The sequence below is a fragment of the Staphylococcus sp. GW823-FHT05F06 genome (assembly GCF_058795495.1).
The window spans coordinates 57,672-110,262 of record NZ_JBXAHW010000008.1 but is presented as its reverse complement, the minus strand read 5'-3'; the positions used below and the strand labels follow the sequence as shown (position 1 = coordinate 110,262).

At 31.4% G+C, this 52,591-nt stretch carries 52 protein-coding genes, 1 rRNA gene and 1 pseudogene (1 of these 54 running past the window's edge); 30 read left to right on the top strand and 24 right to left on the bottom strand.

What is annotated here, in order from left to right; translation table 11 throughout:
• Positions 1-82 (top strand): 5S ribosomal RNA (rrf, locus tag AC1Q7N_RS07090); the annotation flags it as partial.
• Positions 83-422: 340 nt separating this feature from the next.
• Here the strand turns inward: rrf and ilvA are convergent.
• From ilvA to ilvD, 9 genes are all read right to left on the bottom strand, one after another.
• Positions 423-1,691, bottom strand: coding sequence for a threonine ammonia-lyase IlvA (gene ilvA / locus AC1Q7N_RS07085; RefSeq protein WP_001830018.1), 1,269 nt, complete (start codon positions 1,689-1,691; stop codon positions 423-425).
• A gap of 14 nt (positions 1,692-1,705) precedes the next feature.
• Positions 1,706-2,275 carry a 3-isopropylmalate dehydratase small subunit gene (gene leuD / locus AC1Q7N_RS07080; protein ID WP_002457053.1) on the bottom strand — a complete coding sequence of 190 codons (570 nt, stop codon included), beginning with the start codon at positions 2,273-2,275 and terminating at the stop codon, positions 1,706-1,708.
• Positions 2,276-3,646, bottom strand: coding sequence for a 3-isopropylmalate dehydratase large subunit (gene leuC / locus AC1Q7N_RS07075; RefSeq protein WP_002457054.1), 1,371 nt, complete (start codon positions 3,644-3,646; stop codon positions 2,276-2,278).
• Positions 3,647-3,661: 15 nt separating this feature from the next.
• Entirely contained in the window at positions 3,662-4,705 is a 1,044-nt protein-coding gene (gene leuB, locus AC1Q7N_RS07070; protein WP_002457055.1) for a 3-isopropylmalate dehydrogenase, read from the bottom strand.
• The gene (locus AC1Q7N_RS07065; protein WP_001830007.1) at positions 4,702-6,237 is read right to left on the bottom strand and encodes a 2-isopropylmalate synthase; all 1,536 of its coding nucleotides are present in this window, start codon (positions 6,235-6,237) and stop codon (positions 4,702-4,704) included. Before AC1Q7N_RS07065 ends, leuB begins: the two co-directional genes overlap by 4 nt.
• A 22-nt stretch (positions 6,238-6,259) precedes the next feature.
• Positions 6,260-7,264: a ketol-acid reductoisomerase gene (ilvC, locus tag AC1Q7N_RS07060; RefSeq protein WP_001830020.1), complete on the bottom strand. Its 1,005-nt coding sequence runs from the start codon at positions 7,262-7,264 to the stop codon at positions 6,260-6,262.
• 116 nt (positions 7,265-7,380) lie between these two features.
• The gene (locus AC1Q7N_RS07055; protein ID WP_001830009.1) at positions 7,381-7,614 is read right to left on the bottom strand and encodes an ACT domain-containing protein; all 234 of its coding nucleotides are present in this window, start codon (positions 7,612-7,614) and stop codon (positions 7,381-7,383) included.
• Positions 7,614-9,338 (bottom strand): biosynthetic-type acetolactate synthase large subunit, encoded by a 1,725-nt coding sequence (ilvB, locus tag AC1Q7N_RS07050; RefSeq protein ID WP_233655105.1) that lies wholly within the window; start codon positions 9,336-9,338, stop codon positions 7,614-7,616. The genes AC1Q7N_RS07055 and ilvB overlap by 1 nt, the downstream gene beginning before the upstream one ends.
• Positions 9,339-9,372: 34 nt before the next feature.
• On the bottom strand, positions 9,373-11,061 hold the full coding sequence (gene ilvD / locus AC1Q7N_RS07045; protein WP_001830016.1) for a dihydroxy-acid dehydratase: 1,689 nt from the start codon (positions 11,059-11,061) through the stop codon (positions 9,373-9,375).
• A 478-nt stretch (positions 11,062-11,539) separates the two neighbouring features.
• On the opposite strand from ilvD, the gene tsaE reads away from it, so the two are divergent.
• The 4 genes from tsaE to tsaD are packed head-to-tail and all read left to right on the top strand — an operon-like array spanning position 11,540 to position 14,097.
• A complete protein-coding gene (gene tsaE, locus AC1Q7N_RS07040; protein WP_002455871.1) occupies positions 11,540-12,001 on the top strand; it encodes a tRNA (adenosine(37)-N6)-threonylcarbamoyltransferase complex ATPase subunit type 1 TsaE in 462 nt (153 codons plus the stop codon).
• Complete coding sequence (gene tsaB, locus AC1Q7N_RS07035; protein WP_001832485.1) at positions 11,982-12,644, top strand: tRNA (adenosine(37)-N6)-threonylcarbamoyltransferase complex dimerization subunit type 1 TsaB; 663 nt, start codon at positions 11,982-11,984, stop codon at positions 12,642-12,644. The genes tsaE and tsaB overlap by 20 nt, the downstream gene beginning before the upstream one ends.
• On the top strand, positions 12,617-13,078 hold the full coding sequence (rimI, locus tag AC1Q7N_RS07030) for a ribosomal protein S18-alanine N-acetyltransferase (protein ID WP_002494649.1): 462 nt from the start codon (positions 12,617-12,619) through the stop codon (positions 13,076-13,078). The genes tsaB and rimI overlap by 28 nt, the downstream gene beginning before the upstream one ends.
• Positions 13,075-14,097 (top strand): tRNA (adenosine(37)-N6)-threonylcarbamoyltransferase complex transferase subunit TsaD, encoded by a 1,023-nt coding sequence (gene tsaD / locus AC1Q7N_RS07025; protein WP_001830015.1) that lies wholly within the window; start codon positions 13,075-13,077, stop codon positions 14,095-14,097. The genes rimI and tsaD overlap by 4 nt, the downstream gene beginning before the upstream one ends.
• Before the next feature lie 82 nt (positions 14,098-14,179).
• On the opposite strand, the gene AC1Q7N_RS07020 is transcribed toward tsaD, so the two are convergent.
• Entirely contained in the window at positions 14,180-15,796 is a 1,617-nt protein-coding gene (locus AC1Q7N_RS07020) for a MutS-related protein (RefSeq protein WP_002494648.1), read from the bottom strand.
• Between the two features lie 341 nt (positions 15,797-16,137).
• Positions 16,138-18,072: an ABC-F family ATP-binding cassette domain-containing protein gene (locus AC1Q7N_RS07015; protein ID WP_038399518.1), complete on the bottom strand. Its 1,935-nt coding sequence runs from the start codon at positions 18,070-18,072 to the stop codon at positions 16,138-16,140.
• A 346-nt stretch (positions 18,073-18,418) separates the two neighbouring features.
• On the opposite strand from AC1Q7N_RS07015, the gene AC1Q7N_RS07010 reads away from it, so the two are divergent.
• From AC1Q7N_RS07010 to AC1Q7N_RS06975, 8 genes are all read left to right on the top strand, one after another.
• The gene (locus tag AC1Q7N_RS07010; protein ID WP_002494647.1) at positions 18,419-19,054 is read left to right on the top strand and encodes a redox-sensing transcriptional repressor Rex; all 636 of its coding nucleotides are present in this window, start codon (positions 18,419-18,421) and stop codon (positions 19,052-19,054) included.
• Between the two features lie 138 nt (positions 19,055-19,192).
• On the top strand, positions 19,193-19,474 hold the full coding sequence (locus tag AC1Q7N_RS07005; protein WP_002494646.1) for a PH domain-containing protein: 282 nt from the start codon (positions 19,193-19,195) through the stop codon (positions 19,472-19,474).
• Between the two features lie 85 nt (positions 19,475-19,559).
• Complete coding sequence (locus tag AC1Q7N_RS07000; RefSeq protein ID WP_032605586.1) at positions 19,560-20,612, top strand: YeeE/YedE family protein; 1,053 nt, start codon at positions 19,560-19,562, stop codon at positions 20,610-20,612.
• A gap of 51 nt (positions 20,613-20,663) precedes the next feature.
• Positions 20,664-20,888, top strand: a complete 225-nt coding sequence (locus tag AC1Q7N_RS06995) for a sulfurtransferase TusA family protein (protein WP_001830019.1) — start codon at positions 20,664-20,666, stop codon at positions 20,886-20,888.
• Positions 20,889-21,307: 419 nt separating this feature from the next.
• Positions 21,308-22,558, top strand: a complete 1,251-nt coding sequence (locus AC1Q7N_RS06990) for an ammonium transporter (RefSeq protein WP_002494644.1) — start codon at positions 21,308-21,310, stop codon at positions 22,556-22,558.
• A 135-nt stretch (positions 22,559-22,693) separates the two neighbouring features.
• Positions 22,694-23,647 (top strand): LacI family DNA-binding transcriptional regulator, encoded by a 954-nt coding sequence (locus tag AC1Q7N_RS06985; protein ID WP_002494643.1) that lies wholly within the window; start codon positions 22,694-22,696, stop codon positions 23,645-23,647.
• 259 nt (positions 23,648-23,906) lie between these two features.
• Positions 23,907-25,379: a sucrose-6-phosphate hydrolase gene (locus tag AC1Q7N_RS06980; RefSeq protein ID WP_002494642.1), complete on the top strand. Its 1,473-nt coding sequence runs from the start codon at positions 23,907-23,909 to the stop codon at positions 25,377-25,379.
• Positions 25,380-25,385: 6 nt separating this feature from the next.
• Positions 25,386-26,345 carry a carbohydrate kinase family protein gene (locus tag AC1Q7N_RS06975; RefSeq protein ID WP_002468351.1) on the top strand — a complete coding sequence of 320 codons (960 nt, stop codon included), beginning with the start codon at positions 25,386-25,388 and terminating at the stop codon, positions 26,343-26,345.
• Between the two features lie 67 nt (positions 26,346-26,412).
• Here AC1Q7N_RS06975 and agrA read toward each other — a convergent pair whose 3' ends face one another.
• Genes agrA through AC1Q7N_RS06955 form a run of 4 tightly spaced genes read right to left on the bottom strand, consistent with a single transcriptional unit; the run spans position 26,413 to position 29,169 of the window.
• On the bottom strand, positions 26,413-27,129 hold the full coding sequence (gene agrA / locus AC1Q7N_RS06970; protein ID WP_001829999.1) for a quorum-sensing response regulator AgrA: 717 nt from the start codon (positions 27,127-27,129) through the stop codon (positions 26,413-26,415).
• Positions 27,130-27,145: 16 nt separating this feature from the next.
• Positions 27,146-28,435, bottom strand: a complete 1,290-nt coding sequence (gene agrC, locus AC1Q7N_RS06965; protein ID WP_002494641.1) for a quorum-sensing sensor histidine kinase AgrC — start codon at positions 28,433-28,435, stop codon at positions 27,146-27,148.
• Positions 28,436-28,459: 24 nt separating this feature from the next.
• A complete protein-coding gene (gene agrD / locus AC1Q7N_RS06960; RefSeq protein WP_002468352.1) occupies positions 28,460-28,600 on the bottom strand; it encodes a cyclic lactone autoinducer peptide AgrD in 141 nt (46 codons plus the stop codon).
• Between the two features lie 5 nt (positions 28,601-28,605).
• Positions 28,606-29,169, bottom strand: a complete 564-nt coding sequence (locus AC1Q7N_RS06955) for an accessory gene regulator AgrB (protein WP_002468344.1) — start codon at positions 29,167-29,169, stop codon at positions 28,606-28,608.
• A 316-nt stretch (positions 29,170-29,485) separates the two neighbouring features.
• On the opposite strand from AC1Q7N_RS06955, the gene hld reads away from it, so the two are divergent.
• Positions 29,486-29,563, top strand: a complete 78-nt coding sequence (gene hld / locus AC1Q7N_RS06950) for a delta-hemolysin (RefSeq protein ID WP_002494082.1) — start codon at positions 29,486-29,488, stop codon at positions 29,561-29,563.
• Positions 29,564-29,943: 380 nt separating this feature from the next.
• Here hld and AC1Q7N_RS06945 read toward each other — a convergent pair whose 3' ends face one another.
• Complete coding sequence (locus tag AC1Q7N_RS06945; protein ID WP_186311568.1) at positions 29,944-30,732, bottom strand: carbon-nitrogen family hydrolase; 789 nt, start codon at positions 30,730-30,732, stop codon at positions 29,944-29,946.
• 351 nt (positions 30,733-31,083) lie between these two features.
• On the opposite strand from AC1Q7N_RS06945, the gene sdrH reads away from it, so the two are divergent.
• Positions 31,084-32,460: an MSCRAMM-like protein SdrH gene (gene sdrH / locus AC1Q7N_RS06940; RefSeq protein ID WP_162158392.1), complete on the top strand. Its 1,377-nt coding sequence runs from the start codon at positions 31,084-31,086 to the stop codon at positions 32,458-32,460.
• A 59-nt stretch (positions 32,461-32,519) separates the two neighbouring features.
• Here the strand turns inward: sdrH and mroQ are convergent, their stop codons facing one another.
• Positions 32,520-33,260: an intramembrane glutamic endopeptidase MroQ gene (gene mroQ / locus AC1Q7N_RS06935; protein ID WP_001830367.1), complete on the bottom strand. Its 741-nt coding sequence runs from the start codon at positions 33,258-33,260 to the stop codon at positions 32,520-32,522.
• Between the two features lie 174 nt (positions 33,261-33,434).
• Between mroQ and groES the strand changes: the two genes are divergently transcribed.
• From groES to AC1Q7N_RS06920, 3 genes are all read left to right on the top strand, one after another.
• Positions 33,435-33,719 (top strand): co-chaperone GroES, encoded by a 285-nt coding sequence (groES, locus tag AC1Q7N_RS06930; RefSeq protein WP_001830378.1) that lies wholly within the window; start codon positions 33,435-33,437, stop codon positions 33,717-33,719.
• A gap of 55 nt (positions 33,720-33,774) precedes the next feature.
• Positions 33,775-35,394, top strand: coding sequence for a chaperonin GroEL (groL, locus tag AC1Q7N_RS06925; RefSeq protein WP_145376445.1), 1,620 nt, complete (start codon positions 33,775-33,777; stop codon positions 35,392-35,394).
• Positions 35,395-35,811: 417 nt separating this feature from the next.
• Positions 35,812-36,849 (top strand): cell surface protein, encoded by a 1,038-nt coding sequence (locus tag AC1Q7N_RS06920; RefSeq protein WP_492713007.1) that lies wholly within the window; start codon positions 35,812-35,814, stop codon positions 36,847-36,849.
• A 429-nt stretch (positions 36,850-37,278) separates the two neighbouring features.
• On the opposite strand, the gene AC1Q7N_RS06915 is transcribed toward AC1Q7N_RS06920, so the two are convergent.
• On the bottom strand, positions 37,279-38,565 hold the full coding sequence (locus tag AC1Q7N_RS06915) for an aminotransferase class I/II-fold pyridoxal phosphate-dependent enzyme (protein ID WP_002494631.1): 1,287 nt from the start codon (positions 38,563-38,565) through the stop codon (positions 37,279-37,281).
• Positions 38,566-38,758: 193 nt separating this feature from the next.
• Here AC1Q7N_RS06915 and AC1Q7N_RS06910 point away from each other — a divergent pair, with 193 nt between their 5' ends.
• The 7 genes from AC1Q7N_RS06910 to pmtD all read left to right on the top strand — a co-directional run bounded on the left by AC1Q7N_RS06910 (position 38,759) and on the right by pmtD (position 43,083).
• Positions 38,759-38,854, top strand: a complete 96-nt coding sequence (locus AC1Q7N_RS06910) for a Trp-rich small protein (protein WP_002440392.1) — start codon at positions 38,759-38,761, stop codon at positions 38,852-38,854.
• A gap of 186 nt (positions 38,855-39,040) precedes the next feature.
• Entirely contained in the window at positions 39,041-39,211 is a 171-nt protein-coding gene (locus tag AC1Q7N_RS06905; RefSeq protein WP_001832481.1) for an SE1626 family protein, read from the top strand.
• A gap of 316 nt (positions 39,212-39,527) precedes the next feature.
• Entirely contained in the window at positions 39,528-39,905 is a 378-nt protein-coding gene (pmtR, locus tag AC1Q7N_RS06900) for a PSM export ABC transporter transcriptional regulator PmtR (protein ID WP_001830364.1), read from the top strand.
• On the top strand, positions 39,905-40,819 hold the full coding sequence (gene pmtA, locus AC1Q7N_RS06895; protein WP_001830432.1) for a phenol-soluble modulin export ABC transporter ATP-binding protein PmtA: 915 nt from the start codon (positions 39,905-39,907) through the stop codon (positions 40,817-40,819). Before pmtR ends, pmtA begins: the two co-directional genes overlap by 1 nt.
• Entirely contained in the window at positions 40,800-41,459 is a 660-nt protein-coding gene (gene pmtB, locus AC1Q7N_RS06890) for a phenol-soluble modulin export ABC transporter permease subunit PmtB (RefSeq protein ID WP_002494112.1), read from the top strand. The genes pmtA and pmtB overlap by 20 nt, the downstream gene beginning before the upstream one ends.
• A 20-nt stretch (positions 41,460-41,479) precedes the next feature.
• Positions 41,480-42,352, top strand: a complete 873-nt coding sequence (gene pmtC, locus AC1Q7N_RS06885; RefSeq protein ID WP_001830444.1) for a phenol-soluble modulin export ABC transporter ATP-binding protein PmtC — start codon at positions 41,480-41,482, stop codon at positions 42,350-42,352.
• Positions 42,352-43,083: a phenol-soluble modulin export ABC transporter permease subunit PmtD gene (gene pmtD / locus AC1Q7N_RS06880; protein WP_001830379.1), complete on the top strand. Its 732-nt coding sequence runs from the start codon at positions 42,352-42,354 to the stop codon at positions 43,081-43,083. Before pmtC ends, pmtD begins: the two co-directional genes overlap by 1 nt.
• Positions 43,084-43,213: 130 nt before the next feature.
• Here pmtD and AC1Q7N_RS06875 read toward each other — a convergent pair.
• Positions 43,214-43,704, bottom strand: a pseudogene (locus AC1Q7N_RS06875) (thioredoxin family protein).
• A 168-nt stretch (positions 43,705-43,872) separates the two neighbouring features.
• Between AC1Q7N_RS06875 and AC1Q7N_RS06870 the strand changes: the two are divergent.
• From AC1Q7N_RS06870 to AC1Q7N_RS06860, 3 genes are read left to right on the top strand one after another with little or no spacing between them, the layout of a single operon-like run.
• Positions 43,873-44,358: a hypothetical protein gene (locus AC1Q7N_RS06870; protein ID WP_001830370.1), complete on the top strand. Its 486-nt coding sequence runs from the start codon at positions 43,873-43,875 to the stop codon at positions 44,356-44,358.
• Between the two features lie 52 nt (positions 44,359-44,410).
• Entirely contained in the window at positions 44,411-44,968 is a 558-nt protein-coding gene (locus AC1Q7N_RS06865; protein ID WP_001830393.1) for a DUF1700 domain-containing protein, read from the top strand.
• Positions 44,965-45,801 (top strand): DUF4097 family beta strand repeat-containing protein, encoded by an 837-nt coding sequence (locus AC1Q7N_RS06860; RefSeq protein ID WP_002485135.1) that lies wholly within the window; start codon positions 44,965-44,967, stop codon positions 45,799-45,801. The genes AC1Q7N_RS06865 and AC1Q7N_RS06860 overlap by 4 nt, the downstream gene beginning before the upstream one ends.
• Before the next feature lie 53 nt (positions 45,802-45,854).
• Here AC1Q7N_RS06860 and AC1Q7N_RS06855 read toward each other — a convergent pair whose 3' ends face one another.
• On the bottom strand, positions 45,855-46,895 hold the full coding sequence (locus AC1Q7N_RS06855) for a C45 family autoproteolytic acyltransferase/hydrolase (RefSeq protein WP_001830433.1): 1,041 nt from the start codon (positions 46,893-46,895) through the stop codon (positions 45,855-45,857).
• A gap of 379 nt (positions 46,896-47,274) precedes the next feature.
• On the opposite strand from AC1Q7N_RS06855, the gene AC1Q7N_RS06850 reads away from it, so the two are divergent.
• Positions 47,275-47,445 carry a hypothetical protein gene (locus tag AC1Q7N_RS06850; protein WP_001830431.1) on the top strand — a complete coding sequence of 57 codons (171 nt, stop codon included), beginning with the start codon at positions 47,275-47,277 and terminating at the stop codon, positions 47,443-47,445.
• Between the two features lie 213 nt (positions 47,446-47,658).
• Here AC1Q7N_RS06850 and AC1Q7N_RS06845 read toward each other — a convergent pair whose 3' ends face one another.
• The gene (locus AC1Q7N_RS06845) at positions 47,659-48,057 is read right to left on the bottom strand and encodes a YolD-like family protein (RefSeq protein ID WP_001830427.1); all 399 of its coding nucleotides are present in this window, start codon (positions 48,055-48,057) and stop codon (positions 47,659-47,661) included.
• Between the two features lie 235 nt (positions 48,058-48,292).
• On the opposite strand from AC1Q7N_RS06845, the gene pglS reads away from it, so the two are divergent.
• Positions 48,293-49,321: a 6-phosphogluconolactonase gene (gene pglS, locus AC1Q7N_RS06840; RefSeq protein WP_002468109.1), complete on the top strand. Its 1,029-nt coding sequence runs from the start codon at positions 48,293-48,295 to the stop codon at positions 49,319-49,321.
• A 111-nt stretch (positions 49,322-49,432) separates the two neighbouring features.
• Here the strand turns inward: pglS and AC1Q7N_RS06835 are convergent, their stop codons facing one another.
• From AC1Q7N_RS06835 to AC1Q7N_RS06825, 3 genes are all read right to left on the bottom strand, one after another.
• Positions 49,433-50,812, bottom strand: coding sequence for an aldehyde dehydrogenase (locus AC1Q7N_RS06835; RefSeq protein WP_002494628.1), 1,380 nt, complete (start codon positions 50,810-50,812; stop codon positions 49,433-49,435).
• A 299-nt stretch (positions 50,813-51,111) separates the two neighbouring features.
• Positions 51,112-52,041 (bottom strand): manganese-dependent inorganic pyrophosphatase, encoded by a 930-nt coding sequence (locus tag AC1Q7N_RS06830; protein WP_002494627.1) that lies wholly within the window; start codon positions 52,039-52,041, stop codon positions 51,112-51,114.
• Between the two features lie 54 nt (positions 52,042-52,095).
• Positions 52,096-52,591, bottom strand: the 3' portion of a protein-coding gene (locus tag AC1Q7N_RS06825; protein WP_002489459.1) for a cysteine hydrolase family protein. It continues 59 nt past the right edge of the window; the window shows 496 of its 555 coding nt (coding positions 60-555); its start codon lies beyond the right edge, outside the window; the stop codon is at positions 52,096-52,098.

Sequence of the window (52,591 nt, the reverse complement as noted above, 5' to 3'; positions counted from 1 at the left end):
CCCATGCCGAACACAGAAGTTAAGCTCCTTAGCGCCGATGGTAGTCGGACTGACGTTCCGCTAGAGTAGGACGTTGCTAGGCAAATATCGTATGGATGCGATGAGCCTAATCGAGACCGAAAGGTCTCTTTTTTTATACAAAATTAGTTTTAAAAAAGAAAGTGTTTGATATGAAAAAGTAAACATATCGAGGAATAGAAAGCGCTTGTAACTTATGAATTTGGGAGCGAGAGTAATGAAATTAGTCGAGCTACAAGGTTCAACAAGAGACGAAAATGAAACACAAGAGGGCGAGCGCTTATCTCAAGTGAAGAAAGTTTCTTAGCCGAGGGAACAAACTGGCATTCTAAAATAAGATACTAAAATGAAGACGACGAATTAATAATATATTCGTCGTCTTCGGATTTGGTTATAAAATTAACTTAAATAAGTAATGAATATAACATTTTATTTTCATTGATATAAATATTAGAAGGATCAAATTGACATACGCGATCTTTTAACTGAATGAGATCATCATGATGTTTCAGCTGTATACCTATAATAACAGTTCCAGTGTTTTGTGATGTTTTCTTTAAATATTCAAATTTTGTAATATCGTCTTGAGGTCCGAGGACATCATTGACAAATTCTCTTAAAGCACCAGGTCTTTGTGGGAAATTTAAAATAAAGTAATGTTTCATTTCTTCAAATAGAAGGGAACGCTCCTCAATTTCTTTCATTCGATTAATATCATTGTTGCCTCCACTTACTATGCATACAATAGTTTTATTTTCAATCTGCTTTTTATATTGTTCTAAGGCACTTACACTTAAAGCACCAGCTGGTTCAGCAACAATCGCTTGTTTAGAGTACATATCCAGAATTGTGGAGCAAACAGCTCCTTCGTCAACTTGAACATAATCATCCACTTTATCTTTCGCAATATCAAAGGTAATATCACCAACTCTTGCTACTGAAGCTCCATCAACAAACTTATCAATATTTTCTAAAGTAACTATACTATGGTTGATAACGACTGATTGATACATACTACTGGCACCGGTTGGTTCAACACCAATAATTTTAGTATGGGGGGAATGTGCTTTAAAATATGTGCTCACTCCTGAAATAAGACCGCCACCACCTATAGCAGCAAATACATAATCAAATGTTTTATCCTCTTTTTCAGCTTGATTTAATATTTCCTTAGCTAAAGTGCCTTGTCCTGCAATAGTATATACATTATTAAATGGGTCAATAAAATTCATTTTATGTTGCTTCGTATAGTTTAAAGCTTGTGCTAAGCAGTGATCAAATGTATCGCCAATTAATACTATTTCTACGTTACTATCCCCGAAGAATTTGACTTGATTGATTTTTTGTCGTGGTGTAGTTACTGGCATGAAAATAACAGCTTTTAAATTGAGTTTTTTGGCAGTATAAGCAACACCTTGAGCATGATTTCCAGCACTTGCGCAAGTAATACCTTTATTTTTTTCTTCATTGGATAATACTGAAATAGCATTATAAGCTCCTCTTAATTTAAAGGATCGTACCCACTGTAAATCTTCTCTTTTTAAATAAACATTACAATTATATTTTTGAGATAAGTAATGGTCGAATTGTAAGGGAGTTTCTTTTACTATATTTTTTAGACGTAAATATGCTTCATCTATATCTTTTGTCGAAACTTTAGTTCTTACTGTCACTGTCATTCACACCTTTAAAAAGTTTTTTCGTATTTTTCTATTAAATTTTCAAATTGTAAAGTAATAGCAATATCGTCTAAGCCATGGATTAATTTATTTTTCCAGGTTTCATCTATATCAAAATGAAAAGACTGAGACACCGTAGACACTGTTTGATTAGGTAAATCAACAGTTATTTCATCAAATTGAGCTAAATGTTCTCTTTCTTTCTGATTTAAACATATAGGTAACATTGCGTTTTTAGTACAATTCATGTAAAAGATGTCACTAAAACTTCCTGCAATAATAATGTTAAAACCATAATCTTTTAAGGCCCACGCTGCATGCTCACGGCTAGAACCACAACCAAAGTTATCTCCAGTAATTAGAATTGACGCACCATGATATTTTGGTTTATTAGGATTAAAATCAGGATTATCACTACCATCAGGTAAGTAACGCCATTCATCAAAAGCAAAAGGTCCAAAGCCTGATTTAGAGACCCGCTTAAGATGCACTTTGGGAATGATTTGGTCAGTATCTATATTGTCATAAAAAAGGGGGACAGTTTTTCCGGTATATATAGTGATTGGTTTGATTTCCAATTATACTACCACCTTTCTAACATCAATGAATTTACCATTAATCGCAGCAGCAGCAGCCATAGCAGGGGATACCAAATGTGTACGAGCGCCTTTGCCTTGTCTTCCTTCAAAATTGCGATTACTCGTGGATGCACAATGTACTCCTTCAGGAACTTGATCTGGATTCATACCTAAGCACATAGAACATCCTGGTTCACGCCACTCAAATCCAGCATCTTTAAATAATTTATCTAGTCCCAGAGCTTCAGCTTCCTTCTTAACAGTTCTTGAACCCGGAACCACAATAGCAGTAATATTTGGATGAACTTGTTGTCCTTTAATAATATGACTTGCTTCAATAAGATCAGATAATCTTGCATTCGTGCATGAACCTAAAAAAACATAACCTAATTTTATATCTTCGGCTTTTTGACCTGGGTGAAGTCCCATATAGTCATAAGCACGTTGGTCATTTGCATTTTTAATTTCTGGGAATGGATTACTAAAACTAACTCCCATTTCTGGGTTAGTTCCCCAAGTTACTTGAGGTTCTAAATTTGTTACATCAAGTTCAATAACTTTATCAAAATAGGCATCATCATCAGAATAAAGTTCTTTCCACCACGCCATAGAACTATCAAAATCAGTAGCATAAGGACGACCTTTTACGTAACTAAAGGTTGTTTCATCAGGTTGCATTAAACCATACTTTGCTCCTGCTTCAATAGCCATATTACAAATCGTCATACGTGCTTCCATGGATAAATTTTTTATAGTTTCTCCTGTAAATTCAAGAGCATAACCAGTACCGAAATCTACACCATATTGATTGATTAAATATAAAATAATGTCTTTAGCATAAACTCCAGCTGGTAAAGAACCATTTATATTAATTTTCAAATTTTTAGGTTTTGTTTGCCATAATGTTTGTGTGGCAAATACATGTTCAACCTCGCTTGTTCCTATCCCAAATGCGATAGCACCAAATGCGCCATGTGTAGCAGTATGTGAATCTCCACATACAATAGTTTTTCCTGGTTGAGTTAATCCAGTTTCTGGTCCAACCATATGCACAATACCTTGTTCGTCAGAACCCATATCAAAAATATGTACACCAAAGTCCTTAGCATTTTGTTGTAAAGTTGTAATTTGTTTATTAGCAATTTCATCTTTTATATTAAAAATATCAATTGTGGGAACGTTATGATCTAAAGTTGCAAAGGTTAGATCAGGTCTTCTAAGTTTACGATTTTGTATTCTAAGTCCTTCAAACGCTTGAGGAGAAGTGACTTCATGAATGAGATGTAAATCAATGTATAATAATTGTGGTTCACCTTCTTTTCCATGAAGCACATGTTTTTTCCATACTTTATCAAACAGTGTTTGACCCATAATTTTCTCCTCCTCTTATAGATATTTTTCTTTAAGCAATTTAAAAATTTCTGAAGTTCGATATTGTCCACCTAAATCTGCAGTTGTCTTATTAGATTGAATAAACGAGTAAACAATTGACTCAAGTTCGTTAGCAGCATCATTTTGATTTAAACTTTCTCTTAAGCAAAGTGCTAAAGATAGAACCATACCAAATGGATTCGCTTTATCTTCATTAGCTATATCTGGTGCTGAACCATGAATTGGTTCATAAAGACGTGTACCTGTTTGACCAAAACTAGCTGATGGAGAAAGACCTAGAGAGCCTGGTATAACAGATGCTTCATCACTTAAAATATCTCCGAAAAGATTCTCTGTTACAATCACATCAAATTTCGTAGGTTGGGTGATCAGATGCATGCTACAAGCATCAACTAGCATATGATTAACTTCTACTTCTGGATAATCCTTTTTTACATCGTTTACTATTTGTCGCCATAACTTACTAGAGGATAGAACGTTTTCCTTATCAACAGAAGTTAATTTTTTACGTCTATGATTTGCAAGATTAAAAGCGATTCTCACAATACGTTCAATTTCTTGACTTGAATATTTTAATGAGTCTAAAGCTTCGGTTTTTTTAACATAGCTTGGTTCACCAAAATAAATCCCGCTCGTTAATTCTCTTACTATAACTAAATCTGTGCCTTCTACAATATCTTGTTTTAGTGGTGAAAGATGACTAGCCCCTTTAGTTACAAATGTAGGTCGAATATTAGCAAATAAATTTAAGGATTTTCTCAGTTTTAACAAACCGTGTTCTGGACGATTATTTGGGTCTGTCCATTTAGGCCCTCCAATCGCGCCTAATAAAATAGCATCTGCATTTTTACATGATTGTAATGTTTCGTTAGTTAAAGGTGTACCATAATAATCTATTGAAACACCTCCAAAATGATGACTTTCCAAATGGTATTCAAAATGATATTTTTCACTTATTAATTTTAAAAGTTCTAATGTACCAGATAGAATCTCTGGTCCTATACCATCTCCAGGTAAGGCAACTATTTTATAACTCATGTACGTATACCTTCTTTCAACTCATATTCTGAAATATATTTAGCATGAGCATCGATATATGCTTTACATGAAGCTTTTAATATATCGTGGTCTATACCTATGCCTGTCACTTCAATATGATTAATAATGATTCGTACATGTACTTCTGCTTGAGCATCAGTACCTTCTGTTACAGAATCAATACGATAATCAATTAATTCTGCGTCTTTCTTGAAAATTCGGTCAACAGCATTATAAATTGCAACAATTGAACCCGTTCCAATACTTGAATCTTGTTTAACTTGTCCGTTTCTTTCCTTTATAACTACTACTGCACTTTGTAGACCTTTAGATACGTATTGAAGTTGTAAGTTATCAAGTTGAAAAATAGCATTGTGTTCATGTTCGGAGCCATGTATAATCGCATGAATATCTCTATCGGATACATTTTTTTTCTTATCGGCAATTTCTTTAAATTGTTTAAATAATGTAACTTGATCTTCCAATTTAATTTCATATCCCAGAGCTTTAAGCTTTTCGGCAAATGCATGTTTACCAGACAATTTACCTAGTGGCAATTCTGTTGTATTCACACCTACAAGTTGAGGTGTCATGATTTCATAGGTTTCACGATGTTTAAGGACACCGTCTTGGTGAATTCCGGATTCATGACTAAATGCATTTTGACCGACTATAGCTTTATTTCTAGGTACACGGATACCAGCATATCTTGAAATTAAGTCAGATGTTTTCTTAGTTTCTTCAAGGTTAATTTGAGATTCAAGACCATAGTGGTCCTTCCTTACATATAAAGCCAAAGCGACTTCTTCAAGTGAGGCATTTCCTGCTCTTTCACCAATACCGTTCACGGTACCTTCAATACGTCTAGCTCCACCTTCAATAGCTGCTAAACTATTAGCAACTGCCATTCCGAGATCATCATGACAATGTGCACTAAAGATAATTTTAGAATTTGACTTAACGGCCTGTGTTAATTGTTTAAAAATTTCGCCATACTCTGTAGGATAACTAAATCCAACTGTATCAGGGATGTTGATAATTGTGGCTCCTGCGTTAATCGCAGTTTGAACACATTCAATTAAAAATGGAATTTCAGTTCTTGTTGCATCCTCTGGAGAGAATTGTACGACTTCAAAAAATTGTTTTGCATAAGAAACGTGTTCTTTTATTGATGTTAAAACTTCATCTTGAGTCATTTTTAATTTATGTTCTAAATGAATAGGGGAGGTTGCAATGAATACATGTACTTGAGGTTTTACAGCTTCTTTAGTGGCTTCATATACAGCATCAATATCAGATTTTTTACATCTAGCTAAACCACACACTGCTGTTGTAGTCAAAGTTTTAGCTATAGCTTCTACTGATTTAAAGCTACCAGTACTAGAAGCAGGAAAACCTGCTTCTAGTACATCTACTCCCCATTTTTCTAGTTGCTTGGCAATTTTTAATCTTTCATCAAAAGTAAAATTGACTCCTGGCGTTTGTTCACCATCTCTAAGTGTTGTATCAAAAATTTGAATATGTTCTTCCATTAAAAACACCCCTCTACTGTTGTTATTTTTCAATACTTTTAGATTTAATGAATGGCATCATTTCTCTTAATTCACGTCCAACTTGTTCAATTTGATGACCATGTTGATCTTCACGTAATTGATAGAATTCTTTAAAGCCATTTTTGTTATCTTCAACAAATCTACGGCTAAAGTTACCATTTTGAATATCTTCAAGTACTTTTTTCATATTTTCTTTAACATTAGGTGTAATTACTCTTGGTCCAGAAACATAGTCGCCAAATTCAGCAGTGTTAGAGATAGAATAACGGACATTTTCCATTCCGCCTTCATACATTAAATCAACAATTAATTTCATTTCGTGTAAGACTTCAAAATAAGCTAATTCAGGTTGGTAACCTGCTTCCACAAGTGTTTCGAATCCACTCTGAATTAATTTGGAAACTCCTCCACAAAGTACAGCTTGTTCACCGAATAAATCTGTTTCAGTTTCTTCTTTAAATGTCGTTTCAATGACCCCGGCACGAGTAGCACCAATGCCTTTTGCGTAGCTTAAAGCAATGTTTCTAGCTTGGCCTGTAGCATCTTGTTGAACACCAAATAATGCTGGTACGGCACTTCCTTCAACAAATGTACGTCTAACTAAATGACCAGGTCCTTTAGGTGCTACTAAAAAGACATCGACATCACTAGGTGGTTCGATAACACTGAAATGGATATTAAAACCGTGTGCGAATGCTAAAGCATTTCCTTTTTCTAAATATGGTTTAATTTCCTTGTTATATACTTCACCTTGAATTTCATCAGGCAATAGTACCATCACTACATCTGCTTGTTGTGTTGCTTCACTTACCGTATAAACATCAAATCCATCTTCTTTAGCTTTATTAAATGATCGTCCTGGACGCAGGCCAATGACTACATCATAACCATTGTCCTTTAAATTTTGTGCATGTGCATGTCCTTGTGAGCCATAACCAATGACAGCAATTTTTTTACCTTGTAATGCATCCTGAGTTACTGTTTCGTCGTAATATACTTTTGTCATAATAAAATCCTCCAGTCATTTTATAGAAAGTTCTGAATTTTCAAAATAATTTATGCGTAAAAGGTGCATGATGTTAGTTATGTTTAGTTGATTTTTTAACTAGCGCATCAAAACGTTTATTCACTTTTAACACTTAGTACATTTACTTGTTGTGATAGTTTTTTAAGAACAATTTTAAAAGTATCATCATCTTTAATATTGACTTTAAGTTTCATATTAGAAATTCCTTCTTTGTCTGAATGTTTAACATGAAGTTCATCAATATTACATTGTAAGCGAACGAAGGCGCTAGTAATTCTGTTCAAAGTACTCACTTGATCAACTAATGTAAAATGAATTGTTCGTTCCATTAGTAACCCTCCATTTCATGATTTGATTTGCCACTAGGTACCATTGGATTAACTGGTTCTATAGGTGAGATTCTAACTTCAATGAGTGCCGGTCCATGATATGCAAATGCTTCATCAATTGAAGATTCTAATTTATCTGGAGAATCTATCAAGAATCCCTTAATACCATATGCTTCCGCCATTTTCATAAAATCAGGTTTATCGTTAAATACAGAATGAGAAAATCGTTTATTAAAGAATTTATCTTGCCATTGTTTTACCATACCTAAAGTTCCGTTATTAATAAGTACTATTTTGACATTAAGTCCATATTCTGGAAGTAAAGCCATTTCTTGGTTCGTCATTTGAAAACCGCCATCTCCTACAAAACATACAACTGTTTTCTCAGGTTCAGCTAATTGTGCTCCTATTGCTGATGGAATTCCAAATCCCATAGTACCTAAACCACCACTTGTTACCCATTGTCCATAATTTTTAAATGGATAGAATTGTGCTGTCCACATTTGGTGTTGGCCTACGTCAGTTGTAACAATTGCATTTCCATTGGTAACTTTGCCAATATATTCAATCGCTTTTTGTGGTTTGCAAAAGTTTTTATCATTTTCATCATATTTAAATGGATAGTTACTTTTGTTATTAATACAATAATCGTTCCATTCTTCGTGGGAGGATGTTAAAACTTGCTCATGGCATAAGTTCTCAAGCACAAGCTTGCAATCAGCGACTATACCTAAATCTGTATTAATAACTTTATTTATTTCAGAAGGGTCGATATCTACATGTACAACCTTTGCATTTGGTGCGAATGCATCAGGCTTACTTGCAAGACGATCATCGAATCTACTACCTAAATTGATAAGTAAATCACAATTTGTTAAAGCCATATTACTTGCATAAGATCCATGCATACCTCCCATACCTAAGAATAAAGGGTGATGATAAGGTACTGCTCCAAGTCCTAGGAGAGTTGTAACTGTAGGGATTTGATGTCTTGTCACAAATTCTGTTAATAAATGATTAGATTTAGAGTGATTAATACCAGCACCTGCAAGAATAAGAGGTTTCTTAGCTTCTTTAATCATATATATTAACTTATTAATATCCTCTTTATTTGGGTTACTATTAACTTCATAACCAGGAATATTAATATCTTTTGTAAGTTCAACATCAGTTTTAAGCACACCCATATCTTTAGGGAAATCAATCACTACAGGACCTTTTCTTCCAGTGTTCGCTAAATGAAAGGCTTCATGAACAATTCTTGGAATGTCTTCAATCTTTTTAACTTGATAATTGTGTTTTGTAATAGGTGTAGTCATCGAGAGTAAATCAGCTTCTTGGAAAGCATCTTTACCAATACCAGGTGTAGCAACTTGACCAGTAAAAACGACTAGTGGTAAAGAGTCGCTATATGCATCAGTAATACCTGTAATGGCATTTGTTGCACCGGGTCCACTTGTCACAACAACGACTCCTGTTTTACCAGAGACACGCGCATATCCTTCAGCAGCATGTGTAGCACCTTGTTCATGACGAGCAAGAATATGTTTGATTTTCCCGTCATAAAATGTATCGTATAAAGGTAAGACAGCTCCACCGGGATAACCGAAGATAAAATCTACATCTTCCTGCTGAAGTGCTTCAACTAATAATTGAGAACCACTGCGTGTTATTAAGGGTTGTGATTCCTTTGTTTGATGCACAGAAGGGTGAGGCGAAGCCATTGATTTTTGATTTGACATTTTAATCATCTCCTAATTAAATAAGGTTTTCCGGAACTTGCATAATACCTCCAGTATTAGCGCTTGTGACTAAACTAGTATATCTAGCTAAGTAGCCTGTTTTAACCTTTGCTCTGAATGGTTCAAGCTGATTTTTACGGCGATACAGTTCTTCTTCAGATTGATTGACGTTTAGAGTTCTATTGATTAAATCAATCGTAATTTTATCACCATCTCTTATTAAGCCAATGGGTCCACCTGAAGCGGCTTCAGGTGAAATATGTCCAACTGCAATACCTCTAGTTGCTCCCGAAAATCTACCGTCCGTAATTAATGCAACATCTTTACCTAATCCTCTGCCCACTATGGAAGACGTAGGGGCTAGCATTTCTGGCATTCCAGGACCTCCCTTAGGTCCCTCATATCTAATAACAACAACATGTCCTTCTCTTACTGTATGATTATCAATGGCTTCAACAGCTTCATCATGAGAGTTAAAACAAATTGCCTTTCCTGTAAATACTTTAATTGAAGGATCAACTCCACCGACCTTGATTACCGCTCCTTTAGGTGCGAGGTTTCCGAATAAAACAGATAATCCACCTTGTTTATCATAAGGGTTTTCAAGAGGATGAATAACATCAAAATTTTTGATGTTTTTACCTTCATTATTTTCTCTCAAGGTTTTACCCGTAACTGTTAATCTATCCGGATGTAAAGTACCATCCTTTTTCATCAATTCATTTATAATAGCTGGGACGCCACCTGCTTCATGAACATCGTGCATAGAATAAGAAGAACTAGGTGCAATTTTAGAAAGGTAAGGTGTTTTTTTAGCAATTTCATTAATACGTTCTAAATCGTAGTCAATACCTGCTTCATTTGCAATTGCAAGAGTATGAAGAACAGTATTAGTAGAACCTCCCATGGCCATATCAAGAGCAAAAGCATCATCAATTGCATCTTGTGTGATAATATCGCGAGGTTTAATATCATTTTTAATATTTTCAACCAACCTGAATGCAGCTTGTCTAATCATTTCACGACGTTGGTCACTCACAGCTAGAGCTGTACCATTATATGGTAGGGCTAAACCTAAAACTTCCATTAAACAGTTCATTGAGTTTGCGGTAAACATACCGGCGCACGAACCACATGTAGGACAAGCGTTTTGCTCCATGTCTAAAAATGCTTCTTTTGAGATTGTTCCTTCTTTAAAAGCTCCAACCGCTTCAAACATTGAAGATAATGTCAATGCCTTACCTTGAGCGGAAAGACCAGCTTTCATTGGGCCTCCTGAGCAAAAGATAGCTGGTACATTTGTTCTAACAGCTGCGAGTAACATTCCTGGCGTAATTTTATCGCAATTAGGAATGTAAAAAACACCATCAAACCAATGAGCGTTAATAACTGTTTCAGCTGCATCTGCGATAATTTCTCTTGAAGGTAAGGAATATCTCATGCCAATATGTCCCATAGCGATTCCATCGTCAACACCAATAGTATTAAATTCGAATGGGATAGCACCTGCTTCTCTAATAGCTTCCTTTGCGATGTCTGCTAATTCTCTTAAATGAACGTGCCCAGGAACAATATCAATATAAGAGTTACAAATTGCTACGAAAGGTTTATTCATATCTGTAGGTTGTTTAAGAGCGCCAGTCGCATGTAAAAGACTTCTTGCAGGAGCTTGGTGATCTCCTTTTTTGATCATATCACTTCGCATATATCGTTCCCCCATATAATTATTTAGAAAATAAAAAAACGTCCCAATGAATATTGGGACGTTATTAAGTCCCATCCAACTAGAAATAGGACTTAAACATTTAGAAGTTAAAACTTTTCTAAAGTTCGAGTCCTTACGAGTATAATAAAATGATAATAGCATGTTGAGTTGTTGGTAGGTCTAGCGTAGATAGATAAGTCATTTTATTATACTCCTTTCGTTGAATGGTCATTTATTCTTAATAGTTTGAATTGTTTTAAAATTTGATAAATTCAATTTACTACATGTGGTGAATTGTGTCAATAATAAATTTAGAATTTTCTAAAAATTTATAGAGGACAAGCTTAAATATTTTACGAAGAAATTTGAATTAAAATTTGTTACAATGAATAAGTTAATAAACCATGTAGAAATGTTTATATATCTTTAAATATAGAGATAATTTGATTTTAAATAATCATATATAGGAGAGTAAAAATTGATAACTATTCACAATTTAAATGAAATGGATAAATTTGCTCAAATACTTGTAAAACATTTAAGTGCTAAGGACTTGATTTTATTAAATGGTGACCTAGGAGCAGGGAAAACTACATTAACGCAATTTATAGGAAAAGCGTTAGGTGTTAAAAGAACGATAAACTCACCAACATTTAATATAATCAAATCTTATACAGGTTCAAGCATACGATTACATCATATGGACTGTTATCGACTTGAAGGTGAGGAAGATGATTTAGGTTTCGATGAATATTTTGAAGACAATGCTATCATAGTTATAGAGTGGAGTAAATTTATCAAAGATTTCCTTCCTCCTAATCACTTAACTATTAATATAAGTGTCAAAGATGCGAATGAGAGACAAGTATCCATTGAAACACATGGGCAACATTATGCATTAGTAAAGGAGGCAATTTTGAATGAACTATCTTCTAATTGATACGTCAAACCAACCTTTATCAGTAGCTATTATGAAAGATAATGAAGTGATTGCTGAAAAAACAACTGATATCAAAAAGAATCATTCAGTGCAACTCATGCCCGAAATAGCAGAAATTCTTACAGAAAGTAAAATAAATAAAACAGAAATAACTGATATCGTGGTAGCGGAAGGTCCAGGTTCATATACCGGTCTTAGAATAGGGGTTACTGTTGCTAAAACATTAGCGTATGCATTAAACACTAACTTATATGGTGTCTCATCACTTAAAGCACTTGCTAGCACAGTAAAAGACAGTACGAAGTTGTTAGTACCCATTTTTGATGCTAGAAGAGAAGCAGTTTATGCAGGTGTTTATCAATATCAGGACAATGAATTAATAACCATTATTGATGACACTTATATACCTATTTTTGAACTTATTGAAAAACTTCATCAATTAAACCAACCTTATGTGTTTGTAGGATTTCATATCGAAAAAATAAAACATTTATTAGACAGTGACATCGTAGAACAGTTACCACAAGCTTCAAGTATGAAGCAATTAATCCAAAAACCAGAAAATATACATTCATTTACTCCTAAATATCATAAATTATCAGAGGCGGAACGAAATTGGTTAAACCAACAAGAGAACAATTGAATATTAGGAAAATGAGTGTGGAAGATGTTCCTAAAGTTTTTGATATAGAAAGAAATAGTTTCTCACGCAGTTCGTGGTCAATTGATGCATTTTATCATGAAATAGAAAACAACGAATTTGCTACATATTTTGTTATAGAATTTAGTGACAAAATAATTGGATATGTTGGTTTATGGTTAGTCGTTGATCAAGCACAAATTACAACGATAGCTATATCAAAGGCATTTAGAGGCTATGGTCTTGGGCAACTTTTACTTAAATATGCAATGAACTATGCACGCTTTTCTTGTGATGTGATGAGTTTAGAAGTAAGAATAGATAATGATGTTGCACAACATGTTTATAGGAATTTGGGATTCCAAAATGGTGGCAAAAGAAAGAATTATTATGGAGAAGGCGAGGACGCATTAGTCATGTGGGTGAATTTGAAATGACAAATAATAAATTAATCTTAGCAATTGAAACAAGTTGTGATGAAACGAGTGTAAGTGTAATAAAGAATGGCACTGAACTTTTATCTAATACTGTTTTAAGTCAAATAGATAGTCACAAACGTTTTGGTGGTGTTGTACCTGAAGTTGCTAGTAGACATCATGTTGAAGGAATAACAGCAACTATAGATGAATCGTTAGTGAGTGCAAAAGTGAAAATGGAAGACATTGACGCTATTGCAGTAACACAAGGCCCAGGATTAATAGGAGCTTTATTAATTGGTATTAATGCGGCTAAAGCTTTGGCATTTGCTTATGATAAGCCTATTATTCCAGTACATCATATTGCTGGTCATATTTATGCTAATCACTTAGAACAACCATTAACATTTCCACTAATGTCATTGATTGTATCTGGTGGTCATACTGAACTAGTATATATGAAAAATCATTTAGATTTCGAAGTGATTGGTGAAACGAGAGATGATGCAGTAGGAGAAGCTTATGATAAAGTTGCTCGAACAATCAATCTTCCTTATCCTGGTGGACCGCATATTGATCGATTAGCAGCTAAAGGTAAAGATGTATATGATTTTCCAAGAGTTTGGCTCGAAAAAGATAGTTATGATTTTAGTTTTAGTGGTCTTAAAAGTGCTGTAATAAATAAACTGCATAATTTAAGACAGAAAAATATTGAAATTGTAGCTGAAGATGTTGCAACGAGTTTTCAAAATAGTGTTGTAGAAGTTTTAACCTATAAAGCTATTCATGCTTGTAAAACTTATAATGTTAATCGCTTAATTGTTGCAGGTGGTGTTGCTAGTAATAAAGGATTAAGAAATGCACTAAGTGAAGCATGTAAAAAAGAGGGTATACACCTTACTATTCCAAGTCCTGTTCTTTGCACTGATAATGCAGCGATGATTGGTGCTGCTGGATATTATTTATATCAAGCTGGTTTGCGTGGCGATTTAGCTTTAAATGGACAAAATAATATTGATATTGAAACTTTTTCTGTTTAAATAATATTTCAAAGCGCCTATCTAAGAGTAACTACTTTAAGATAGGCGCTTAACTTTTTTATAAATATTAAACTAATTAATTCTAGAGGTTTCGAATATTTTGTTGAGCACGCTGATAAATATCGATAGGAAACTGCGTAATGCGTAGTAATTCAATTGCATTACGTGTATTGGCTTTACCAGGTTTAATTTTGTAATCGAAAAATATGCTATTTTCTTGAATAGATTCATTAAAATGATAATTATTATATGTATTTTCTAATAATGTTGATAGTTCAACATCATGTGTCGCAGCGATAACCTGATATGCTTTTTGATTATCTAAATACGATAATACTGATTCAGAAGCCGCAATACGTTCAGTTGTATTCGTTCCTTTAAAAATTTCATCTATAAAACAATATATCTTATTGCACTGATGAGTGTTAAATAATCTACGAATAGACTTAAGTTCTGACATGAAATAACTGTCACCACTTAAAACGTCATCCGCATTTGCCATTGATGTCATTACATAGCCAGGTTGATAAATAAATGAGTGAGCTGTTGCAGTTTGTATCGATTGAGCTAAAATCAAATTTAGTGCAACTGCTTTCATAAATGTAGATTTTCCTGATGCATTAGAGCCTGTGAGTAATATATGATTTGAAATGTCAATTGTGTTAGCAATCGCATTTTCTTCATCTAGTAGAGGATGAATGATTGATTTCATTTGAAGACCATTAATATTGTGATTGATTTTAGGATAACAATAATGTGTCAAAGTATGTTGATACATAGCTATAGAGTAATGATTATCTAATATGCTTATATAGTCATAACATGCCATAACTTCTTCTTGATACTTAAAGTAGCTGCGTTGTATTAAATGAAATAAAACATAATCTATCATGAATACTAATTTAATAAACATGATTATGCTACTCGCCATATCTTGTGATTCTACTCTAGCTAATAAACCACTAAAACGGCGTGAAGCTTTAAAATGAGTAAAATCAACACTTATCGCGGGCGTGCTCTCAATCTTACTTAAAGCTTGACTTTGCTTTATAACATTAGCAGTATAAAAAATTGATTTTAAATCTTGGTCATAAGATTTTTTTAGTTTGAAAGATAATATTGCATTTAAAATCATAAAAGTAAGACATATTAATATACCTTTTGAAGGAATTAAAAAAATGAATGCGAACCCGATAAATGGTAACAACGGACAAAACATTAATAAAATATTTCGCTTAGTGGGTAACATTTGATCTGGAAACAAAGGGTATACATTTTTACCAATTTTAGAAAGAATGTAAGATACATTTAAACGAAATACTTTATTTTCTTTAAACATGTTTATCAATGAGGTTTGATTTACCTTAAACATACCTCTTAAAGTTGCATATAGTCGCATTTCACCAATTGCAGTGAAATTAAAATTAATTTTATGAAATAACGTATCCATATTTAGGTCTGACCAAGTCTTATCGTCGATAAATGACTGCTCATTGTAATGATCGCGGTAAGCGTGATATTGGGCATCGAATCGTGAATTAGGACGTATAAAACTTTCTAATTTTAATTTGTTATCCCATAAAGTATTTATTTTAGCAATCTGTTTACGCCTCTCTATAATAGAGATAATTACATTTACAAGTGTAATTAGGATGATGAAAGTTAATATAATCAGTACTAAAGTTTGATTGTTCGTCATGAAGTTTAGTTCTCCTTTTTCTTTCTTAATGAATTATTTCATAAATGAATAACGTAAACAATTGAAAATAGAAAATAAGTTGTCAATAGGGAACGTGCGTACTTATCAACAAAATGTGAGTAAGTTGTGGGTAAGTAGTGAAGTTGTTTGTGGATATGTAAATAAATAAGTAAAATTAAAAAAGAAAAAGTGTTAATTTACTTGTGGATAAGTAGGATAACTCTGTGGATAGTGATTATGAAAGTAATTCAAGCTGTTAATAATATTTGTGTAAAAAAATACTAAAAGACACCGAAAAGTCATATATTCAACTTTCAGGTGTCTTGTCATTATGTTGGAAATTAGAGCTTTTCTTGTAATTTTTCCCATTCCAACATTATTTGTTCTAATTTTTGTTCGGTATCGGATTTTTGATTGGCAAATTTACTAGCTTTTAGAGGATCGTTAAATACTTCAGGTTGTGTTAACTGTTCGTCGATATGTGATATTTGTGCTTCTAATTCTTCGATTTGTCTTTCACAATGTTCAATTTGTCTTTCTAATTTACGTTGTTGTCTTTTTTGTTGCTTTTGACTGATATAGGTTGAAGTATTTGCGTCTTGATTTATCTCTTTATTTTCAAAATTATTTTGAGTTATTGTTTCATGTGCTTTGATAGCTGCAGCTTCTTCAGTTTTCTCAATATAATACTGATAATCTCCCAAATACATTTGGCCACCATTAATGTTTAAATCAAAAACTTTATTTGCAAGTTGGTTAATAAAATAACGATCATGTGATACAAAAATAATTGTGCCTTCAAAATCTTTCAATGCTTGTTCAAGCATTTCTTTAGAATCAATATCTAAATGGTTAGTCGGTTCATCTAAGATAAGAACATTATCACGTTGTAACATTAAAAGTGCTAATTGTAATCGTGCCTTTTCACCGCCGGATAAGTCATTGATAATTTTTTTTACGTCTTCTTGAACGAACAAGAAACGCCCTAATACTGCACGTACATCTTTTTCATTCATGTGTGGATATTGATCCCAAACATAATCGAGAATGGTTTTATTTGATTTAAATTCAGCTTGTTTTTGATCATAGTAACCAATTTGTAAATTAGCACCAAAGATAATTTGACCACCTAGTTTATGTTGTTTTTCAGCAATTGTTTTTATCAATGTTGTTTTACCAACACCATTTGGACCAATGATAGCTATATGATCCCCTTTAAAGACTTCGAGGTTTATAGGTAGTGTAATAGGTGAGTCGTAACCAATTTTTAAATCATGAATGTGCATCACATCATTACCAGTATTACGGTCGAAGCCAAATTGTATATTTGCACTTCTAGCATCTATCATAGGTTTATCAATACGTTCCATTTTTTCCAATGTTTTACGTCTACTCTTAGCCATGCCGCTTGTAGATGCACGAGTAATATTTTTTTCTACAAAGGTTTCTAAACGCTTGATTTCTTCTTGTTGCTTTTCAAATTCTTGCATGCGTTTTTCGTAATACTGATTACGTTGCTTTATAAATTGCTCATAGTTTCCTACATAGTGTTTTACATTTCCTAGAGCAACATCATAAACTTGAGTTACAATTTTATCTAAAAAATATCTATCATGACTGATAATCACAATTGCTCCTTTAAAGTACTTTAAGTAATCCTCTAACCACTTGGTTGTTTCCATGTCTAGATGGTTAGTTGGTTCATCAAGAAGGAGTAAATCGGGTTCTTTAAGTAACATTTGAGCAAGAGAAAGACGTGTTTTTTGACCACCACTAAAATCATTAATAGGCTTGTTGAAATCGCTTTCTGTAAAGTTAAGCCCGTGCAGGACTGTTTTAATTTTACTTTCATATTGATAACCATCTAATTGCTCATAACGATTCGTTAAAGTTTCATATTTTTCAATATGTGATTGATATTCATCGGACTCATAATCTTGTCCATTTCGTGCAAGCCAATCGGTTTCATCCTTAATTAAATTTTCAATTTTCTTTATATGTTCAAAAGGCTTAGACATTTCTTCAAAGACAGTAGCTTCTGAATTGAGAGTCATTTGCTGAGTTAAATAACTCATTGTTAAATTTTTGATTTTTGATATTTGACCACTATCGTAATTTTCCACACCTGCTATGATTTTCATTAATGTCGATTTACCAGCTCCATTACGACCTACTACGCCGATTCTTTCGCCAGTTTTCACCTCAAAATTAACATCTGTGAAGATATCTTCACCATCGAACGATTTGGAGATGTCATTAAGTTGTAAAAGTATCATTCGATTCTCACCTTTCTATGTATTTGAAATAGGTTTAAACTATATATAAAGTATTTGTTTTTGAATATTTAAATTTTTGTTAATTCTATATTATCGAATTTTAAATAGAAAAATAAATTGCGTACGTTATCTTGAAATGATGTTAAACTCAATTACTTCTATTCTACAGTATTCATAGAACACATGAAACTAGGATATTTATTTTTAAAAATTAATAATGTATAATGTTTAAGTATTCGTTGTATACAATTATTTGTATTATGAGATGACATTCAACATATGTTTTAACTCATTTACTGATTTTAATGATACATGCATAATATACGCGAAAAAGGGGGTTAGATATATGCCAGATGATTTTAAAATTCCTCGCGCTACGTTAAAACGTCTACCTTTATATTACCGATTTGTCAGTATTTTGAAAGGTAAAGGTATAGATCGTGTTAATTCTAAAACAATAAGTGAAGCACTACAAATTGATTCAGCTACAATAAGAAGAGACTTTTCATACTTTGGTGAATTAGGAAAAAAAGGATATGGATATAATATAGATAGTATGCTTGAATTCTTTAAATCAGAATTAAGTGAGAGCGATCAAATTAAAATTGCCATTATAGGTATCGGTAATTTAGGGCGTGCATTACTTACATATAACTTTTCAATACATGATGAGATGACAATTACTGAAGCTTTTGATATTAGACCAGATATTATAGGTGAGAATATCGGTGACGTTGTGGTAAAACATAGCGATGATATCAAAGCGACATTAGAATCAGAAGTTATTGATGTAGTCATTTTAACAACACCAGATAATGTGGCACAACAAGTAGCTGATGAACTTGTTAAAGCCGGTGTTAAAGGTATACTAAACTTTACGCCACGTCGAATTAAAACACCTCAAGATGTTCAAGTACATCATATTGATTTTGGTATAGAGTTACAATCATTATTGTTCTTCATGAAAAATTATAGTAAATAATTAATAAAAATCACTTTAACATAGTACTCTCAAGTGAGAGTGCTTTTTTTTAATTAAACAGTTACAATAGATTATAAATACGAAACTTTTTAACAAAAATTGTAAGTTGAAATTTATTGTAATGGGAGATTGAAACAAATGACTCAAGAAATAAATTGTAATTTCAAATCACATATTCCCAGAATAATGACAGTTCCCGGTATATTGTTAATACATGAAAATAAGTTGGAGTTTAAGGCATATAGTCAAAACAATAATCCATTCAATATTCAATTCGAACTCTCTAGCATTGTGCGGTATAGAATATCGAAAGGGTTATTAGGAAATAAATTGTTTATTTATTATTCTGATCAGGAGTGGTATAAATTTAGTAACTTATCTAAGAGTAACTTAAACAAACTCACAAAATATTTATATTAAAACATAAGAAATAAAATTAAGAATTTGCAAAATATAGTCCTTTCTACTATAATACCTTAGTATTTATATCGGAAAAGGTGATAAAATGGTGTGGACAATTATAAGCGGATTAGTCGTTGGCATATTGCTAGGATTTGTAATGCAGAGAACAAGATTTTGTTTAGCTGGTGGATTTAGAGATATGTACGTTCAAAAGAGTAACAAAATGTTTTATGCATTGCTTATTGCTATTACTGTCCAAAGTATTGGTTTACTTATTCTAAAGAACTTAAATATTATAGAGGTTCCAACAGAAACATTTCCAGTTATAGGAACTATTTTGGGATCCTTCGTTTTTGGAATAGGGATAGTATTAGCTGGAGGATGCGCGACAGGAACTTGGTATAGGGCTGGTGAAGGGTTAATTGGAAGTTGGGTGGCATTAATATTTTATGCATTGACTTCAGCCGTAACTAAAACTGGGGTACTTCTTCCAATAATGAATCAAATAAATAAACCGACGCAAGTCAGCACAAGTATGACGAGTACAACAGGTATACCACAATGGATTCTCGTCATGTTATTAACTGTAATTACAATATTTTTAGTTGTGAAAACAATTCGAAAACCTAAAATAATGGTGCCCCAACTTAAACAAAAATATAGTGGTATTAGACATTACCTATTTGAAAAAAGATATCATCCATTTGTTGCTGGCATTGCAATAGGTTTTATTGCTCTACTTGCTTGGCCTATGAGTGAATCTACTGGGAGAATGGGTGGCTTAGGTATAACAACACCTTCTGCAAATCTTGTAAATTATCTTATTTCAGGAGATTTAAAATTTATTGATTGGGGTGTGCTTTTGGTACTAGGTATATTCATAGGTTCTTATATAGCTGCAAAAGGGTCTAAAGAGTTTAGATGGAGATTGCCAGATATTAAGACAATTCGCAATAGTGCGCTTGGTGGCATATTTATGGGATTTGGTGCTTCAGTTGCAGGTGGTTGCTCTATCGGTAATGGTTTAGTAGAAACAGCTACAATGAGTTGGCAAGGATGGATTGCTTTAGCCTCTATGATTATTGGTGTTTGGTTTATGAGTTATTTTATTTTTGTAAAACCTATGAAAAAGTTACAACAAGTATCTCAAAGCTAAGATTGGTTATTCTAATGTGACATTAGATAAAATGAATGAGGAGGTATATCAATGGTATACGAATTAGGAACAGTAGGGATGGTTTGTCCATTTCCTTTAATAGAAGCACAAAAGAAAATGAATGAATTAAATCAAGGGGATGAATTGAAAATCGATTTCGATTGCACCCAGGCTACCGAAGCATTACCTAATTGGGCTGCAGAAAATGGATATCCAGTTACAAACTATGAGCAACTTGATGATGCATCATGGACGATTACTATTCAAAAGGCATAAAAACTTATAATTATAAAGTTGATAAAAAGATTTTTTAAGGATAGAAAATTAAGCAAATTTAATTATAGATTAGATTGACGAGAAAAAAGTTAAATTAAGTAGACATTAGCTATATCGTTGAAAGAAAGAGTTAAACTTGAAGACTGTTTTTAATTTAATGAAATTCGTTAGTATAATTATGATAGCCTGAGACAACAATCATTGTCCCAGGCTTATTTATTATTGTAGTGAGATAACTAAATCAAGATTATCTTTTTATTATACTCACTACTAACATGGTGTAACGAAAGTAATATGTTTTTTGTACTACGCTTATATATACAATGTAACTTAAAGTGACATACTGTGTAACATGACCTTACCTAATTTTGCTTTTTAAAAAAACACTCATTATGATGTTTTTAAAGGAAGTGGTAAGTATGAATATGAATGATACAATATTTCTATTTTTATGTACTCTATTAGTATGGTTAATGACACCAGGTTTAAGCCTTTTTTATGGGGGACTCGTACAATCAAAAAATGCTTTAAATACTGTAATGCAAAGTATGGTTGCCATTGTCATTGTCACATTTGTATGGATAATAATTGGTTTCTCTTTAAGTTTTGATGGAGGAAATCAATGGATAGGTGGTTTGAAGTTTTTGGGTCTTCATCATGTTGGTTTTGAAACTTCAAAAACTTTGAGTCCTCATATACCTCTCTCATTATTTATGTTGTTTCAAATGATGTTTTGTACAATTGCGGTATCTATTTTATCAGGTTCGATAGCCGAGAAAATGAGATTCATTCCTTATCTGATTTTTGTTAGTTTATGGGTTCTATTAATTTATAGCCCTGTTGCCCATTGGGTTTGGGGTGGTGGTTGGATTAGTAAAATTGGAGCAATAGATTATGCAGGTGGAACAATAGTTCATATAACATCAGGCGTATCTGGTTTAGTTCTTGGGATAATGATAGGTATAGGTAAGAAGAAAGAAAAACATACTCCCCATAATCTATTAATTACGCTTATAGGTGGTATATTAGTATGGTTAGGATGGTATGGATTTAATGTAGGCAGTGCATTTACATTCGATCACATAGCCATGATATCGTTTGTTAACACAGTTATTGGTGCAAGTGCAGGTGCTTTTGGTTGGTTAATCTTTGAATATATCTTGAAAAAGACTACAAGTTTACTAGGTCTTTTATCTGGAGCACTCTCTGGTCTTGTCGCTATTACACCAGCAGCAGGATACGTCAGTTATATGAGTGCTATGATTATTGCAATAATTGGTGGCATATGTTGCTATATCGTTATAAATTTAATTAAAGTAAAACTCCAATATAATGATGCACTTGATGCATTTGGTATTCATGGTGTAGGTGGTATCTTAGGAGCTGTGTTTACAGGAGTTTTTCAATCACATCAAATTAATAATGCGGTGCAGAATGGTTTTATCTATACAGCTGATTTTAAAATAGTAGTGATTCAACTTGGCGCGGCAATTGCAACTGTCGTTTTTAGCGCAATAGTTACATTTTTGATTGCTAGATTTATTAAAATTTTTACTCCTTTAGCTACAACTCAAGAAGAAGATAAAACAGGTCTTGATGCTATAGTACACGGTGAGAAAGCATATTTCTATGGAGAGCTAAATAAGTTTAATCGTCATATCAAGTTTTAAAATTTATATAAATGATAATCACCTAACACGTCAATTTATTTAATCGTATTTTAAACAATGATTTCAACTATTTAAAGCGTTGGTTCATATGGTAAAATAAAAAGGAATGATTGATGACGTGATAGGTGATTTTTTATGAAAAATATATCAGATATAGCAAAATTAGCTGGAGTATCGAAAAGTACTGTTTCACGCTTTTTAAATAATGGATCTGTGAGTCCAGCAACGAAAGAAAAAATAACTAAAATAATAGAAGAAAATAATTATCAGCCAAATCAATTTGCACAAAGCTTAAGAGCTCGACGTACCAATTTGATTGGAGCAATTATTCCGCGTATGAATTCATACGCTGTTGACGAAACGATTAAGGGTTTGGTACACCAATGTAATCAACATCGATATCAGTTATTATTAAATTACACAGGATTAGAAATAGATGGTGAAATTTCGGCACTAAAAACATTATCACGTAGTAAAGTTGATGGAATCGTGCTAATGGCAACACGTATTACTGAAGCGCATATTGAAGTCATTGAGAAAATTGATGTTCCTGTCATTATAGTAGGACAAGAACACGACCGATTATATAGTATATATCACGATGATTATGAAGCTGGATATAAAATTGGAGTACTCATTGGTGAAAAAGGTTGTCGAAATGTACATTTCTTTGGCGTTAGTGAAGAAGATATTGCAGTTGGTATTCAACGTAAGCTGGGAGTTATTCAAGCGCTGAAGGACTATCGCATAAGTCCGAAAATTTATGAAACAACATTTAAGCATGAACAAGCTTTTAAAGATGTAAGTCAGCAACTTGAAAGAGTACGTGATGCTGATGCGATAGTTGGAGCAACTGATACCATTGCTTTTGCAATCCATAAATATTGCTCTGATCATCAACAAAGGTTTTACAATTGTTCAATATATGGATTTGGTGGAGACCCTATGACTCAAATAGTATCGCCTGTCATTCAAACGGTTAGCTATAATTACTTTGAAGCAGGAGAGCAAGCATTAAAAGAAATTAACCAACTATTAAAAGGTGAACAAACAACATTAAAAATAAAAATTCCTATCAAATTGAATTAACATGCATAGAAATCTTGTTTTAGTTAAAATGGAACCGATACCACATATAATGATAATTGCTAATCAAATTGGTATAATTATTGAGAAAGCATAGTTGAATGAAATAATTAATTAAATATTGACAGGTATCAATTGGATATTAATAAGCATGAATTTAAACATGTCAAAAAGTGACATTATTAACATATTTCTCTAAATCAATATGTTAAAATAATAGAGTTATTAATATATAAATAGTTGTAGTAGGAGGTAGAACATAGTGGAGTGGACTCGTGAAGAGAGATACCAACGTATTGAGGATGTTGATGAAACATATCTTGAGCAACTGAAACACCAAGTGGATACATCTTTATATAGACAAACATTTCATATCCAACCTGAAATGGGTTTATTGAATGATCCAAACGGACTCATTTATTATGAAGGATACTACTATATTTCACATCAATGGTTTCCGTTAGGTGCTGTGCACGGTTTAAAATATTGGTTTAATTATAAAAGCAAAGATTTATTACATTTTGAACCTCAAGGAACACTTCTTAAACCTGATACTAAGTATGATAGTCATGGCGTATACAGTGGAAGTGCTTTTGAATATCAAAATCATCTTTATTATATGTATACAGGCAATCATCGTGACCAACATTGGAATAGAATTTCCAGTCAAATGATTGCCAGAATGAACAAAGACGGAAAAATAGAGAAGTTTCCTAAACCTGTGATTCATGGACAACCTGAAGGGTATACAAGTCATTTCAGGGATCCAAAGGTATTTGAAAAAAATAGTCAACTGTACGCTATTCTAGGTGCTCAAAATGAAAATGAGATGGGGCGTTTACTTTTATATCGTAGTCAAGATGTTGTTGATTGGCATTTTGAAGGTGAGATTAAAACTAATCTGACACAATTTGGTTATATGTGGGAGTGTCCTGATTATTTTAGACTAGGCAATAAAGATGTCATACTCATGTGTCCACAAGGCGTTGAAGCTGAAGGAGATAAATATAGAAATATTTATCAATCAGGGTATATGATAGGAGATTTAAACTTTAATAATCTATTTTTCGACCATGAAAGTTTTCAAGAATTGGATAATGGTTTTGATTTCTACGCGCCACAAACGTTTGTTGATGCAGACGGGCAACGCATTTTAATTGGATGGATGGGACTACCAGATACAGACTATCCTACAGATAAAGAGGGGTGGGCACATTGCCTTACTATTCCTCGAGTGCTTACCATTGAAAATGGAAAACTTAAGCAGCGACCTTTTAAGCAGTTAGAAGATTTAAGAACTAATAAAGAAACAGCTTTGGGATATGCTAATAAATTTAAACGTAAATTACATCCATATGAAGGTAAACAGTATGAGATGATTATAGATATATTAGAAAATGATGCTTCAGAAATATATTTTGAATTGCGTAGCTCTCGATCTGAATCTACACTGATTACTTATAATAAACACGAAAATAAACTCACTTTAGATCGTACCGATAGTGGGACACTACCATCAAATTTCGATGGAACAACGCGTTCTACCATTTTAGATTCACCATTAAAACAGTTACAAATTTTTGTGGATACATCTAGTATCGAAATATTCTGTAATGATGGTGAGCGTGTTTTAACCTCACGTATTTTCCCAAATGAGGATGCTACAGGTATAAAAGCTTCGACTGAATCTGGTCAAGTATATTTAAAATTCACTAAATATGAATTAAAAGGGTGATTTATAATGAGACGTCTATTTGCTATTGGAGAGGCATTAATTGATTTCATACCAAACGTAACGCATTCAAAATTAAAAGATGTTGAACAATTTAGTCGACAAGTTGGTGGCGCACCGTGTAACGTAGCGGCTACAGTAAGTAAATTAGGTGGAAAATCAGAAATGATAACACAACTAGGGAATGACGCGTTTGGTGATATCATTGTAGAAACAATTGAACAACTTGGCGTAGGTACGCAATATATTAAGCGAACTAATAAAGCAAATACTGCATTGGCATTTGTCAGCCTTCAAGATGATGGTCAAAGAGATTTCTCATTTTATCGTAAACCTTCTGCAGATATGTTATATCAACCTGAAAATATTGATGATATTCAAGTATTCCAAGACGATATTTTACATTTTTGTTCTGTAGATTTAATAGAGAGTGACATGAAATATGCCCATGAGAAAATGATTGAAAAATTCGAGTCAGTAGATGGTACTATTGTTTTTGACCCTAATGTACGCTTACCTTTATGGGAAGATAAACTCGAATGTCAACGTACAATAAATGCGTTCATACCTAAAGCACATATTGTTAAAATATCTGATGAAGAATTATTATTTATTACTGGTAAGAGGAATGAAGATGAAGCGATTCAATCTTTATTTAGAGGTCAAGTTAATGTAGTGATTTATACACAAGGAGCGCAAGGTGCAACTATTTATACCAAAGATGATTATCGTATTCATCATGAGGGGTATCAAGTACAAGCAATTGATACAACTGGTGCTGGTGACGCATTTATAGGTGCTATTATTTATTGCATACTCGAGTCTCGGCATTCTGAATGTAAAGATTTATTTAAGGAAAAGGGCAAGGATATACTAGCGTTTAGTAATCGTGTCGCAGCACTTACAACAACGAAACATGGTGCTATTGAAAGTTTGCCAACAAAAGAAGATATAAAAGACTATAATTGATTTAAAATATAAGAAATAAGTCAAACACCCATCTTTACAATTTCATATCGTAAAGATGGGTGTTTCATTATATTTTTTTAACATTACGTACTGAAGCGAAACAATTTTCGCCATTCTTAAAGTAAACAATACGTTCTTTTGAGTCAATAGATTCAATATTATGCCTGTTTATCACAAAACTGTTATGACATCTAAAGAAACGTTCATCAAGCTGTGCTAATTCCTTTAAATTTCCATAAAATTCAATTTGTCGATTATCAAGATGTGCAATGAGCCTATGAGATTTCGTAGATGATTCAAAAAACATAATATCATCATATTGAACGTATACTGAATTACTTCCCCGCTTTAACTCAATCGTATCTACATTACTTTCTTTTGATAATAATTTGAGTCGTGTATGTGCTGTTTCAAGACAATCTATGATTCTCATTTTTAATTCAGATGGATCATCTTTAAAAATAAAATCCATAGCAGCCACTTTATAAACAAATGTCAAATAAGTCAGCTCACTGTGACTGGTTACAAATATAATATTACCAACAGGATCATGTTTACGAATTTCACTGGCTAATTTAATACCGTTCATATCAGCTTCTAATTGAATATCAAGGAAGTAACAACCAATGTCATTAAGTTCTTTTGATTGCTCTAAGACCTCATAAGGATCATTTGTTGCTAAAGCTAACTCCATTGGCTTTTCTTCAATCATTATGTAGTTTTTAATGATTGATACCATATGTTCTCTTTGTCTTTGGTCATCTTCACAAACAAAAATTTTCATTTAATTCTACACATCCTTATGATTCCTTATTATTTATTTCTACTTTTTGTACAAAGTAACCATTTTCGATGACAGTATCTAATAAAACATTCTCGTTTGAGTCTGTCAGTTCTTTTAAAGTTGATAAACCTAAACCGCGATTATCACCTTTAGTAGAAAAACCTTGTTCAAACAACTCATGAATTTTAGGGATATCATCACTACATTTATTCATAACGATAAAAGTGACAGATTCCTCATTATCAATGAATGCGATATTGATGAGTGGTTCCTCAAGATTTTCTGAAGCTTCAATAGCATTATCAACTATAATACCGATAATACGACTAAGCTCAACAGTATTCATATCGATACGATCAATTTCATCAGGAACCTCAATACTAATTGGAATACGTTTTTCTTGAGCTTGAATAATTTTAGTAGTAATCAGCCCTTTAATTTCTCTCACTTTCAACTTTTCAATACCATTCATTTTAATAGAGCGAGTTTTTAATTTATCTTTCATTGGAACGATATTTTCATTAAAATATTTACGTAATCCAGGCATATCATCTTCTCTAATGTAATCTGAAAGAGTGGTGAGGATATTCACATAATCATGTCGGAACTTACGCATTTCATTGTTAATGCTTTCTATACGTAACGTGTATTCATAATATGCTTCGATTTCTTGTAGCTTACGTTTATATTTCATTTCACGTAGGGCGAAAGCCGATAACAATAATATAACTAAACTCAAAAATACGATAACAGAAACAAAAATGATGGCATAAAATTTCAAACTATTATTTTCTTGTAAATTAGTTTGTGAAATTATATAGAAGTATATAAAAGCAATAGCTAATACAAAAGATATAATAAAGTAATATCTTTTGCTTATATATAAATAAATATACCTAAGCTTAATTAATAAGTGTTTAAATAAATGCGCCAAAATTAAAGATAAAATGATATAAATTAATAAATGAAAGATAGTAAATAAATAAATATTATGTATTATATCTTCAGTATATAAAGAGATGACTACTGTAATAAAATTTGTTAAATATGACAACAAAGTACTCATTAACACAATAACTATAGAATACCATCTTACTTTTGAATAGAAGAAAATTATAATCATTATTACTACAAGTACAAGTGCTTGGCTTGCATAAACATTATATAATATTGCAGAAAGGATTATAATTCCAGTAATGAAAATATAATCCTTTCTTACAAATTTAATATTAGCAATAGTTTTTATAACCCAAACCAAAAGAAATATCTGTATAGCTGCAAATAATAAAAAGTTAAGCTCATCCATTGAATACACTCTTTCTACTAAATTCTACTCATCGAGTTTAGTTAATTCTTCTGGCACTTGTGGCTCATCGAGATAACTAGCACAAGGGTTGTATTTTGCTGCGTTACCAATTACTGCCATAAAGTTAGAAAATAATTTTAAAAGTAAGCCACCTAATAAATTCATATCTGTTAATCCTCCTTAGGAAAAAATACTGGTAAAAGTGTAATAGACTCTATTACAACACCCGAGATTACATTTTTTTTGAATACTTCTTCTAGTGTTAAAGCGATTGTTATGATTATGATAAAACTTAATATGGAGAGTACCTTTTTCTTCTTAAGTAAATGTTTAGGTATAGGTTGTTTCTTTGTTGCAGCCGGTGCAAAAGATATTACTAATAAAAAACTAATTATGGCTAAAAAATAAAATATATTTGTACCAAGAGAAAAATGTAGCACTAGCCAAGGTATAAATATAAAATAAAGAATATTTTGTATATGACATTGAAGAGATGTTTTAGCATGTGCACCATGAGCAAATATTCTTAATAGAAAGTAACTAATATGAGTTAAAAATGTAAAAATGAGCAAATCAAAAAAATAAGATAGTCCATATAGAACCACTGTTTTTTCAATATTACCAGCAACGACCTGCATCCCTAAACGAACTTTTAGAAACTGTATGTGATCTAAGTTATTTTTACGTTGTAAATATTGAGCAAATTGCTCAATTTTTTTATCGATGATTTTCACTTGTTTACTACTCTCCTCAAGTGTCATTATACAATTTTGCGCAACATTTTTTAGAAAGCATGCCTAACTGTTAAAAAAATATACCTAAGTGTTTTAATTAAGTGCTATTAGATATTTTACCATATTTAGTTTTACAGTTGAGTACTAAATATTGCTATTTACGAAATTTTAATCTTTAAATGGAAAAATCATGTTTTAATAGACTCATATCACAGAGATGTGATTGAAAGATAGTTGAAAAATTTGCTTAATCTAGTCGAGTGAATGTTAAATTCATTCGTATCCATTACCTTAATTCGAAAGGAGTGAAGTTATAATGGCAGCAGATATCATTTCTACAATCGGTGATTTAGTAAAATGGATTATCGATACAGTTAATAAATTCAAAAAATAATTTTTGAATGAGTCTATTGTAACTTTTGTAACTTTGTTTTCTTCGTATAATTAATATTATTAGTGAGTTGTTGAGCCATCCCAACTTAATAATTTACTAATATAAACTAAGCAAGTGAGAAGCATTTGCTAGTAGCTGTAGTTTCCTTGGACTCAGTGTTACGTATTATTCTTAGCTACCTTAAATAGGTAATTATTTCTAGCATGTAAGCTATCGTAAACAACATTCAATTTATCATGTTAAATAGATAAATTCACTAAAATTTTTTCATAATTAATAACATCCCCAAAAAATAGATTGAAAAAATAACTGTAAAAACATTCCCTTAATAATAAGTTATCAAGCCGTGAGTCTCTCCCAAGCTCACGGCTTTAACTATGCTATTTATAAAGATGTGGTTTTAGATTTCTGAAAACTGGAATATATTCTCTTTGTTGATCTACTAAGTCTACATTGATATGTGTTGTTAGTACACCTTCTTTATCATCTAAATGGTCTAAAATTTCACCATTAGGATTAATGACAATTGAATTTCCAGCATAATTGGTGTGACCATCCTCACCACAACTATTACAAGCTACAATAAAAATATCATTTTCGATTGCTCTCGCTTTTAGTAATGATAACCAATGATCTAGTCTTGAGCTAGGCCACCACTGCGCTACATAAAAAGCAATTTTAGCACCTTTTCTAGCTGGATAGCGCAATATCTCTGGAAATCGCAAGTCATAACAAATGATTTGCGTCACAAGTGTTTGATTAGATAAATAAAAAGGTTCAGGGACTACATTTCCACCACATAAAAAGTCTGGCTCACGTAACATTGGCACGAGATGTATTTTGTCATATTCATTAATCAATTCTCCGTTTTTATTAATTGCAAAAGCAGTATTATATATATGGTTTTCTCTTATATTTGACACTGAACCTGCAATGATGTCTACATTAAATGTATGTGCCAAATCTTTTATAAAGAGAGAGCTGTTTTTAAGATTTTTATCAGCTTTTTGTTCTAATTCTTCTAATGCATAACCGTTATTCCACATTTCTGGAAGCACGACGACACTGGTATCTTTATCTAAATATTGATTAAACTTAGTTTTGATATTTTGCATATTTTTATCAACATTTCCACGTTCTACATTGAATTGAAGTATTTGGATTTTCAATATATTCACCCGCCTATCGTTTTAGTTATAAGATACTAAAATTGCCAGTTAAAGGCAAAATTTCATTTAAAATATCTAAAATTTAATCATGTTAATCTATACATACAACTATATTGAACTAACATAAATTTTGAAATTTTGTTAGGCTTAGGGTAAAGCTTTAGCTTACATTTAATTATCAAGTAATAATTAAAATAAAAATATTCTTGAATTCTGTTGTTTACAAATAGTTACTTTTACGTTTCAACTTTATTAATATTAATTTTCAATAATCATATTTAAATGCAAAATGCTTAGTTTTTTTATATACTTGAACTAACAAAAGATTGTAATGGGGAGGTGGTTGAATTTATGAAAAAGTTTAACATTAAACATTCATTTATGCTTACGGGCTTTGCTTTCATGGTAACTACATCATTATTCAGTCACCAAGCACATGCTGAGGGTAGTCATCCTATTGACATTAATTTTTCTAAAGACCGGATTGATAAGAATACAGCTAAGAGTAATACTATCAATGAAGTGAATGACACTAGTCGCACAGGAAATAGTATGAATTCGGATAATGATTTAGACACAGATATCGTTTCAGATAGTGATTCAGATTCAGACATTGACACATATTTAGATAGTGATTCGGACTCAGATTCAGACAGTGACTCTGACTCAGATAGTGACTCAGATGCAGACAGCGATTCGGACTCAGATAGTGACTCAGGTGCAGACAGTGACTCGGATTCAGATAGTGACTCAGATGCAGACAGTGATTCGGATTCAGATAGTGACTCAGATTCAGATAGTGATTCAGACTCAGATAGTGACTCAGATTCAGACAGTGACTCAGATTCAGATAGTGACTCGGATTCAGGAAGTGACTCAGATTCAGATAGTGATTCAGACTCTGATACAAGTTCAGGTAAGGGTTCACATATCGGAAAAAAACCTGGTAATACTAAAGGAAATACAAATAGACCTTCTCAAAGTAATACGAATCAACCCCAAAGGCCTAAATACAATCAAACAAATCAAAACAATATAAACAATAATATTAGTCATACACGTACTAGTGGAGATGGTGCGCCTTTTAAACGTCAACAAAATATTATTAATTCTAATTCAGGTCATAGAAATCAAAATAATATAAATCAATTTATATGGAACAAAAATGGCTTTTTTAAATCTCAAAATAATACCGAACATAGAATGAATAGTAGCGATAATACCAATTCATTAATTAGCAGATTCAGACAATTAGCCACGGGTGCTTATAAGTACAATCCGTTTTTGATTAATCAAGTAAAAAATTTGAATCAATTAGATGGAAAGGTGACAGATAGTGACATTTATAGCTTGTTTAGAAAGCAATCATTTAGAGGAAATGAATATTTAAATTCATTACAAAAAGGGACAAGCTATTTCAGATTTCAATATTTTAATCCACTTAATTCTAGTAAATACTATGAAAATTTAGATGATCAGGTTTTAGCTTTAATTACAGGAGAAATCGGCTCAATGCCAGAACTTAAAAAACCTACGGATAAAGAAGATAAAAATCATAGCGCCTTCAAAAACCATAGTGCAGATGAGATAACAACAAATAATGATGGACACTCCAAAGATTATGATAAGAAAAAGAAAATACATCGAAGTCTTTTATCGTTAAGTATTGCAATAATTGGAATTTTTCTAGGAGTCACTGGACTATATATCTTTAGAAGAAAAAAGTAATAAAATAAGCATCTCGCCATGTATGATAATTAATTTATACATGATGAGATGCTTTTATTTTAAAATATAAGATGGAATATAAATGTTGCTTGTTCTTGCAATTTTTTAATAGAATCTCCACCCACAACTTGAGTTAATACAACCGAACCATTCATAAGCATGTGTATGCCTATAGGTACAGCAATTCGTTTTGTGTAAACATAAGCAAGTGAGAAAATGACTCCCATTCCAAAATATACCGGTATAAATTTGAAGTCATTATGTGCTAAAGCGAATATTAGAGAACTTACTATAGAAGCAATGATAAAGCTTACCACACGTGATCCCTTTATAAAGTTATACAATTCTCCGAAGATAACTTTACGAAAAACGTATTCCTCTAAAATGGGACCTACTATGGATATTAAAACGATAAATATCGGCATTTGCTTAGCAATAGCCATTAACCTTTCAGTGTTTGGACTTCTTTGCGGACTGCCATTGATGGCAAATAAAATTATACTGATGATGATTTGGTAAATCATCACAATACAAAATCCTAATAGAACCCAGGCGAAAATATATCTTTTAGGTTCCTTATGTCCTTGTTCTAATTGAGTAGGATTTTTAATGGTTGCTTGCATGAAAATGATTAACAATGCAGCGATGATAAAGATAGATACTTGCATGATACTCATTGTTTGGGCAGTTTGCATTTTAGACATATCTCCAAGTAAATGGCTACCTAAAACCAACCCAGGTAGTATTTGAGCTAAACCGTAGAATAGAACGGTTAATAGGGATACCCATAACCTTTTCATAATTTCCCTCCATCTATATATGTATATTATGTATTTTATCGTAAATAAAGGTTAAGTACAAAATTAATAATCCTTTTGGCTTGATATATTGACCAATTTTGATTAATATTAAAATCAGATTAGCACTCTATATATCAAAGTGCTAAATCACATGTAAATGAAGGAGGAACAATCATGCTTAAACCATTAGGAAATCGTGTGATTATTGAGAAGAAAGAGCAAGAACAAACAACTAAAAGTGGCATCGTTTTAACAGATAGCGCTAAAGAAAAATCAAATGAAGGTGTGATCATTGCAGTTGGACAAGGTCGTTTATTAGACAATGGCACACAAGTTGCTCCTCAAGTCAGTGAAGGTGACACAATCGTCTTCCAACAATATGCAGGTACTGAAGTAAAACGTGGCGACAAAACATATTTAATTTTAAATGAAGAAGATATATTAGCTATTATAGAATAAAGAGCGAATTTTAAATATTAATTAAATGATTTAATAAGTGGAGGTTGTTTAGACTATGGCAAAAGATCTTAAATTCTCTGAAGATGCGCGTCAAGCAATGTTACGTGGCGTTGATAAATTAGCAAACGCTGTAAAGGTTACAATTGGACCTAAAGGGCGAAATGTTGTTCTAGATAAGGATTATACAACACCTTTAATTACAAACGACGGTGTAACAATTGCTAAGGAAATAGAGTTAGAAGATCCATATGAGAATATGGGTGCAAAATTAGTGCAGGAAGTTGCGAATAAAACAAATGAAATCGCTGGGGACGGTACAACTACAGCAACAGTTTTAGCACAATCAATGATTCAGGAAGGTCTTAAGAATGTTACAAGTGGTGCAAATCCTGTAGGCTTAAGACAAGGTATTGACAAAGCAGTGCAAGTGGCTATAGAAGCGCTTCATGAGATTTCTCAAAAGGTTGAAAATAAGAACGAGATAGCGCAAGTTGGAGCTATTTCAGCAGCAGATGAAGAAATCGGTCGCTACATTTCTGAAGCAATGGATAAAGTAGGTAACGATGGCGTTATCACTATTGAAGAATCAAATGGGTTTAATACAGAATTAGAAGTAGTTGAAGGAATGCAATTTGATCGTGGTTATCAATCACCATATATGGTAACTGACTCAGATAAAATGATAGCTGAATTAGAACGTCCATATATATTAGTAACGGATAAGAAAATTTCATCATTCCAAGATATTCTTCCATTATTAGAACAAGTTGTGCAGTCTAGTCGACCTATTTTAATTGTTGCGGATGAAGTAGAAGGTGATGCGCTTACTAATATTGTTTTAAACCGTATGCGCGGAACATTTACTGCTGTAGCAGTTAAAGCTCCAGGATTTGGTGATCGACGTAAAGCAATGTTAGAAGACCTAGCAATATTAACTGGTGCTCAAGTCATTACTGATGATTTAGGTTTAGAACTTAAAGATGCATCTCTTGATATGCTAGGTACTGCAAATAAAGTTGAAGTGACTAAAGATCACACAACAGTCGTAGATGGTAATGGTGATGAAAATAATATTGATGCTCGTGTAGGTCAAATTAAAGCGCAAATTGAAGAAACTGATTCAGAGTTTGATAAAGAAAAATTACAGGAACGTTTAGCAAAACTAGCTGGTGGCGTAGCTGTTATCAAAGTAGGGGCTGCAAGTGAAACAGAACTTAAAGAACGTAAACTAAGAATTGAAGACGCATTAAATTCAACACGTGCAGCGGTGGAAGAAGGTATCGTTGCTGGTGGTGGTACTGCGTTAGTCAATATATATCAAAAAGTAAGTGAAATTAAAGCAGAAGGTGATGTTGAAACAGGTGTTAATATCGTATTAAAAGCATTACAAGCACCTGTTAGACAAATTGCTGAAAATGCAGGATTAGAGGGTTCAATTATTGTTGAACGTTTAAAACATGCTGAAGCGGGCGTTGGTTTCAATGCAGCAACAAATGAATGGGTTAATATGTTAGAAGAAGGTATAGTAGATCCAACTAAAGTAACTCGTTCAGCGTTACAACATGCAGCAAGTGTAGCTGCTATGTTCTTAACAACTGAAGCAGTCGTTGCTAGTATTCCAGAGCCAGAAAATAATGAACAACCTGGAATGGGTGGCATGCCAGGTATGATGTAAATATTTTATTGATTTTAGACATCAATATAAGTATTTAATTTAAATTACTATCAAGCCTCTCAAAAGTTGAATAGACTTTTGAGAAGCTTTTTTAGGTATGGGTTAAAATATTCGTAATTAAAAAATCATCAGATAAATCACTATATAGTAAAGTTATAATGTTTAGTCAGTAAAACTCTAAGAAATCAACGATTTTAATGCAGTTATAAAAGTGTTATTTCAATGTTGAAAGTAATAAAAAGTCTTTAGTATTATTAGGGGAAATTAAATTGTGAAAAATTAAAATACATGATATATTATAAATTAAATAACGTATTGTGTATATTTTATCGATTATGCTCACACTGTAAATCAGTATCATAAGCATTTGATATCGAAGTTTAATTTAAATCAAAAAATTAGGAGGCACATACAACTATGAAAGACAACAAACCTAATAATTCGAAATTAATTCAAACATATTTAAGTAAGAAAACTTTAAGATATGGTACAGCAAGTGCATTAACATTGGCACTCTATTTATTTAACAGTAACGTAACTGTGTATGCGGATGAAAATACTGCAAACCAAAATCAAGGAACATCACCAAAAACTTCACAGACAGCACCTACAAATAATACTGAAAATACAGATGCCACAGCCATAACAACAGATCAAAATAATAATGATGAAGAAGAATACGATGCGTCATATGAACTTCCAATTCTTTATGTAACTGTCTGGCTAGATGATCAAGGAAATATTATTAAAGATGCTGTGGAAGATGCTAAAACCCCTGCTTCAGAAAGGCAACCGGTGAAAATTCCTGGGTACCAACATTATAGAACTTCTGTGAGTGACGGAATTACTAAGTTTATTTATCGTAAAATTAGCACTGCACAATCACCTATAGTTGAAAATAATCAACAAGATAATAATACAAATAAAGTTGTTGAAACAACCAATCAAAATAAAGATGAAGTGAATGGAAAAGAACAAAATCAAGCAAATACTTCAGTAACAAATACACAAATTACCAAAAACGAGAAAGACGAAGACACAAAAACACTAAAGAAAGATAAAGACGAGAAAGAATCTAAAGACAAAAAAACACCAAAGAAAGATAGAGAAGAGAAAAAACCAGTAATACCAAGTAACGGTAAAGTCGAGAAAGACGAAGACACAAAAACACCAAAAAAAGACAAAGAAAAGAAAATCACAAAAACTTTGAAGAAAGATAGAGAGGAGAAAAGCCCAGTAATACCAAAAAGCGGCAAAGACGAGAAAGACACAAAAATAACTAAGAAAGACAAAGAAGACAAAATTACAACAACTTCCAAGAAAGATAATAACAATGATGTACAAGATAAATTACCGGAAACAGGTAAAACAAAAGATATTCAAAATCCTGCTTTAATAATGTTACTTACTGGATTAGGTTTATTAGGATTATTTAGAAATAAAATAAGAGAATAGTTAGTCATAGAGTGTGGATGTACAATCCACACTTTTTCTATATTAAAAACTTAAAGAATAGGGTGGCGAGTGTAGTTATTTGATAAATAATCATTGTAGAAAAATCACAGATACTCAACTTCGAGATAATGGAGATAGAAATCAAAAGTCAAAAACTAATGTACTGAGTATCAATTTATTCGTTTTAGCTTTTGTACTTAAATCACACAAAAAGAAAACAATAAATTATTAAAGTGTCGACTAACGAAATTGTGAATATTCTTAAAAATTATATCCGAAGAAAATAATAATTAATATTTTTTTGTACATATAATGTCATATCAAATTAAATTAAAAGGTTTTATCACATAGTTTTCAAGAGCATAAAAATCAAGATAAGAATAGAACTAGGATTATGAATGCTCTCTATTCATAATCCCAGCCTCAAACTTATTTAATATCATCAATTGCATTAGCAATAGACTCAAAGACATAAGGAATATCTTCTTTTTCTACACAACTAAAGGCAATACGAATATCTGTGCTATTTAAAGCAATAATACCAATTGAATAGTTATTAATTAAATGTTCACGTAATTCTTCTGGATCGACTTGATTTAATTTCAATGACATAAAGTATCCTGAATTAAAGTCATAGGCTTGCCAATATTTGGCATATTTATTATCATACACTACTTGTTTAGTTACTTCGTAGCGTTCTTTTAAAATATTGATATTTTGATCGATTTCTTTATCAAATTGCTCATGATGTTTAAGTACATGTTTGATTGCACTTTGAGAAGGTAGTGGAGAACTTGAAATATTGCTACGAATTAATCCTTTTACTTTAGCTTCTAGCGCATTTTTTAACGTTTCATGATCAATTCCAAACGTCATAAAGCCAACGCGGAACCCCCAAGAGAAGAATTCTTTAGTAGCTCCATCCAAACGCACTGGTAAAAGGTTTGAAGATTTCACCTGTGTTAAAGCCGTGAAAATCGACTGTTGGTAAACTTCTTCATAAAATAACCCATAGTATGCATCATCGACAACAGTTACTACTTTAGTACCTTTATTAGCTAGTTCTTCAATTGCATTTACAATAGTATTAACTTCTTCTTTATTTGGTGTGTAACCAGTTGGGTTATTAGGATAATTTAAAATAATAATCACTTTGTCTTTTTTATATTCTTTTAATGTTTTTACAAGTTCAGATGTAGTGAAGTGACCTGAGTTATCAAAAATAGAATACGTATCGATATGAGCACCGTGACGTGTGCTAAATACAAGTTTATAATTGCCCCAGTTGTGTGTCGGTAATAAGACGGTATCATCTGTATCTACAAATAAATCAGCTACTAGAGAAAGACCGTGCGTGAGAGCATTTGTAACGATGGGACGAGAGATAGATTTAGACTTTAAGTCGGGATTTTCTTTAAGCATTTTTTTCTGCCATAAATCACGTAATTCCTCTACACCTTGAGGAGGTGCATATGGGAAAATTTCATCCGGTGTAAGGTCATTAAACATTTGGTTAAGTGAATTTGCGTACATTTTACCTTCTTTTTTGGTTGCCATACCAATAGTAGCATTATATGTTGTGCGTTTTGCTTCGGCAGATTGCGATAAAATTCCTTTTGGATAAAACATATCTTTACCTAATTGTGACATCATATCTAATACTTCTGGACTTGATTGCTTTATTTCATCATTCAATTTTTGGGCTAATGGATTCATCATTGTCTTAACCTCTTTTCAATAATGTGTTTATATATATATTATCTTGTATTGCTTTAAAGATAAAGGGTTGTACTAAAGATATAAATTAAAAATTATCTATCAAAAACAGAACATACGTTCTGTTTTTATGTTAAACTATTGATAGGTCATCATATTATATGACACTCATCTTTTTGGGAGGTGTAGTATAATGACGTGGTGGCAAGATGGAATCATTACATTAATTACCGGTGGCATACTCATTGTCTTTCGTATTTGGTTGGAAATAAAATGGAAAGGCAAATAGATGACCAAAAAACCCCAAGTCTGCTGGTACCAGACTTGGGGTTGTGTAGTATAATACGTGGATACAATTAAATTGTAACATTGTACTAAATAGACCGCAAACAATATTATATAAAGTGATGCTATTGAGTGTGGTTCATAGTTTTGTTTTAATTTGATATACTTTTATATTACTGAGGTGAAATAAATGAAACACTTGACTAAAATATTTGTTGGATTAGCTATTGTACTATTTATAGTAGGGTATTATTTACAAGCGACAGATCACGATTCACAAGGTATAAAATTATTGTTAGCAGCAATTATGTTTATGATTTGTGCTTTTATTAATAGACATAATGAGCGTAAAAAAAAATAGATACATTCATATGATAAAACTTCAAACATTATTTTAAGTTTTAAGTATATTAAATCAAACAGATGAAGTTTGTTTTGCTATTTTAACAGTAATTTTAAAAGAATTTTAGTAATTGCTTTACGAAATTTGGTGAAATATTTAATTTTAGGGTGAAATGTAGAATTCAAATGAATTCAGTTTCATCCTTTTTGTATATAGATGATATATACAGTATATTCCTGATGAAATAGAGATTTCTACTAATTTTTCGAAATCACTTTACAAAAGTGTGTATATTGTATATATTATGTATATACAGAAGAAAAGGGGGACATCAATGAAAATAATTTTGAAGAACAATAGTGAAAGTCCTATATATGAACAGATTAAGCAACAAATTAAAGAAAATGTTTTGAAAGGTTATGTTTCCCCTGGTGAACATCTTCCATCAATGCGTGAGTTAGCTAAAGATTTAAAAGTGAGTTTAATAACGACAAAACGAGCATATGAAGATTTGGAAAAAGATGGATTTGTAACAACTATTAGAGGTAAAGGAACCTTTGTAAAGGAACAAGATAATTCTATTCTAAAGGAAAAGCAATTTTTTGTTATTGAAAATTTAGCTCACTCTATGTCAAAAGAAGCCAAAACAATTGGAATGCCTTTAGAGGAATTAATAGAAATATTGACTATGATTTATGAGGAGGACGACTAATGAACGCGATAGAACTTAAAGATGTTAATTATCGATCTAACGCATTTCAATTGCAAGATGTCTCCTTCAATGTTCCTAAAGGATATGTTACAGGTTTTATAGGTGGAAATGGTGCGGGGAAAACTACAATAATACGATTAATTATGGATTTAATTCAATCTGAAAGTGGTACAATCTCTGTTTTTGAGAAAGATATAAAAATTCATCCTCGTGAAATAAAAAATAAAATTGGATTTGTGTATTCTGAGATTTATTTTAATCAAAAATGGACAGTAAAAAAATTAGAAAATATCATTGCCCCTTTTTATGATCGTTGGGATCATGAAATATTTATAAAGTATTTAAAATTTTTTCAGCTGCCATATAAAAATAAAATAAAAACTTTCTCAACCGGTATGAAAATGAAACTATCGTTAGCAATTGCATTCAGTCATCATGCAGAATTATTTATCTTAGATGAACCAACTTCAGGGTTAGACCCATTAATAAGAAATGAATTACTTGAAATTATTCAACAAGAATTGATAGATGAAAATAAAACAGTTTTCTTTTCAACACATATTATTTCTGATTTGGAAAAAATTGCAGATTATATCGTTTTTCTCAGTGAGGGTGAAATCATATTCAATGAGTCTAGGGATAAACTATCGCAAAAATACAAAATCGTTAGTGGTTCTAATGAAGACTTAGATGAAGAGTTGGACGAACTTTTGATTTACAAAGAAAGTAAGCAAACAGGCTATATTGGTTTAACAGAATATTATCAAACATTTAATGAATTGTTTGGTAGTGGTGTTGAAATAAAAGATGCATCTATAGAACAATTGATGATTTATTTAGAAAAAAGTAAACATAAACGAAATACAAATTCAAAATACAAAGTGAGATTTAACTATGAAGCAATTAATGATTAGAAACTTAAAATTACGTAGTTGGACACTAATTATTTACGCATTATTGCTTTTATTCTTTCCCATTTATCATTTGTTAAATAAAGATACACCACTATATTCAATTATCTCAGGACCAATCGGATTAATACTGACGATGATATGTTTGATAGATATAGGTCATTTATTCAGAGTTAATCGTAGATTAGGTGGTTCATCTTCATATTATTTCTTTTATAGTTTGCCTGTATCAAAGAGAGATTTGCTTAACGCTAATTACATGACATGCATTTTATTAACTTTTATAGGTGCGCTTATCATTAGTTTATATGGATACAACACAAGCACAATAAAAACAGATTCGATTTATTTTTCGACGACTTTTTCATTCATAGTAGGGAATTTCTTTTCTATACCTATAGCGTTTAGTAAGAGTACTGAACGTAAAGATCGAGATATTCCATATATAGCTTATATTGTAGGAATTATGGTGGTTCTGCCATTTACTTTATCGGTCATTTTTATCTTAATCAATTATCTTACACACAATGATAGCCATATCCCAATGATATACTCATATTTCTTAAATTATGGTCTATTAGTTGTAAGTAGCATTTTCTTAGTCATTAATTATTTGATTCAAATTAAAAAAATAAAGTATTAACATTTTTAAGGAGGTCTATGATGAAATTACAACATATTACCAAAAAATATGGTCAAAATACTGTTTTAGACGATATAGATTTTGATTTCGGCGAGAGTCAAATCGTTGGTCTTATCGGTAAAAATGGAGTTGGTAAAACAACTTTGATGAAGGTCATGAATAATAACATCATTAACTATCAAGGGAAAGTCGACATGCCTAAAAGTGAGAATGTTGGTTATTTAATTGAGCATCCTAAGTTATATGGAAACAAGACAGGTTTATTTAATTTAAAATTATTTGCACAAGTATTAGGCGATGGTTTCGATAAGGAATATGCAAATCATATTATTGAAGCTTTTGGAATGAAACCATATATCAAGAAAAAAGTTAACAAATATTCAATGGGAATGAAACAAAAATTATCAATTGCAGTTTCATTAATGAATAAACCTAAATACTTAATTTTAGATGAACCTACAAATGGTATGGATCCAGATGGTTCGATAGATGTATTAAAGACAATTCAATCACTTGTTCAACAATTAGAAATGAAAATATTAATCTCAAGTCATAAATTAGAAGACATTGAATTGATTTGTGATAGAGCAGTATTTCTTAGAGATGGTAAGTTCGTTCAAGATGTAGATATGAAAGATGGGGGACCAGAGGATAGTACTATTCTTACTTTACAAAAAGATGACTTTAATAAAGCTTTAGATTCTCTTTCTGAAAACTTTAAAGTACAGCAGTCTCAAAAAGAATCGGGAGAAATTATCATTAAAGCTCAAAATGATTATAGAGAGTTACTTAAATCGTTATCCCAACTAGATATTTATCCAAAATATATTGAAACACGTAAAAGTTCACTACGTGATACTTACTTTAATATTAATCAAAGAGGTGATAAATAATGAAGAGCTTACAATTAGTCAAATATGATTTAATTAGTATACTTAAAAGTCCGTATACTTATTTAGCATTTATACTTGTAATTGGAATGACGGTATTCCAAGCTAGCATGATGGCAAATTATAGTTCTGCACATAAAGTTAATATAGATATGGTTTTTAATTTAGCTAATTGGCTTTTCTTGTTTGCTGGTCTTTTATTCATTATAAAAACAATAACAAGAGATTACTCACAAGGTACTATACAATTGTTTATGAGCAGAATAACTAGCAGAATGGGCTATATCATTACTAAAACAGTATCTATTGTATTAATTTCATTCTTATTTACAATTATTCACTACTTGGTAATAATTATTATACAATCTACAACTAAAAGTGAAAAAATGGATGGAGATAGATTTTTAAATAATATTTGGTTTTACCTTATTTTCTTTTTATTCTTTGGATTATTCTTATTACTAATCACTTTAATAGTAGAAAAACCTGCTGTCATATTTACTCTAGGTATTTTTTTAATACTCATCGTTCCGTTTATTCAGCCATTTATTCCAATGATTCCGAATATTGGCGATGATATTCAGGATTCATTTAAATATATACCATTTACGTATTTAACTGAAAAAATGACTGGTGAGATTAAATTCTCTAATTGGCAATGGTTTATCTCTATTGCATCAATAGTGGTCTTATTTATTGCAAATATGTTATATGCATCAAAGAGGGATATTTAAATAGTAAAATGTGGAGAAGTTAGTTAAGTGATTTAAACATATAAAAATTGTTTAGTCATTAACTAAAATTTATGAGGCGTATTTTATAGGGTGGGACGTAGAATTCATGATGAGTTCTGTCCCACTCGTTTTATTTATATAAAAGTTGATTAATTATTGAGTAAAAATCAAAATTAGGATGGGTTTTATCTGGCAATTTATTACTTCTAATTTTATTGACAAAACTTTGTACTTTTTTGCTCTTGGTCTCCAAACTGTCAATTGTTCGAATGAATCGTTCATGAAGACAAAGATAGGGATAGCCCTTGATTTACCATTTGTTAAATATTGATCAATCAGATGTGTATCATCATCTCTATGAAATACTCTTGCTATGATGTTCAGAAATTCAATAGTATGCTTTAATATTGGAATGTTCATCATGGCATCGCCACACCAATCCTCTTTAATTATAAGCACCTTATAATAATTCGATTCTCTTAATTGATTTAAACGTGCATCATTAAGTGGCAGGTGGAAGAAATTATAAATGGATAATAAATTGTCTTTACTTTCTTGTATTTTATTAATGAATTCATTGAGTGTTTGACTTTTATTAAAATAAGTTTCTAAATTTCTTATATAAAACCCCTCCCTTGAATAATTTAAAATGTTATATCAATTTTTTGAGTTTAAAGAAATTAAAGTAACTTAATATATGTATATTAAATAATGTGACTATCTTGTTAGATGAAACTACATTGTGCATATGCTATATTAATTAGAACAAGAGTGAAAGTGGTGACTCAGGTGCGAATTCAAAGTAGATGGTTAATATTCGCTATTTTTTTAACTGGAGCTATTTCTTTATTGATAGGTTTGACTTATTACAAAAGTATAAAATCTGTGGATTTATCTGGTTACAGTGTGAATCAAATTAGTTTAAATCATGGTTTTAATCAAAAAGGATTTGTGGTTAATAAGAAAATTAAATTAGATAGATATACCTTTTACAATGATAAAAATCATAAAGATTTTACAGTAAAAGTAAAAAATAAAACGCATAAGGTTAAAGGCATGGTTTTAGTCAAAGATGATAAAGTTGAAACAAATTTTGGTATTAAAATGGGTGACCCAATTGATAAAGTCATCAATAAATTGGGAGAAAACTACAAGATTAATAAAGTAGGGAAAAATTATCACTCAATGACTTATGTAGACCGTTTTAATAAATTAAAATTAAACATTTTATATAAAGATAACATTGTTAAAAGAATTGAGTTCTTTAGTAAATAATAATCAAAAAGTATTAGATATTTTTTAGTTCAGATTGAGAGCGTGCGTAAATATGGATAAAATAACCTTCTTAAATGAATTAGAATTAGCTTTAGATGATTTACCTAGGGAAGAAAAAGATAGTATTATGCACAAGTATGAAAACTTGTTCTATGAAGAAGAATTGAAAGGGATTAGTGAATCACAAATTATAAAAAAGTTAAATGATCCTTATCATATTTCCAAAGAAGTAAAAGCTAGAAGTGCTATTCATTATGCTAGTTACAAACCAACCTTAGCAAACATAGTAAGAGCAATACTAGCATCGTTAAGTCTTGGTATTTTGTCGTTATTTATTATTTTAATACCGGTTGTTATCATTGCATTACTTATTCTATTCTGTTTCCTTATTTCTATTTGTTTTATCTTTGCACCATTTGTTTTATTATTTTATTCAGTATTACATGGTTTCGAAAATGCTATAAGTAATGTGTTTTTTTCAATTTCTTTTACAGGTTTAGGAATTATGTTTATTGTTATTACTTTGAAAATTGGTGAAATAATTCATAAACTTATTTTGAAATATCTTCTTTGGTATATAAAGACTGTTAAAGGAAGCGTTAAAGAATGAAAAAGCTTTTTATTAGTGGTTTAATCATATTTATTATTTTCTTTGCTAGTGGTGCTATGACGTGGTTTACTATAGATAAAAATAAATACGATAATCGACATTATACCAAAACAATAAATAGCAAAATTGAACATTTATCTATAAGTACAGTAACAACCAATGTTAATATAATTTCTGGAAAAAAATTAGCTGTTTATTTTACTGGAGATAATAAAATAAATGTTACAAAAAATAATAAAAGGTTAAGTATTAAAGAAAAACGTGCAGTAGATAGAGGATATGGATTAAATTTTAATCCATTTCACTCAAACAATAGAAAGCTAACAATTGTTGTACCAGAAAAAGACCTTAAATCTCTTAATATTCAATCGTTATTGGGAGAAATTGATTTAAATCAAGTGAATTTGAAACATGTTTCATTGGAAACAGATAGAATTATACAACTTAAACGATCTGAACTCAATCAGGTAAACATCGAATCTTCTAAAGCAAATTTTTATATTACAGACTGTTTAATCAGGGAAGGTCGTATGAAGCTTGATAAGGGTATAACTCATGTTAAAAATAGTACATTAAGTGATACTGTTTTCTTGGTTAATAGAGGAGATATTTCTATGACGGACATGAAATCTAACAATGATATAAAAGCTTCTACACAAAGAGGTAATATTAATTATCATTTTGGCGAAAAACCTAAAAACACTTTGCTTAAACTTCATCCTGGTCATGGAAATAAAGAAATTAAAAATCGATATTTCGATAAAGGAAAAGTGGGAAATAGCGATAATATATTGGAATTTTACACTGTAGATGGCGATATTAAAATTGAATAAATAATATAAATTATTCGACCCTTTGATTTATCAAGATAGGGTCGAATTTTTAATTAGTATGTGGCAAAAGTTAATGGTGTATCTATTTCGCCTTCAAAGTAATTTATATTCAATTTCTTTCCTTTTAACCAATTAGAAAAATTGATTGAGGTTGGATGACTGTTTTGACCTAATGCCATCCATGCTATTAATGAATTAGGTTCATATAGTGAAGTATGAATTGTACCAGACCAACTTTTAAATAGGTTGCTATAGATTTCGTATTGCGGGTCGTTAAATAATTTGAATGCGATATCTTTGTTTGTAGAAGGAGTTGTTTTATTTATTACACGATTTAAGCGTTCTTTAGATTCTCTTGTATAGTTTCTATTTTCATGGGTAAGCAATTCAAAATGATTTGTGCATATATGTTCATACCTTACATCTATTGATCGAGGTGTAACTTCGACAATGGCATAATTCGAATGTCTATCCATTAGTATATAACTGAATGAACTACGATGCGGTACTTCCTTTAAAAATTTGATTGCTTCAGTTACATTTTTGCAATTTTCAAGTATTAGCCGACCAACCATGTAACATACAAATCCATTTGCAGGCTTTTTACGATGCATAAAATTATATGCCATAACTAAACCATACTCGTTCATACCATCCATTCTACCAGTCACTCTTGAAGTCGGTCCTATTTGAGATAATCCCCCGTCATTAGGTTGAAATAATAAGTATCTACCATCATATGTTGCAGGATGATAATCATAATTTCGGACTAAAAAATCACGACCTTTATATACTGTGCAACCACTGTCCTTTAAATCAGTAAATCGATAATGGCCAAAATTTAAAATCATTTGTTTTGTAGGTAGATTCAATACATCTTGCATACCAATTATTTCTTCCCAAATCTGTGGCGAATAGATTTGAAATATATCATAGGTTTCCTTGACATCAATATCAAAACGTGGAATTCTCTTTCGCCATTCTTTATTTCGATTTTTTAATAAAGGAGTGGTTTGTAACCAAAGAGCAGTCTTTACTCCTAAATCATAGTGAGAACCACGATGAGTCATTATATCAGAACGTACTTTTTGCATTTTATAATCTCTCCTTATATTTTTACTTCAATGTAATATAAAAGTAACTTATTATTAATTGAACTTGATTTACGTAAATCATACAATCTAAATTAAGATAATGACATTATCTCAATAGGAGTGATCATTCTGAATATTGATAATTACAAAGTAATCACTGATAAATTAAAATCTTGGTTGCTAAGTTAATCTGTGTGTACCATGATTAAAGAAATCATTTAATTGTTTCATTTTAAGCATCTTTAGTTGATATATTATCATAATTTATATTCATATTTAGAATAATTACCCGTAAAAAGGGTATATATTTAATGATAAAGTTAAGTATGCTATCATTATGAAATGTAGCTATGCATATTAATTATAGAGGTGAAAACTAATGTGGAACTTTATTAAAGGATTATTCAAATTTGTCTTTAGTTTATTAGCTATTACTACAGTAGTAGTAGGCATCGGTGTAGTTGCCTTTGCTTATATTTTTAAAAAAGACTTTGAAGATATCGAAAGAAAAACGAAAGAAATCGTTTCTGATATCGAAAACAACAATTAATTTATAATAATTTAGGAATAAGCCTGTACATCATTGAGATGTGTAGGCTTATTTTTATTAGTTGATTTTACCAATTATCAGTCAAAATTAATTATTGAATTCTAAAATTAATAATTAAATGATTTCATTCAGAAAGGCTTTAGATAACACTAAGTATGTTGGTGGTTATATAAGTGTAAAATGAGAAATTCATAATAAATTCTCTTGTACTCTTTATATAAAAGAAATATCTATAATATCTAAAAATGAAACTTTATGACGTTCTCTTGAATGAGGAGCAGTACCTTCAATCTCATAATTTATTGAATCAATCCGATGTACAATGAGCTCTATAAAGTTAATATATCCTTCTTCGTAATATTTGATATTGACTGGGCGTGATTGTTGTAGTGCTTCATGTAAATGTATATTTAGTTGCGAAAGTTGGTCGTCTGAAAGCACTGGTCTGCTCACTTTATTTTGATCTATCATATATTGATAAATTGTTTCAAACTGTTCTGGTAAAGTTGCGAATGGTGCCCATTTAACCATACCACGACCGGTAGGAATATTTTTATCTAGCATGTCTCGTGGTATATTACGGTAATCCATTTCATTAAATATATCTTTCATTATTCAATCACCTTAATCCTTATAGTTTCATTATACGAACATTTGTTCTGTTTTTCAATATAAAGTTTTTGGCATTATAATTGTTCGTGATGTTTTAGTATGATCGAAGTAATTTCTAATTTGATTTCGTTATCATAAGTAGTAAGTTAATAAGTAAAATGACTTTTCGTTGTAAATTAAACATACTTAAAGGTAAAATTGAATCAATGATTAATGATTTTATGGAGGTTTTGGTATGACATTAGGTTATATAGGTTCTTATACTAAAAAGAGTGGTAAAGGTATATATCGCTTCAAACTAAATGACGAAACAGGAGTTATTGAAGCGTTAGAAACTGGTTATGAAATTGAAGCGTCAACTTATCTTACTCGTAATGAATCGTTTTTATATGCGATTACTAAAGAAGGTGAAGAATGTGGTGTAGCTAGTTTTAGTATTAAAGAAGATGGACAACTGGAATTAATTAATAAATGTCTAGAATCAAAACAGGGAACTGGTTGTTACATTCAAGTGTCTAGTAATGGTAAATATTTATTTGAAGCGGTTTATGGTGCAGGACTTGCAAGGATTTATAAATTAAATCAAATTACGGGAGCAATAGAGAAATTAATAGAAGAACTTGCGCATGAATTTCCAACTGGCTCACATGAAAGACAAGATTCATCACATGTTCATTTTTTAAATGAAACACCTGATCATAAGTATGTTGTAGCTACTGATTTAGGTACAGATAGAGTTGTAACATACAAATTTGGTGAGGATGGTTTAAAACAATATGCAGTTTCTCAATTCAAAAATTCAGACGGGCCTCGCCACATCGCTTTTAGTAATGATGGACGACACGCGTATATCGTTCACGAGCTATCAAATGAGGTGAGTGTTACAGAATACCAAGACGGTAAGTTCATTGAGCTAGAGAGACATTCAACTATTCCAAGTGACTTTAACGGGGAATCGAAATTAGCAGCAGTGAGACTATCACATGATGGGAAGCACTTATATATAAGTAATAGAGGGCATGATAGTATTGCTATATTTGAAGTTTTAGAAGATGGCAGATCACTGAGAAGTATTGAAATACAACCAAGTTACGATGCCTTTCCAAGAGACTTTAATATAACTGAATCAGATAACTATTTAATTTGCGCACATCAAGAAGGAGAATCAAAAGTTTCAATTTTTGAACGTGATAACATAACTGGTAAACTTTCATTAAAAGATAAAAAAGCTATAGCAAATGAAGGTGTTTGTGTACTACTATAAGATGTCTTTGAATAATAGAAAAGTGATATAAAAAGCCCTTGAGTGATTATGAGATAAAAAAACAAAACTCTGTATATCACTCAAGGGCAAATCATATGGAGATAACTAACACTAGTTCTTGAAGAAGGTTTTAATATATTTAAATTTACCTTTATATGGAGGGAAAAATAAACTCGATTCTAGACGTGTAGATTTAAATGTGTATGATTTCATATGACTAAATGTATCAAAAGAATACTTACCATGATATTGACCTATGCCTGAAGAACCTACACCACCGAAAGGTAAGTTAGGATTAGCTAAATGCATTAACGTATCGTTAATTGCACCGCCCCCAAATGATAATTCTTCAACCACTCTATGTGTCATGTTTTCATCTTCGCTAAAAAGATACAAACTTAGTGGTTTTGATTTACTTTGGATGATTTCAAGTACTTCATCGAAATTATCATAAGTAATAATAGGCAAAATGGGGCCGAATATTTCTTCTTTCATGATTTTATTGTCATTGGTTATGTTATCCAATAAAGTAGGTTCAATATATAAATCTTCTTTAGAACTATTACCTCCAAAAACAACATTATCTTTATGAATTTGAATCAAGTCATTCAACCGATTAAAGTGTTTTTGATTAACAATCCGTCCGAAATCAGGGCTTTTTTCAATATTTTCTCCGTAAAATTCAATAATTGTTTTTTTAAGAGCTTTTATTAAATCATTTTTAACTTTCCGCTGAACTAATATATAATCTGGAGCGACACATGTTTGACCAGCATTAGTAAATTTACCAAAACTAATACGTTCACTCGCTACTTTGATATTGGCTGTATCATCGACAATGACAGGTGATTTACCGCCAAGTTCAAGAGTAACTGGAATTAATTTTCTTGCTGCAGCTTCATAAACAATTTTTCCGACTTTTTCACTGCCAGTAAAGAACATATAATCAAATGGTAAACTTAATAACGCTTGGGTTTCTTCAATGCCACCTTCAACAACAGAAACGTATGCTTCATCAAATGTATCTTCAATGATGTCCTTGATCACAATGGCAACATGAGGTGTTAACTCTGAAGGTTTAACTATAGCAGTATTTCCGGCAGCTATTGCTCCGATGAGAGGCTCGAAAACTAATTGAACCGGATAATTAAATGGTCCTATAATAAGCACCGTACCGTAGGGTTCTTTTTTAATATAACTCTTTGTAGGGAATAAGTAGAGTGGTGTATCCGTTTGTTTGGTTTTCGACCAATTTTTTAACTCTTTGCGCATTAACTTTATGCTTTTCAAAAGCATACTAATTTCGGTTGCGTATGCTTCAACCTTACTTTTACCTAAATCTTTATATAAGGCATCTAATAATTCATTTTCATGATTTTTGATATTTTTACTTAGTAATTTAAGTTGTTGTTTTCGAAATTTAAGGTTTTTTGTTTTATGCGTATTAAAAAAAGCTTTACTATTGTTAAATTTATCTCTAATTATTGTCATAAAATTACCTCCAAATTATTTTTTTGGTAAAGAGGTTGAGATAGTCCTGAATATATTAAATGAGAACATAAAAAGATTAGTGATTATTTCTTCTTAAATATAAAAATTTTGTTTAAAAAGTTACAAAAAGGGAGTGGAATAGAATTCATATCGAATTCTTAGTCCACTCCTGAAATTTAGAACTAACAATTTAATAACACCTGATATCAATGTGTTATTAAATCAATCAACTACTGAGAAATTACTCTAGGATGAAAAAATATATCATGGGCAACAATATAGTTTTAATGCTTTTAAAGTTATTGAGTTAAAACTTCAGTGATTTGAGGAACAACTTGTTTTTTTCGTGATACAACGCCAGATAAGAAAGCCATACCATCATCTAGTTGTACTTTAAATGCTTCTCCAACTTTATCTTTTTCAGCACCAACTACAAGGATTTTAGAATCGCTGTTAATAATATCAGTAACTACAAGAACGAATAAATCGTATTTTTCATTGGCACTCATTTCTAACATAACTTTTTCAAATTCCTCTTTACGATCTAAAACTTCATCAATATCTACAGTATTGACTTGAGCAATACGTGTTACATAATCTCCCATATTGAATGATTTAGCATCCATATTGACAAGTGTTTCAGCAGATTTATCTGTAGTTGAAGCACCTGCTTTTAACATTTCTAAACCATATGCTTCTAAATCAACATTTGCAATATCTTTAAGTGCTTGAGCAGCATCTACATCTTCTTTTGTGCAGGTAGGTGATTTAAATAATAAACTATCAGAAATTATAGCTGAAATCATAAGTCCAGCGATTTCTGGTTTAATTTCAAATCCACGTTCTTTATACATTTTATATAAAATTGTTGCACTACAACCAACTGGTTCTGCTCTATAGTATAAAGGGCCAGCTGTTTCAAAGTTAGAAATTCTGTGATGATCTATCACATGTTTAATTGTAGCGTTTGAAATAGTATCTGCACTTTGTTGAAACTCGTTATGGTCGACTAAAATAACATCTTGTCCTTTTAAATCTTCGTTTAATAATTCTGGAGCTTCTACGTTAAAATGATCTAGTGCAAATTGAGTTTCCGCACTTATTTCACCTAAACGATAAGCTTTTGCTTCAGTATTACCAGTTTGTTGCTCAAAATCAGCCATAATTAAAGCTGAAGAAATAGCATCAGTATCTGGATTTTTGTGCCCGAAAATAAAAGTTTTTGTCATTTTCAATATCTCCTTATACATATATTGTTAATCATATTTTATCATGATTGTTGTTTATTCTTCTACTTTTGCACCAAGAGAATTTTTAAAATGGGAGAGTGCCCATTGATGACCATCTTGATTAAAAGATGCTACGCCTCTAATTGGGATAGTGATGTTATAACCTAAATTGTATGCTGAAACAGCGGTATGCAAAATACAAATATCCGTGCAAACACCCACAATTTCAATATCATTGATTTGTCTTTCACGTAATAAACTATCTAATGGTGTACCGTAGAATGAATCGTATCTCGTTTTATCTAAATAATGTACATTCATTTGGTCTTTAATTGAGTTGTATAATCTACCTACCTCGCCATATAACTCACGACCTGGTGTTTGATGAATATTATGATTGGGGAATAATTTACTTTCAGGATGAAATTTATCATTTTCATAATGCAAGTCCATTAGGAAAAATATTTCCTGTTGATTATTATGATAATTTTTTATACGCTGAGTAATAAAAGTTTCAATTTCTTGTCCAGGTTTGCCACATGTTAATTTA

What these genes read in the sequence shown, in the direction of transcription:
- leuC (WP_002457054.1), bottom strand. Translation starts at nt 3,646, where the DNA reads ATGGGTCAAACACTGTTTGATAAAGTATGGAAAAAACATGTGCTTCAT.
- leuB (WP_002457055.1), bottom strand. Translation starts at nt 4,705, where the DNA reads ATGAGTTATAAAATAGTTGCCTTACCTGGAGATGGTATAGGACCAGAG.
- AC1Q7N_RS07065 (WP_001830007.1), bottom strand. Translation starts at nt 6,237, where the DNA reads ATGGAAGAACATATTCAAATTTTTGATACAACACTTAGAGATGGTGAA.
- ilvC (WP_001830020.1), bottom strand. Translation starts at nt 7,264, where the DNA reads ATGACAAAAGTATATTACGACGAAACAGTAACTCAGGATGCATTACAA.
- AC1Q7N_RS07055 (WP_001830009.1), bottom strand. Translation starts at nt 7,614, where the DNA reads ATGGAACGAACAATTCATTTTACATTAGTTGATCAAGTGAGTACTTTG.
- ilvB (WP_233655105.1), bottom strand. Translation starts at nt 9,338, where the DNA reads ATGGCTTCGCCTCACCCTTCTGTGCATCAAACAAAGGAATCACAACCC.
- ilvD (WP_001830016.1), bottom strand. Translation starts at nt 11,061, where the DNA reads ATGCGAAGTGATATGATCAAAAAAGGAGATCACCAAGCTCCTGCAAGA.
- tsaB (WP_001832485.1), top strand. Translation starts at nt 11,982, where the DNA reads ATGAACTATCTTCTAATTGATACGTCAAACCAACCTTTATCAGTAGCT.
- tsaD (WP_001830015.1), top strand. Translation starts at nt 13,075, where the DNA reads ATGACAAATAATAAATTAATCTTAGCAATTGAAACAAGTTGTGATGAA.
- AC1Q7N_RS07020 (WP_002494648.1), bottom strand. Translation starts at nt 15,796, where the DNA reads ATGACGAACAATCAAACTTTAGTACTGATTATATTAACTTTCATCATC.
- AC1Q7N_RS07015 (WP_038399518.1), bottom strand. Translation starts at nt 18,072, where the DNA reads ATGATACTTTTACAACTTAATGACATCTCCAAATCGTTCGATGGTGAA.
- AC1Q7N_RS07010 (WP_002494647.1), top strand. Translation starts at nt 18,419, where the DNA reads ATGCCAGATGATTTTAAAATTCCTCGCGCTACGTTAAAACGTCTACCT.
- AC1Q7N_RS07005 (WP_002494646.1), top strand. Translation starts at nt 19,193, where the DNA reads ATGACTCAAGAAATAAATTGTAATTTCAAATCACATATTCCCAGAATA.
- AC1Q7N_RS07000 (WP_032605586.1), top strand. Translation starts at nt 19,560, where the DNA reads ATGGTGTGGACAATTATAAGCGGATTAGTCGTTGGCATATTGCTAGGA.
- AC1Q7N_RS06995 (WP_001830019.1), top strand. Translation starts at nt 20,664, where the DNA reads ATGGTATACGAATTAGGAACAGTAGGGATGGTTTGTCCATTTCCTTTA.
- AC1Q7N_RS06990 (WP_002494644.1), top strand. Translation starts at nt 21,308, where the DNA reads ATGAATATGAATGATACAATATTTCTATTTTTATGTACTCTATTAGTA.
- AC1Q7N_RS06985 (WP_002494643.1), top strand. Translation starts at nt 22,694, where the DNA reads ATGAAAAATATATCAGATATAGCAAAATTAGCTGGAGTATCGAAAAGT.
- AC1Q7N_RS06975 (WP_002468351.1), top strand. Translation starts at nt 25,386, where the DNA reads ATGAGACGTCTATTTGCTATTGGAGAGGCATTAATTGATTTCATACCA.
- agrA (WP_001829999.1), bottom strand. Translation starts at nt 27,129, where the DNA reads ATGAAAATTTTTGTTTGTGAAGATGACCAAAGACAAAGAGAACATATG.
- agrC (WP_002494641.1), bottom strand. Translation starts at nt 28,435, where the DNA reads ATGGATGAGCTTAACTTTTTATTATTTGCAGCTATACAGATATTTCTT.
- agrD (WP_002468352.1), bottom strand. Translation starts at nt 28,600, where the DNA reads ATGAATTTATTAGGTGGCTTACTTTTAAAATTATTTTCTAACTTTATG.
- hld (WP_002494082.1), top strand. Translation starts at nt 29,486, where the DNA reads ATGGCAGCAGATATCATTTCTACAATCGGTGATTTAGTAAAATGGATT.
- sdrH (WP_162158392.1), top strand. Translation starts at nt 31,084, where the DNA reads ATGAAAAAGTTTAACATTAAACATTCATTTATGCTTACGGGCTTTGCT.
- mroQ (WP_001830367.1), bottom strand. Translation starts at nt 33,260, where the DNA reads ATGAAAAGGTTATGGGTATCCCTATTAACCGTTCTATTCTACGGTTTA.
- groES (WP_001830378.1), top strand. Translation starts at nt 33,435, where the DNA reads ATGCTTAAACCATTAGGAAATCGTGTGATTATTGAGAAGAAAGAGCAA.
- groL (WP_145376445.1), top strand. Translation starts at nt 33,775, where the DNA reads ATGGCAAAAGATCTTAAATTCTCTGAAGATGCGCGTCAAGCAATGTTA.
- AC1Q7N_RS06920 (WP_492713007.1), top strand. Translation starts at nt 35,812, where the DNA reads ATGAAAGACAACAAACCTAATAATTCGAAATTAATTCAAACATATTTA.
- AC1Q7N_RS06915 (WP_002494631.1), bottom strand. Translation starts at nt 38,565, where the DNA reads ATGAATCCATTAGCCCAAAAATTGAATGATGAAATAAAGCAATCAAGT.
- AC1Q7N_RS06910 (WP_002440392.1), top strand. Translation starts at nt 38,759, where the DNA reads ATGACGTGGTGGCAAGATGGAATCATTACATTAATTACCGGTGGCATA.
- AC1Q7N_RS06905 (WP_001832481.1), top strand. Translation starts at nt 39,041, where the DNA reads ATGAAACACTTGACTAAAATATTTGTTGGATTAGCTATTGTACTATTT.
- pmtR (WP_001830364.1), top strand. Translation starts at nt 39,528, where the DNA reads ATGAAAATAATTTTGAAGAACAATAGTGAAAGTCCTATATATGAACAG.
- pmtA (WP_001830432.1), top strand. Translation starts at nt 39,905, where the DNA reads ATGAACGCGATAGAACTTAAAGATGTTAATTATCGATCTAACGCATTT.
- pmtB (WP_002494112.1), top strand. Translation starts at nt 40,800, where the DNA reads ATGAAGCAATTAATGATTAGAAACTTAAAATTACGTAGTTGGACACTA.
- pmtC (WP_001830444.1), top strand. Translation starts at nt 41,480, where the DNA reads ATGAAATTACAACATATTACCAAAAAATATGGTCAAAATACTGTTTTA.
- pmtD (WP_001830379.1), top strand. Translation starts at nt 42,352, where the DNA reads ATGAAGAGCTTACAATTAGTCAAATATGATTTAATTAGTATACTTAAA.
- AC1Q7N_RS06865 (WP_001830393.1), top strand. Translation starts at nt 44,411, where the DNA reads ATGGATAAAATAACCTTCTTAAATGAATTAGAATTAGCTTTAGATGAT.
- AC1Q7N_RS06860 (WP_002485135.1), top strand. Translation starts at nt 44,965, where the DNA reads ATGAAAAAGCTTTTTATTAGTGGTTTAATCATATTTATTATTTTCTTT.
- AC1Q7N_RS06855 (WP_001830433.1), bottom strand. Translation starts at nt 46,895, where the DNA reads ATGCAAAAAGTACGTTCTGATATAATGACTCATCGTGGTTCTCACTAT.
- AC1Q7N_RS06850 (WP_001830431.1), top strand. Translation starts at nt 47,275, where the DNA reads ATGTGGAACTTTATTAAAGGATTATTCAAATTTGTCTTTAGTTTATTA.
- AC1Q7N_RS06845 (WP_001830427.1), bottom strand. Translation starts at nt 48,057, where the DNA reads ATGAAAGATATATTTAATGAAATGGATTACCGTAATATACCACGAGAC.
- pglS (WP_002468109.1), top strand. Translation starts at nt 48,293, where the DNA reads ATGACATTAGGTTATATAGGTTCTTATACTAAAAAGAGTGGTAAAGGT.
- AC1Q7N_RS06835 (WP_002494628.1), bottom strand. Translation starts at nt 50,812, where the DNA reads ATGACAATAATTAGAGATAAATTTAACAATAGTAAAGCTTTTTTTAAT.
- AC1Q7N_RS06830 (WP_002494627.1), bottom strand. Translation starts at nt 52,041, where the DNA reads ATGACAAAAACTTTTATTTTCGGGCACAAAAATCCAGATACTGATGCT.